Annotated in this window: 52 protein-coding genes, 2 tRNA genes and 1 pseudogene; 26 read left to right on the forward strand and 29 right to left on the reverse strand. The window is 70.8% G+C overall.

The features are described from left to right. On the forward strand, window positions 1–2,008 hold a 2,008-nt coding region (gene cydC, locus ACFWPS_RS30650), incomplete at its 5' end, for a thiol reductant ABC exporter subunit CydC (RefSeq protein WP_383710652.1). Window positions 2,009–2,027: 19 nt separating this feature from the next. On the opposite strand, the gene ACFWPS_RS30655 is transcribed toward cydC, so the two are convergent. From ACFWPS_RS30655 to ACFWPS_RS30685, 7 genes are all read right to left on the reverse strand, one after another. Further along, window positions 2,028–2,915, reverse strand: coding sequence for an HAD-IIB family hydrolase (locus tag ACFWPS_RS30655; RefSeq protein ID WP_383710655.1), 888 nt, complete (start codon window positions 2,913–2,915; stop codon window positions 2,028–2,030). Between the two features lie 101 nt (window positions 2,916–3,016). Further along, window positions 3,017–3,919 carry an LLM class flavin-dependent oxidoreductase gene (locus tag ACFWPS_RS30660; RefSeq protein ID WP_383710657.1) on the reverse strand — a complete coding sequence of 301 codons (903 nt, stop codon included), beginning with the start codon at window positions 3,917–3,919 and terminating at the stop codon, window positions 3,017–3,019. A 42-nt stretch (window positions 3,920–3,961) separates the two neighbouring features. Next, complete coding sequence (locus ACFWPS_RS30665) at window positions 3,962–4,435, reverse strand: hypothetical protein (protein WP_383710658.1); 474 nt, start codon at window positions 4,433–4,435, stop codon at window positions 3,962–3,964. Window positions 4,436–4,454: 19 nt separating this feature from the next. Beyond that, window positions 4,455–5,030 (reverse strand): RNA 2'-phosphotransferase, encoded by a 576-nt coding sequence (locus ACFWPS_RS30670; protein WP_383710661.1) that lies wholly within the window; start codon window positions 5,028–5,030, stop codon window positions 4,455–4,457. A 121-nt stretch (window positions 5,031–5,151) separates the two neighbouring features. Further along, the gene (locus tag ACFWPS_RS30675) at window positions 5,152–6,099 is read right to left on the reverse strand and encodes a MerR family transcriptional regulator (RefSeq protein ID WP_383710664.1); all 948 of its coding nucleotides are present in this window, start codon (window positions 6,097–6,099) and stop codon (window positions 5,152–5,154) included. 167 nt (window positions 6,100–6,266) lie between these two features. Beyond that, window positions 6,267–8,027 (reverse strand): SDR family oxidoreductase, encoded by a 1,761-nt coding sequence (locus ACFWPS_RS30680; protein ID WP_383710666.1) that lies wholly within the window; start codon window positions 8,025–8,027, stop codon window positions 6,267–6,269. Next, window positions 8,024–8,872 carry a M24 family metallopeptidase gene (locus ACFWPS_RS30685; RefSeq protein WP_383710669.1) on the reverse strand — a complete coding sequence of 283 codons (849 nt, stop codon included), beginning with the start codon at window positions 8,870–8,872 and terminating at the stop codon, window positions 8,024–8,026. Before ACFWPS_RS30685 ends, ACFWPS_RS30680 begins: the two co-directional genes overlap by 4 nt. A gap of 225 nt (window positions 8,873–9,097) precedes the next feature. On the opposite strand from ACFWPS_RS30685, the gene ACFWPS_RS30690 reads away from it, so the two are divergent. From ACFWPS_RS30690 to ACFWPS_RS30715, 6 genes are all read left to right on the forward strand, one after another. Continuing rightward, window positions 9,098–10,063 (forward strand): ABC transporter ATP-binding protein, encoded by a 966-nt coding sequence (locus ACFWPS_RS30690; protein ID WP_217546192.1) that lies wholly within the window; start codon window positions 9,098–9,100, stop codon window positions 10,061–10,063. Further along, the gene (locus ACFWPS_RS30695; protein ID WP_383710671.1) at window positions 10,053–10,961 is read left to right on the forward strand and encodes an ABC transporter permease; all 909 of its coding nucleotides are present in this window, start codon (window positions 10,053–10,055) and stop codon (window positions 10,959–10,961) included. The genes ACFWPS_RS30690 and ACFWPS_RS30695 overlap by 11 nt, the downstream gene beginning before the upstream one ends. Further along, complete coding sequence (locus tag ACFWPS_RS30700; protein WP_383710674.1) at window positions 10,958–11,869, forward strand: ABC transporter ATP-binding protein; 912 nt, start codon at window positions 10,958–10,960, stop codon at window positions 11,867–11,869. Before ACFWPS_RS30695 ends, ACFWPS_RS30700 begins: the two co-directional genes overlap by 4 nt. Before the next feature lie 10 nt (window positions 11,870–11,879). Further along, window positions 11,880–12,599 (forward strand): ABC transporter permease subunit, encoded by a 720-nt coding sequence (locus ACFWPS_RS30705; protein WP_383710677.1) that lies wholly within the window; start codon window positions 11,880–11,882, stop codon window positions 12,597–12,599. Between the two features lie 79 nt (window positions 12,600–12,678). Beyond that, a complete protein-coding gene (locus ACFWPS_RS30710; protein WP_383710681.1) occupies window positions 12,679–12,897 on the forward strand; it encodes a hypothetical protein in 219 nt (72 codons plus the stop codon). Window positions 12,898–13,174: 277 nt separating this feature from the next. Next, window positions 13,175–13,262: transfer RNA gene (locus ACFWPS_RS30715), tRNA-Ser, on the forward strand. 118 nt (window positions 13,263–13,380) lie between these two features. Here the strand turns inward: ACFWPS_RS30715 and ACFWPS_RS30720 are convergent. From ACFWPS_RS30720 to ACFWPS_RS30760, 9 genes are all read right to left on the reverse strand, one after another. Beyond that, the gene (locus ACFWPS_RS30720; RefSeq protein WP_383710684.1) at window positions 13,381–14,178 is read right to left on the reverse strand and encodes an HAD family hydrolase; all 798 of its coding nucleotides are present in this window, start codon (window positions 14,176–14,178) and stop codon (window positions 13,381–13,383) included. Continuing rightward, a complete protein-coding gene (gene serS / locus ACFWPS_RS30725; protein WP_383710686.1) occupies window positions 14,175–15,452 on the reverse strand; it encodes a serine--tRNA ligase in 1,278 nt (425 codons plus the stop codon). The genes ACFWPS_RS30720 and serS overlap by 4 nt, the downstream gene beginning before the upstream one ends. Window positions 15,453–15,982: 530 nt before the next feature. Then, the gene (gene pheA / locus ACFWPS_RS30730) at window positions 15,983–16,918 is read right to left on the reverse strand and encodes a prephenate dehydratase (RefSeq protein WP_383710689.1); all 936 of its coding nucleotides are present in this window, start codon (window positions 16,916–16,918) and stop codon (window positions 15,983–15,985) included. Window positions 16,919–17,052: 134 nt separating this feature from the next. Beyond that, window positions 17,053–18,333 carry an iron uptake transporter deferrochelatase/peroxidase subunit gene (gene efeB, locus ACFWPS_RS30735; protein WP_383710693.1) on the reverse strand — a complete coding sequence of 427 codons (1,281 nt, stop codon included), beginning with the start codon at window positions 18,331–18,333 and terminating at the stop codon, window positions 17,053–17,055. Between the two features lie 8 nt (window positions 18,334–18,341). Continuing rightward, window positions 18,342–20,396, reverse strand: a complete 2,055-nt coding sequence (locus ACFWPS_RS30740) for a copper resistance protein CopC (RefSeq protein ID WP_383710695.1) — start codon at window positions 20,394–20,396, stop codon at window positions 18,342–18,344. Window positions 20,397–20,410: 14 nt separating this feature from the next. Then, window positions 20,411–20,929 (reverse strand): copper chaperone PCu(A)C, encoded by a 519-nt coding sequence (locus ACFWPS_RS30745; protein ID WP_383710698.1) that lies wholly within the window; start codon window positions 20,927–20,929, stop codon window positions 20,411–20,413. Then, a complete protein-coding gene (locus tag ACFWPS_RS30750; protein ID WP_383710699.1) occupies window positions 20,926–21,582 on the reverse strand; it encodes an SCO family protein in 657 nt (218 codons plus the stop codon). Before ACFWPS_RS30750 ends, ACFWPS_RS30745 begins: the two co-directional genes overlap by 4 nt. 113 nt (window positions 21,583–21,695) lie before the next feature. Then, window positions 21,696–22,445: a YcnI family protein gene (locus tag ACFWPS_RS30755; RefSeq protein WP_383710702.1), complete on the reverse strand. Its 750-nt coding sequence runs from the start codon at window positions 22,443–22,445 to the stop codon at window positions 21,696–21,698. Window positions 22,446–22,623: 178 nt separating this feature from the next. Further along, the gene (locus tag ACFWPS_RS30760; RefSeq protein WP_383710705.1) at window positions 22,624–23,493 is read right to left on the reverse strand and encodes a hypothetical protein; all 870 of its coding nucleotides are present in this window, start codon (window positions 23,491–23,493) and stop codon (window positions 22,624–22,626) included. A gap of 269 nt (window positions 23,494–23,762) precedes the next feature. Here ACFWPS_RS30760 and ACFWPS_RS30765 point away from each other — a divergent pair, with 269 nt between their 5' ends. From ACFWPS_RS30765 to ACFWPS_RS30780, 4 genes are all read left to right on the forward strand, one after another. Next, entirely contained in the window at window positions 23,763–24,212 is a 450-nt protein-coding gene (locus tag ACFWPS_RS30765; RefSeq protein WP_383710708.1) for an ATP-binding protein, read from the forward strand. 38 nt (window positions 24,213–24,250) lie between these two features. Then, complete coding sequence (locus ACFWPS_RS30770; RefSeq protein ID WP_383710711.1) at window positions 24,251–24,826, forward strand: GNAT family N-acetyltransferase; 576 nt, start codon at window positions 24,251–24,253, stop codon at window positions 24,824–24,826. Between the two features lie 99 nt (window positions 24,827–24,925). After that, entirely contained in the window at window positions 24,926–25,858 is a 933-nt protein-coding gene (locus tag ACFWPS_RS30775) for an intradiol ring-cleavage dioxygenase (protein ID WP_383710714.1), read from the forward strand. Between the two features lie 10 nt (window positions 25,859–25,868). Then, window positions 25,869–26,690, forward strand: a complete 822-nt coding sequence (locus tag ACFWPS_RS30780) for a triphosphoribosyl-dephospho-CoA synthase (protein ID WP_383710716.1) — start codon at window positions 25,869–25,871, stop codon at window positions 26,688–26,690. 106 nt (window positions 26,691–26,796) lie between these two features. On the opposite strand, the gene ACFWPS_RS30785 is transcribed toward ACFWPS_RS30780, so the two are convergent. Together ACFWPS_RS30785 and ACFWPS_RS30790 are read right to left on the reverse strand one after the other, a co-directional pair. Further along, window positions 26,797–28,293: an aminopeptidase P family protein gene (locus ACFWPS_RS30785; RefSeq protein WP_383710719.1), complete on the reverse strand. Its 1,497-nt coding sequence runs from the start codon at window positions 28,291–28,293 to the stop codon at window positions 26,797–26,799. 123 nt (window positions 28,294–28,416) lie between these two features. Then, window positions 28,417–29,802, reverse strand: coding sequence for a PP2C family protein-serine/threonine phosphatase (locus tag ACFWPS_RS30790; RefSeq protein ID WP_383710722.1), 1,386 nt, complete (start codon window positions 29,800–29,802; stop codon window positions 28,417–28,419). Between the two features lie 646 nt (window positions 29,803–30,448). On the opposite strand from ACFWPS_RS30790, the gene ACFWPS_RS30795 reads away from it, so the two are divergent. Both ACFWPS_RS30795 and ACFWPS_RS30800 read left to right on the forward strand, forming a co-directional pair. Next, complete coding sequence (locus ACFWPS_RS30795) at window positions 30,449–31,123, forward strand: bifunctional DNA primase/polymerase (protein WP_351706233.1); 675 nt, start codon at window positions 30,449–30,451, stop codon at window positions 31,121–31,123. A 54-nt stretch (window positions 31,124–31,177) separates the two neighbouring features. Further along, a complete protein-coding gene (locus ACFWPS_RS30800; protein WP_383710725.1) occupies window positions 31,178–31,807 on the forward strand; it encodes a hypothetical protein in 630 nt (209 codons plus the stop codon). A gap of 245 nt (window positions 31,808–32,052) precedes the next feature. On the opposite strand, the gene ACFWPS_RS30805 is transcribed toward ACFWPS_RS30800, so the two are convergent. From ACFWPS_RS30805 to ACFWPS_RS30815, 3 genes are all read right to left on the reverse strand, one after another. Further along, a complete protein-coding gene (locus ACFWPS_RS30805; protein WP_383710731.1) occupies window positions 32,053–33,018 on the reverse strand; it encodes a DUF5926 family protein in 966 nt (321 codons plus the stop codon). A gap of 205 nt (window positions 33,019–33,223) precedes the next feature. Then, complete coding sequence (locus ACFWPS_RS30810; protein WP_383710733.1) at window positions 33,224–33,880, reverse strand: ATP-binding protein; 657 nt, start codon at window positions 33,878–33,880, stop codon at window positions 33,224–33,226. Window positions 33,881–34,084: 204 nt separating this feature from the next. Further along, window positions 34,085–34,912 (reverse strand): glycerophosphodiester phosphodiesterase, encoded by an 828-nt coding sequence (locus tag ACFWPS_RS30815; RefSeq protein WP_383710736.1) that lies wholly within the window; start codon window positions 34,910–34,912, stop codon window positions 34,085–34,087. A 257-nt stretch (window positions 34,913–35,169) separates the two neighbouring features. On the opposite strand from ACFWPS_RS30815, the gene ACFWPS_RS30820 reads away from it, so the two are divergent. Together ACFWPS_RS30820 and ACFWPS_RS30825 are read left to right on the forward strand one after the other, a co-directional pair. Then, a complete protein-coding gene (locus ACFWPS_RS30820) occupies window positions 35,170–36,657 on the forward strand; it encodes a S1C family serine protease (protein WP_383710739.1) in 1,488 nt (495 codons plus the stop codon). A gap of 60 nt (window positions 36,658–36,717) precedes the next feature. Then, window positions 36,718–36,804, forward strand: a tRNA-Ser gene (locus tag ACFWPS_RS30825). Between the two features lie 158 nt (window positions 36,805–36,962). Here ACFWPS_RS30825 and ACFWPS_RS30830 read toward each other — a convergent pair. From ACFWPS_RS30830 to ACFWPS_RS30840, 3 genes and pseudogenes are all read right to left on the reverse strand, one after another. Then, window positions 36,963–37,097, reverse strand: a pseudogene (locus ACFWPS_RS30830) (GntR family transcriptional regulator); the annotation flags it as partial. A gap of 117 nt (window positions 37,098–37,214) precedes the next feature. After that, a complete protein-coding gene (locus tag ACFWPS_RS30835) occupies window positions 37,215–37,790 on the reverse strand; it encodes a TetR/AcrR family transcriptional regulator (protein ID WP_383710742.1) in 576 nt (191 codons plus the stop codon). Between the two features lie 462 nt (window positions 37,791–38,252). Beyond that, on the reverse strand, window positions 38,253–39,131 hold the full coding sequence (locus ACFWPS_RS30840) for a zinc-binding dehydrogenase (RefSeq protein WP_383710744.1): 879 nt from the start codon (window positions 39,129–39,131) through the stop codon (window positions 38,253–38,255). 297 nt (window positions 39,132–39,428) lie between these two features. Between ACFWPS_RS30840 and ACFWPS_RS30845 the strand changes: the two genes are divergently transcribed. Beyond that, window positions 39,429–39,860, forward strand: coding sequence for a MarR family winged helix-turn-helix transcriptional regulator (locus ACFWPS_RS30845; protein ID WP_383710746.1), 432 nt, complete (start codon window positions 39,429–39,431; stop codon window positions 39,858–39,860). A 60-nt stretch (window positions 39,861–39,920) separates the two neighbouring features. On the opposite strand, the gene ACFWPS_RS30850 is transcribed toward ACFWPS_RS30845, so the two are convergent. Then, the gene (locus ACFWPS_RS30850) at window positions 39,921–40,802 is read right to left on the reverse strand and encodes a helix-turn-helix transcriptional regulator (RefSeq protein WP_383710748.1); all 882 of its coding nucleotides are present in this window, start codon (window positions 40,800–40,802) and stop codon (window positions 39,921–39,923) included. A 364-nt stretch (window positions 40,803–41,166) separates the two neighbouring features. On the opposite strand from ACFWPS_RS30850, the gene ACFWPS_RS30855 reads away from it, so the two are divergent. The 4 genes from ACFWPS_RS30855 to ACFWPS_RS30870 all read left to right on the forward strand — a co-directional run bounded on the left by ACFWPS_RS30855 (window position 41,167) and on the right by ACFWPS_RS30870 (window position 46,137). After that, the gene (locus tag ACFWPS_RS30855) at window positions 41,167–42,207 is read left to right on the forward strand and encodes an NAD(P)-dependent alcohol dehydrogenase (RefSeq protein ID WP_383710751.1); all 1,041 of its coding nucleotides are present in this window, start codon (window positions 41,167–41,169) and stop codon (window positions 42,205–42,207) included. Window positions 42,208–42,319: 112 nt separating this feature from the next. Continuing rightward, on the forward strand, window positions 42,320–43,111 hold the full coding sequence (locus ACFWPS_RS30860; protein WP_383710754.1) for an SDR family NAD(P)-dependent oxidoreductase: 792 nt from the start codon (window positions 42,320–42,322) through the stop codon (window positions 43,109–43,111). Between the two features lie 1,495 nt (window positions 43,112–44,606). Continuing rightward, the gene (locus ACFWPS_RS30865; protein ID WP_383710757.1) at window positions 44,607–45,083 is read left to right on the forward strand and encodes a hypothetical protein; all 477 of its coding nucleotides are present in this window, start codon (window positions 44,607–44,609) and stop codon (window positions 45,081–45,083) included. 172 nt (window positions 45,084–45,255) lie between these two features. Then, entirely contained in the window at window positions 45,256–46,137 is an 882-nt protein-coding gene (locus ACFWPS_RS30870) for a GNAT family N-acetyltransferase (protein WP_383710760.1), read from the forward strand. Between the two features lie 22 nt (window positions 46,138–46,159). Here the strand turns inward: ACFWPS_RS30870 and ACFWPS_RS30875 are convergent, their stop codons facing one another. The 4 genes from ACFWPS_RS30875 to ACFWPS_RS30890 form a co-directional block, all read right to left on the reverse strand. Further along, the gene (locus ACFWPS_RS30875) at window positions 46,160–46,570 is read right to left on the reverse strand and encodes a hypothetical protein (RefSeq protein WP_383710763.1); all 411 of its coding nucleotides are present in this window, start codon (window positions 46,568–46,570) and stop codon (window positions 46,160–46,162) included. 43 nt (window positions 46,571–46,613) lie between these two features. Then, a complete protein-coding gene (locus tag ACFWPS_RS30880; RefSeq protein ID WP_383710765.1) occupies window positions 46,614–48,851 on the reverse strand; it encodes a glycoside hydrolase family 3 C-terminal domain-containing protein in 2,238 nt (745 codons plus the stop codon). Between the two features lie 357 nt (window positions 48,852–49,208). Next, a complete protein-coding gene (locus ACFWPS_RS30885) occupies window positions 49,209–49,355 on the reverse strand; it encodes a hypothetical protein (RefSeq protein ID WP_383710768.1) in 147 nt (48 codons plus the stop codon). A gap of 260 nt (window positions 49,356–49,615) precedes the next feature. Next, window positions 49,616–50,491 (reverse strand): bifunctional DNA primase/polymerase, encoded by an 876-nt coding sequence (locus ACFWPS_RS30890; protein WP_383710771.1) that lies wholly within the window; start codon window positions 50,489–50,491, stop codon window positions 49,616–49,618. 361 nt (window positions 50,492–50,852) lie between these two features. Here ACFWPS_RS30890 and ACFWPS_RS30895 point away from each other — a divergent pair, with 361 nt between their 5' ends. The 6 genes from ACFWPS_RS30895 to ACFWPS_RS30920 all read left to right on the forward strand — a co-directional run bounded on the left by ACFWPS_RS30895 (window position 50,853) and on the right by ACFWPS_RS30920 (window position 56,246). Beyond that, a complete protein-coding gene (locus tag ACFWPS_RS30895; protein ID WP_383710774.1) occupies window positions 50,853–51,170 on the forward strand; it encodes a hypothetical protein in 318 nt (105 codons plus the stop codon). A 271-nt stretch (window positions 51,171–51,441) separates the two neighbouring features. Then, on the forward strand, window positions 51,442–52,623 hold the full coding sequence (locus tag ACFWPS_RS30900) for an acyl-CoA dehydrogenase family protein (RefSeq protein ID WP_383710776.1): 1,182 nt from the start codon (window positions 51,442–51,444) through the stop codon (window positions 52,621–52,623). Next, complete coding sequence (locus ACFWPS_RS30905) at window positions 52,607–53,569, forward strand: bifunctional MaoC family dehydratase N-terminal/OB-fold nucleic acid binding domain-containing protein (RefSeq protein WP_383710778.1); 963 nt, start codon at window positions 52,607–52,609, stop codon at window positions 53,567–53,569. The genes ACFWPS_RS30900 and ACFWPS_RS30905 overlap by 17 nt, the downstream gene beginning before the upstream one ends. A gap of 1 nt (window position 53,570) precedes the next feature. Further along, on the forward strand, window positions 53,571–54,635 hold the full coding sequence (locus ACFWPS_RS30910; protein WP_383710781.1) for an acyl-CoA dehydrogenase family protein: 1,065 nt from the start codon (window positions 53,571–53,573) through the stop codon (window positions 54,633–54,635). Then, window positions 54,625–55,083 (forward strand): MaoC family dehydratase, encoded by a 459-nt coding sequence (locus tag ACFWPS_RS30915; protein ID WP_383710784.1) that lies wholly within the window; start codon window positions 54,625–54,627, stop codon window positions 55,081–55,083. Before ACFWPS_RS30910 ends, ACFWPS_RS30915 begins: the two co-directional genes overlap by 11 nt. Next, complete coding sequence (locus ACFWPS_RS30920) at window positions 55,080–56,246, forward strand: lipid-transfer protein (protein WP_383710787.1); 1,167 nt, start codon at window positions 55,080–55,082, stop codon at window positions 56,244–56,246. Before ACFWPS_RS30915 ends, ACFWPS_RS30920 begins: the two co-directional genes overlap by 4 nt. Window positions 56,247–56,399: the final 153 nt, after the last annotated feature.

Genomic DNA, 56,399 nt, shown 5'->3' on the forward strand with positions numbered 1-56,399 from the left:
GCTCCGCCCCCTGGACCCCCAGAACCATCGCCCACCCACCACCCGACTCGGTCAATTGGAAGGCGAGGTCGCGGGTCGGCTCGGTGGGGTGGGAAGTGAGGTCGTGGAGCGGGCCGGTCAGTTGGGGGGCGAGGTCGCGGATCGGCTCGGTCGGCTGGGTAGTGAAGGCGAAGGCCGGGGCGGTCAATGGGAAGGTGACGACGCGGATCGGCTCGGTGGGTTGGGAAGTGAGGGCGGGGGGTCGGGGGCTGGGTGTCGGCAGAGTGTTCTGGGGCGGGTTCGTGCTGCTTCTGGGCCTCGGCGGGGGAGGTTGTTGTTCGCGCTGCTGCTGGGGGCTCTCGCGCTCGGCAGTGCTGTCGGGCTGATGGCGACTTCCGGGTGGTTGATCTCGCGGGCCTCGCAGCAGCCGCCGGTGCTGTATCTGATGGTCGCGGTGACGGCCACGCGGGCCTTCGGGATCGGGCGGGCCGTGTTCCGGTACGGCGAGCGGCTGGTGTCGCACGACGCGGTGCTGCGGATGCTGGCCGATACGCGGGTCGCCGTGTACCGGCGACTGGAGCGGCTCGCGCCTGCCGGGCTGCGGACGACCCGGCGGGGTGATCTGCTCAGCCGGCTGGTCGCCGATGTGGACGCTCTGCAGGACTACTGGCTGCGGTGGCTGCTGCCCGCCGGGGTCGCGGTGGCCGTGTCCGCCGGGGCCGTGGGGTTCACGGCCTGGCTGCTGCCCGAGGCCGGGGCCGCCCTCGCGGTGGGGCTGCTGGCGGCCGGGGTCGGGGTTCCGCTGGTGACGTCGGCCGTGGCCCGGCGCGCCGAGCACCGGCTGGCTCCCGCCCGCGGGTTGCTGGCGACGCGGGTGACCGACCTGCTCACCGGCACCGCCGAACTGACCGTCGCCGGCGCGCTGCCCGCCCGTACCGACGAAGCCCGGCGGGCCGACGGCACGCTCACCCGGATCGCCTCACGGGGAGCCACTGCCACCGCACTCGGTGACGGGCTCACCACACTGCTGACCGGGCTGACCGTCGCGGCCGCCGCGCTGCTTGGCGCCCAGGGGGTCGCCGACGGCCGGCTGAGCGGCGTGGCGATGGCGGTCGTCGTACTCACTCCGCTGGCCGCCTTCGAGGCCGTACTGGGGCTGCCGCTGGCCGTGCGGCACCGGCAGCGGGTGCGCAGGAGCGCCGAGCGCATCTACGAGGTGCTGGACGCGCCCGAGCCCGTGCGTGAGCCGGAGCGGCCGCGTCAGGCGCCCGCCGCGCCCTTCCCCGTCGTACTGAAGGGTCTGACGGCTCGGCACCCGGGGCAGGTGCGGGACGCGCTCGCCGGGCTCGACCTCACCCTGCACGAGGGGCGCAGGGTCGCCGTGGTCGGTGCCTCAGGCGCGGGCAAGTCGACGCTCGCCCAGGTCCTGCTGCGGTTCCTCGACCCGGGCGCGGGCTCCTACACGCTCGCCGGCGTGGACGCGTACGGCCTGGACGGCGACGATGTACGGCGGTTGGTCGGGCTGTGTGCCCAGGACGCGCACCTCTTCGACAGTTCCGTACGCGAGAACCTGCTGCTCGCCCGGAAGGACGCCACCGAGGAGGACCTGCGGGACGCGCTGGGGCGGGCCCGGCTGCTCGACTGGGTGGACGGGCTCCCTGACGGGCTCGACACGCTGGTCGGCGAGCACGGGGCGCGGCTGTCCGGCGGGCAGCGGCAGAGGTTGGCGCTCGCCCGGGCGCTCCTCGCCGACTTCCCGGTGCTCGTGCTGGACGAGCCCGCGGAGCATCTCGACCTGCCCACGGCCGATGCGCTCACCGCGGATCTGCTGGCCGCCACGGAGGGCCGTACGACGCTCCTCATCACGCACCGGCTGGCGGGTCTGGAGGCCGTGGACGAGGTGATCGTCCTCGACGAGGGCCGGGTGGCGCAGCGCGGGACGTACGCGGAACTGGCCGCCGTGGCCGGGCCGTTGCGCGCGATGGTGGAGCGGGAGGCGGCGGCGGAGTCGCTGGTGGGAGCGCGGTAGTCCGGCGCGGCGGGCGGTCTCAGGCGCGTGCGGCCAGCAGCTGCTCGATCACGACGGCCACCCCGTCCTCGTTGTTGGCGACCGTGCGGCCGGAGGCGGCGGCGACGGCGGCGGGGTGGGCGTTGCCCATGGCGTACGACTGGCCGGCCCAGGTCAGCATCTCGACGTCGTTGGGCATGTCGCCGAAGGCCACGACCTCGTCGTGCGAGATGCCCCGCTCGGCGCACTCCAGGGCGAGCGTGCTGGCCTTGGAGACGCCCGGGCCGCTGATCTCCAGCAGGGCGCTGGGACTGGACCGGGTGATGGTGGCGCGCTCGCCGACGGCGAGGCGGGCGAGGGTGAGGAAGGCGTCCGGGTCGAGGTCGGGGTGGTAGGCGAGGATCTTGAGCACGGGCTCGCCGTCGCTCGGACCGTCGACCGCGAGGATCTCCTCGGCGGACAGCAGGTGGTCCGGTATCTCCATGTGCAGCTTGGGATAGGCCGGCTCCTGGTGGAAGCCGTACGTCTGCTCGATCGCGTACACCGTGCCGGGCGCGGCCTCGCGCAGCAGACCCACGGCGTCCAGCGCGTTCTCCCGGGCCAGGTCACGCACCTTCACGAAGCGGTGGGCGCCGGGGCCGCCGTGCAGGTCGACCACGGCCGCGCCGTTGCCGCAGATCGCCAGCCCGTGGCCGTGGACGTGGTCGCTGACCACGTCCATCCAGCGGGCCGGGCGGCCGGTGACGAAGAAGACCTCGATACCCGCCTCCTCGGCGGCGGCCAGCGCGGCGACGGTCCTCGGGGAGACCGACTTGTCGTCGCGCAGCAGAGTGCCGTCGAGATCGGTGGCGATCAGCCGGGGCGGGGTCGCGAAGGCAGGAGTCTCGGGCTGTCGGGTCGCTGAGGTCACCGGGCCATTCTCGCGCATATGCCCGCACGGCCGTGCGGGCGGGCGCACAGATGAGACACAGACGACTCCGAAGCGCCGCCACCGCTGCCCTGTTCAGACGTCCTGCTCAGACGTCCTGCTCAGCCCAGCTGGGTCAGGGCCTCCATGGCGATCAGCTCGAAGACCTTCTCCTCGGCCGCGAACTGCGAGTCGGGGATGGGCCAGTGGATCACCAGCTCGGTGAAGCCCAGCTCCTGGTGGCGGCCGGCAAAGTCGACGAAGGCGTCCAGCGACTCCAGCGGCCCGCCGCGGTCCGGGGTGAACCCGGTGAGCAGGACCTTGTCCAGCTCCGACACGTCCCGTCCGGTCGCCGCGCAGGTCTCGGCGAGCTTGCCCAGCTGTCCGCGCAGCGCCTCGAACGACTGCTCGGGCGTACCCGTCTCGTAGAGCTTCGGGTCGCCGGTGGTCACCCAGGCCTGGCCGTACCGCGCGGCCAGCTTCAGCCCGCGCGGGCCGGTGGCGGCCACCGCGAAGGGCAGCCGGGGCCGCTGCACACAGCCCGGGATGTTGCGCGCCTCGTCGGCCGAGTAGAACTCGCCCTCGTACGTCACGGCGTCCTCGGTGAGCAGCCGGTCGAGCAGCGCCACGAACTCCGCGAACCGGTCGGCCCGCTCCCGTGGGGTCCACGGCTCCTGGCCCAGCGCGGTGGCGTCGAAGCCGGTGCCGCCGGCGCCGATGCCGAGCGTCACCCGGCCGCCGGAGACGTCGTCCAGGGAGACCAGTTCCTTGGCGAGCGTCACCGGGTGCCGGAAGTTCGGCGAGGTGACCAGCGAGCCCAGCCGCATCCGGTCGGTGACGGAGGCGGCGGCGGTCAGCGTCGGTATCGCACCGAACCACGGGCCGTCCCGGAAGCTGCGCCAGGACAGGTGGTCGTACGTGTACGCGGTGTGGAAGCCCAGCTCCTCCGCGCGCGTCCAGGCGGCACGGCCGCCCTCGCTCCAGCGGCGGTACGGGAGGATCACGGTGCTCAGACGCAGACTCATGGGTCCGAGACTAAGGGGACCCGCCGACAGCGGACGAAACGGTCACCGTATGCGGCTGCTCAGCCACGGCGTGAGCAGGTTCGCGGCGAGGTGCTCCTTGTACGTGCGGTCCCCGGGCAGCGGCACGACGAGCGAGGCCGTGGGTGGGAAGCGGCGGCCCCGCACATGGGCCAGGCCGCTGAAGACGGAGTGCAGGAAGGCGGGTACGTCGTCGCGCGGGACGTCGTGGAACTCCACGCCCTCGACGGTGATCAGCGCGTCGTCTTCCGGGAAGAGCCGCACGCTCACCCGGGGCAGCCCGCCGAACTCGGCGTGGGCCTCGTGCGGGAGCGAACCGTCCGGGTCGGTGGTGACCCCGAAGCCCGCCGCGCTGCGCCGCGAGGTCTGGTCGGCGCCGATGTCGTGCGTGACCTCGATCTCGCGTCCGTGCTCGGCGGCGATCGCCTGGAGCGCGCCGACGGCCGCCTCGGTGGTCGGAAGGTGTTCACGGTGCTCCTGGTACTCCGAATGGTCCATACCAGTCATGATGTCGGGGTCAGTGCGGATCGGGGAAGCGCAGGTAGCGCGGCGGTACGGCCTGGGTCAGCCACACCCCGTTCGCGCTTACGTGGAAGACGTGCCCGTCCCGGTGCATCGCGCCCGCGTCCACCGACAGCACCACGGGGCGTCCGCGCCGGGCACCGACCCGCGTCGCGGTCTCCCGGTCCGCCGACAGATGCACGTCGTGCCTGTTCATCGGCCTGAGTCCCGCGCTCCGGATCGCGTCCAGATTCCTTGCGACGGTGCCGTGGTAGAGATACGGCGGCGGGGTCGCCGGGGGCAGTCCGAGGTCGACGTCGATGCTGTGGCCCTGGCTGGCGCGGATCCGGGGGCCGTCGATCGCGAACCGCTGCTTGTCGTTGGTGGCGACGACGTGGTCCAGTTCCTCGCGGGTGACCGGGAAGCCGTGCGCCGCTGCCGCCGCGAGCAGCGTGTCGATCTCCACCCAGCCCGCGTCGTCCAGGCTGAGCCCGATGCGTTCGGGCTGGTGGCGCAGGTGTTTCGAGAGGTACTTCGACACCTTCACGGTGCGCCGCTCGTCCTGTGCTCCTCCGTTGTGTCTCGTGTTCATGCCATCAGAGTGCCGGGCGAGACGTGGATCACGCAGATATTTTTCGCCGTAGGTTTGATCCACAACCAAGTGCGGTTATCCACAAGGAAATTGGCCGAGTTGTGGACAAGTGCTGGGCAGTTCACGGTGTTTCGTCAAGATCGTTAACAGGGCTGTGATGTGCGGCGAGTGCGTCCAAACGCCGGGCCCGGACCTCGCGTTCGGCGGCGATCGCGATGAACCCGGCGATGCGATCCGGGCCAACGAGCTGTCGTACGGCCTGAATCGTTTCGACGGGGAGGGACACGGGACGCGTCTCGTCCGGTGTTCTCGGCTGCTCCCCCGCACCGAGTCGTCGGCGCACCTCGCGGGTCGCGAACAGGCGCATGGCACGGGCCAGTTCGGCGTCCACCGTCTGCTGGGCCAGGGGGCGCAGCAGACGTACGAGTGAGGCCGCTTCGGCCGCGCCGGCGTCGGTACGGTGGTCGGGGTCGTCGAGGTAGCGGGCGAAGACGTGCTCGGTGGTGAACTCCAGGAAACGGGCCGCGATGTGCTCGACCTGCGCCCTCAACTCCCGCAGGTGCCCGGAGATCGCGGAGAGGGGTACGCCCGCCGCGTACAACTCCGCTGCTACGGCCAGCTCCTGGGGGCTCGGGACGAGGAAGGAGCCGGGGTCGCCGGCCACCGGTTCCAGTACGCCGAGTGCCACGGCCTCGGCCACGGCCGTGTCGTCGGAGGTGCCGCCGAAGCGGGCGTCCAGGTCGGCGCGGGAGAGGCGCACCGGTTCCTCGTCGGTCCAGGGGCCCTCGGCCTCGGTGACCAGCCCCAGGACGCCGGCCAGGCCGCGGCCGGTGTCCCAGGCGTCGAGCAACTCCCTGATGGAGGCGAGGGTGTAGCCGCGGGCGAGGAGGTCGGCGATCTGGTGGAGGCGGGTGAGGTGGGCGTCGGAGTAGAGGTTGGCCCGGCCCTGGCGTTCGGGTCGGGGGAGGAGGCCTTTGTCCTGGTAGGCGCGGATGGTTCGGACGGTGGTGCGGGAGCGGTGCGCCAGGTCCTCTATGCGGTAGGCGGGGGTGGCCGGGGGGTCGGTCATGTGGGGGTTCCTTGGCTGGTGCGGCTGGGTGGGGGCTGGGGCGGGCGCAGCTAAGAAGAGACAGCAGGGGAAGCGCCCCGTAAGGGGCGCGGGGCTGTATCTGATGTGCGGCTACCGCCGCGTGGGCGCGACCAGCTCCCACGCACTCGCAGTTGGACCACTGCCCCCTACAACTTCGGCTCCACCCGCGCGATCCGCCGCAGAACCCCCGGCGCCATCCGCGAAAGCCACCGCGCTCCCCTGGCCTCCGGCGTCACCGGCACCACCGCGCGGTTGTGTTCCACCGCCTCCAGGATCGCCGAAGCCACCTTCTCCGGTGGGTAGTTCCGCATGCCGTACAGCCGTGCGGACCGCTGCTGCCGTCGGCGTTCCTCCTCCTCGTCGACGCCCGTGAAACGGGCCGTGGAGGTGATGTTGGTGTTGATGAGGCCGGGGCAGATCGCCGTCACCCCGATGCGCTGGGAGGCGAGTTCGGCGCGTAGGCACTCGGACAGCATCAGGACCGCCGCCTTGGAGGTGCTGTAGGCCGGCAGGGCGCGGGAGGGCTGGTACGCGGCGGCCGACGCGACGTTCACGATGTGGCCGCCCTGGGCGCGTTCCGCCATCCGGGCCCCGAAGAGGCGGCACCCGTGGATGACGCCCCAGAGGTTGACGTCGAGGACCCGCCGCCAGTCCTCGGTCGTCGTCGTGAAGAAGGACCCGGACAGGCCGATGCCCGCGTTGTTGACCAGGACGTCCAGTACCCCGTACTCGCGGTGGACCTTCTCCGCGAGCTTCTCCATGGCCTGTTCGTCGGAGACGTCGGCGGTCTCGGCCCACGCGTCCGCCGCACCGATCAGCCGGGACAGCTCGGCCGTGCGCGCGGCGGCCTCCGCGTCCCGGTCCACCGCCACCACCCGCGCGCCCGCCTCCGCGAACGCGAACGCCGTCGCCCGCCCGATACCGCTGCCCGCACCGGTGACCAGGACCAACTGGCCCCCGAACCGCTGGGCGTGGCGGTCGGCGGGCTTCGGCTCCGGGCTCCGGCCGTCCTCCACCGACCTCACGAACTCCTCGATCCAGGACGCCACCTGGTCCGGACGCGTGCGTGGGATCCAGTGCTTGTCGGGCAGGGTGCGGCGGGTGAGCCGGGGCACCCAGCCCTCCAGGTCGTCGTAGAGCCGTTCGGAGAGGAACGCGTCGCCGAGGGGCGTGATGAGCTGCACGGGCGCGTGCGCGTACGCGTCCTCGCGCGGGCGGCGCAGCCGGGCCCGTACGTTGTCGCGGTACAGCCAGGCGCCGTGTGCCGCGTCGGAGGGCAGGGAGGAGGTCGGGTAGTTCCCCGCGGGGACCTTCTCGGCCCGCTGGAGGATCCTCGGCCAGGCTTTGCCCAGGGGGCCGCGCCAGGCCAGTTCGGGGAGGGCTGGGGTGTGCAGCAGGTACACGTACCAGGACTTGGCGCCCTGGCCGAGGAGCTGGCCCACCCGGCGGGGAGTCGGGCGCCGCACGCGCGCGTTGATCCAGTGCCCGAAGTGGTCCAGGGACGGCCCGGACATCGACGTGAAGGAGGCGATACGGCCCTCGGTGCGCCCCACCGTGACGAACTCCCAGGACTGCACCGAGCCCCAGTCGTGGCCGACCAGGTGCACCGGGCGGTCCGGGCTGACCTCGTCGATCACCGCAAGGAAGTCGTCCGTGAGCTTGGCGAGGGTGAAGCCGCCGCGCAGGGGCTGGGGGGCGGTGGAACGGCCGTGGCCGCGGACGTCGTACAGGACGACGTGGAAGTCGTCGGCCAGGCGGGCCGCGACCTCGGACCAGACCTCCTTGCTGTCCGGGTAGCCGTGGACGAGGACGACCGTAGGGGCCGCCGGGTCGCCAAGCTCCGCCACGCACAGGTCGACGCCGCCGGTACGCACCCGGCGCTCGCGGGCGCCTTCGATGTCCGTCACTTGTCCTCCGCCCAGCGCCGCACGTGCGGCAGATCGTCGTCCAGCCAGAAGGCGCTCTGCTCGGGGTCCCGGGAGTCGGTGACCACGAGGATCTCCTCGAACTTGGCGCCCGTGCCCCGGAAACCGAGGTGCGGTTCGACCGCCCACAGGCCCGGCTTGGGCGGGTGGTCGGAGAAGCGGTACGGCGACCACAGGGGCGACCAGCCCTCGCGGTGGCCGTGCAGCGCGTCGGCCGCGAGCCCCTTCAGGGACTGGGTGCCGAAGCCGAAGAGGTGCGGCGACCAGCGGCGCTGCTTCACCCGGTCCACCTTGTGGGCGATCACGCCGAAGGGGTACGCGCGATGCCGGTTGGCGTAGCCCTGGCGGGCCATGAGGCGGTCCACGTCCTCGTAGATCTCGCGCAGCGGGCGCCGCTCGCGCACCTCGCGCAGGATCAGCTCCCGGTGTGCCTCCAGGTCGGCCATCAGCCGGTCCTGCACGGGGTTGGGCCCGAGGGAGCCGGAGTAGCCGATGTCGGCCGTGTAGCCCTCGTACACCGGGGCCAGGTCCAGGATGAACGGCATCCCGGGTGCGAGCCGGCGGTCGGTCGGGAAGAACTGCAGCGGTATGCGGAAGTCCGTGAACGCCGTGCGGTCGCCGAACCAGGCGAAGGGGAGATGGAACCAGTCCCGCACGCCCCGCGCGCGCAGCCACTCGCGCTGCATCCGGGCCGCCTCACGCTCGGTGATCCCCGGCTTCAGCCGGGCCGCGACCGCCTCCGCACACTCGTAGGCGAGCCGCTGCACCCGCCGGAAACCCTGGAGCTCCGTGGCGCGTTCTTCTTGCGATGCCACTGCCGTCGTCATCCGCCCCGTCCCCATCGACTGCGGTACGTGTTCGTAACTTGACACTGGCGAATGTGACAGTTGTTAGAGGCGACGTCAATAGGGGGGGTAAGGCCTGTGGATAACGCTGCGTAGCTCTCAGGCAGGGGTTCCCCTAGGGCTCCGTAATACTCGAGAGTGACGCGAATACTGCTCTCGGGTCTGACGACCGCAGTGGTCCGCGTCACTACCTTCTATGACGTGACTGTGATCGCGACCGAAAGCCTGAGCAAGCGGTTCCCACGGGTGACCGCGCTCGACCGGCTGTCCGTGGACATCGGACCCGGTGTGACCGGACTCGTCGGAGCCAACGGCGCCGGCAAGTCCACCCTGATCAAGATCCTGCTGGGTCTGTCCCCCGCGACCGAGGGCCGCGCCGAAGTGCTCGGCCTCGACGTCGCGACCAAGGGCGCCGCCATCCGCGAGCGCGTGGGCTACATGCCGGAGCACGACTGCCTGCCGCCCGACGTCTCGGCCACCGAGTTCGTGGTGCACATGGCCCGGATGTCCGGCCTGCCGCCCGCCGCCGCCCGCGAGCGCACCGCCGACACCCTGCGCCACGTCGGGCTCTACGAGGAGCGGTACCGCCCCATCGGCGGCTACTCGACCGGCATGAAGCAGCGCGTCAAGCTCGCCCAGGCCCTGGTGCACGATCCGCAGCTGGTCTTCCTCGACGAACCGACCAACGGCCTCGACCCGGTCGGCCGCGACGACATGCTCGGCCTGATCCGCCGCATCCACACCGACTTCGGCATCTCGGTCCTGGTCACCTCGCACCTGCTCGGCGAACTGGAACGCACCTGCGACCACGTGGTCGTCGTCGACGGCGGCAAGCTGCTGCGCTCCAGCTCCACCACCGACTTCACGCAGTCCACGACCACCCTCGCCATCGAGGTGACCGACAGCGACGAGCACCCCGACGGCACCCGCGCGGTGCGCGACGCGCTCCACGCGCGCGGGGTGGAGACGGACAACGAGGGCGGCGGCCTTCCCGGCGCCGGCCACATCCTGCTGCTCACCGCCCAGGGCGAGGAGACCTACGACCTCGTCCGCGACGTCGTCGCCGACCTCGGCCTCGGCCTGGTGCGCATGGAGCAGCGCCGGCACCACATCTCCGAGGTGTTCACCAGCGACGACGAGCAGCGGAAGGAGGCGACCGTCCATGGCGGTTGAGCAGCCTCTGGCCACCCCCGCGGGTGACCAGTCCCGGATCCACGACATCGGCTACCGCGGCTACGACGGCCCCCGCCTCGGCCGCGCGTACGCCCGCCGGTCCCTCTACTCGCAGACCCTGCGCGGCTCCTACGGCCTCGGCCGCTCGGTGAAGTCCAAGGTGCTGCCGATGCTGCTGTTCGCGGTGATGTGCGTGCCGGCGGCCATCATGGTCGCCGTCGCCGTCGCCACCAAGGCGCACGACCTGCCGGTGCCCTACACGCGGTACGCGATCATCATGCAGGCCGTCATCAGCCTGTACGTCGCCTCGCAGGCACCCCAGGCCGTCTCCCGAGACCTGCGCTTCAAGACCATCCCGCTGTACTTCTCGCGGCCCATCGAGACCGCCGACTACGTCCAGGCCAAGTTCGCGGCCCTGGCCTCCGCGATGTTCGTCCTCACCGGCGCCCCGCTGGTCGTGCTGTACATCGGCGCCCTGCTCGCCAAGATGGACTTCGCCCACCAGACCAAGGGGTTCGGCCAGGGGCTGCTCTCGGTGGCCCTGCTGTCCCTCCTCTTCGCCGGCATCGGCCTGGTCATCGCGTCGATCACCCCGCGCCGCGGCTTCGGCATCGCCGCCGTGATCGCCGTACTGATCGTCTCCTACGGCTCGGTCTCCACCCTCCAGGCCATCGCCGACTCCCAGGGCAGCACCAGCGCCATCCCCTGGATCGGCCTGTTCTCGCCGGTCACCCTGATCGGCGGCCTGAGCACCGCTCTGCTCGGCGGCACCAACACCTTCCCGGGCGGCGACGGACCCTCCCACGCCCAGGGCGCGGTGTACCTGCTCGTCGTCCTCGGCCTCATCGCCGCGAGCTACGGCCTTCTGCTGCGCCGCTACAAGAAGGTGGGACTGTGACCACGCTCTCCATCGACCACGTCTCCCGCTGGTTCGGCAACGTGGTCGCCGTCAACGACGTCACCATGACCATCGGCCCCGGCGTCACCGGCCTCCTCGGCCCCAACGGCGCCGGAAAGTCCACCCTCATCAACATGATGGGCGGCTTCCTCGCCCCCTCCACCGGTACGGTCACCCTCGACGGCAGGCCGACCTGGCGCAACGAGGCCATCTACAAGCACATCGGCATCGTCCCCGAGCGCGAGGCGATGTACGACTTCCTCACCGGCCGCGAATTCGTCGTCGCCAACGCCGAGTTGCAGGGCCTCGGCGCCAAGGCGGCCCAGAAGGCGCTTGCGACGGTCGAGATGGAGTACGCGCAGGACCGCAAGATCTCGACGTACTCCAAGGGCATGCGCCAGCGCGTGAAGATGGCGTCCGCCCTGGTCCACGAGCCGTCCCTGCTCCTCCTCGACGAGCCCTTCAACGGCATGGACCCGCGCCAGCGCATGCAGCTCATGGACCTGCTGCGCCGCATGGGCGACGAGGGCCGCACCGTCCTCTTCTCGTCCCACATCCTCGAAGAGGTCGAGCAACTCGCCTGGCACATCGAGGTCGTGGTCGCCGGACGGCACGCGGCCAGCGGCGACTTCCGCAAGATCCGCCGCCTGATGACCGACCGCCCGCACCGCTACCTGGTCCGCTCCAGCGACGACCGCGCCCTCGCGGCCGCCCTCATCGCCGACCCCTCCACCTCGGGCATCGAAGTGGACCTCGCCGAGGGCGCACTGCGCATCCAGGCCGTCGACTTCGGCCGCTTCACCGCCCTGCTGCCCAAGGTCGCCCGCGACCACGGCATCCGGCTGCTCACGGTCTCGCCGTCCGACGAGTCCCTCGAATCCGTGTTCTCGTATCTGGTCGCGGCGTAGGAGGCCCAAGATGTACGACCCCACAGTCGCCCGGCTCACCTACCGAGCCCTTCTCGGCCGTCGCCGGGCCCTCATCCTGGGCGCCCTGCCGCTGTTGCTGATCGCGATCTCCGTCGTCGTCCGCGGCCTCGCCGGCGCCGACGACCAGACGGCCTCCGACCTGCTCGGCGGCCTCGCCCTCGCCACCATGGTGCCGATCATCGGCGTCATCGCCGGCACGGGTGCGATCGGCCCGGAGATCGACGACGGCTCGGTGGTGTACCTGCTGTCCAAGCCGATCAAACGGCCGACGATCATCTGCACCAAGCTGATCGTGGCCATCGCCGTGACGATGGTCTTCTCCGCCCTGCCGACCCTGGTCGCGGGCTTCATCCTCAACGGCAACGGCCAGCAGATCGCCGTCGCCTACACGGTCGCCGCGCTCGTCGCCTCCATCGCCTACGCCGCGCTCTTCCTGCTCCTCGGGACGGTGTCCCGGCACGCGGTGGTCTTCGGGCTCGTCTACGCCCTGGTCTGGGAGGCCCTGTTCGGCTCCCTGGTCCCGGGGGCGCGGACGCTGAGCGTCCAGCAGTGGTCCCTGGCCGTCGCCCACAAGGTGACCGGCGGCGAACTGGTCACGTCCGACGTCTCCCTGACGACGGGCACGGTGCTGCTGGTCGCGGTGACCGTCCTGGCCACCTGGTACGCCGGCCAGAAGCTGCGCTCGCTGACGCTGGCGGGCGAGGAGTAGACGCCCGCTTTATTGACGGGGGCTTCATCTGGGCCCGGGCACACTGGGCAAAGGGGATGTTCTGTGGAGAGGAACGGGGATGGCTGAGGGTTTCCGGGACGCCGACGCAGACTGGGACGGCGTGGTGCTGGACGACGAGTTCATACGGTCCGCGGGGGCGGCGGAGCCGTCCGCGCGGGCGCGGATGCTGGCAGCTCGCTGGAAGGCCGAGAAACCCGAGCCTCAGCCGTGGCGGTCGGACGAGCCGCCGGCTGGGTGGTTCTTCAGCAAGGGGCGGCGTAAGTGGTGGCGCCGGTGAGGTTGTGGGGTAGCTGCGGGCCCGGTGGGGGCTGAGCGCGCAGTTCCCCGCGCCCCTGACGGGGCGCTTCAGCGGCCCCTTTTAATCAGTGGCGGCCAACTCGGCTCAAAGGCACAGTTGTTGTGTCACCCCACCATCTGGGAGAGGAGCCGGACGATGTCCATGCACGACAGTACGTCCCGCTCCCGTCAGGGCAGCCTTCGGCGGATCGCCGTGTAGCTGCCCGGGGCGGCCGCTTCGAGCACGCGATGGTCGCTCTCGCGTGGGCCGCCCACCCGGAGGATTGGCCGAGTGGTAAGGCACTGGCTTGCTAAGCCATGGTCGGGCCTGGAAAGCCCGCGCACGTTCGATCCGTGCATCCTCCGCAGAACTTGTAAGCGCGCACGACTGGTCCCACCCAAGGGGCGCGGGGCTGTGTTTGATATGCGGCTACCGCCGCGTGGGCGCGCTCAGCCCCCACGCACCCGCGGTCAACCGACAACCTCAGCCGAGCAGACGCTCCAACACCACCGCGATCCCGTCCTCCTCGTTGGAGGACGTCACCTCGTCGGCCACAGCCTTGAGTTCCTCATGAGCGTTGGCCATGGCCACGCCCCGCGCCGCCCAGGCGAACATCGGGATGTCGTTCGGCATGTCGCCGAAGGCGATCGTGTCGGCGGACCTGAGGCCCAGCCGGCGCGCGGCCAGGGACAGGCCCGTCGCCTTCGAGAGACCGAGGGGCAGCAGCTCCACGATTCCCTCGCCCGCCATGGCGACGGTGACGAAACCCCCGGCGGCCTGCCGCGAGGCCTCCGCGAGCTCGTCGTCGGACAGATCCGGGTGCTGTATGTAGATCTTGTTCAGCGGGGCCGCCCAGAGGTCGGTCACGTCCGTGAAGGGGGTCGACGGGAGATGGCCCGTCACCGCGTACCCCGGCCCCACCAGCACCTCGCCGTCGAGGCCGTCACGGCTCGCCGCCAGGTACAGCGGGCCGACCTCCGCCTCGATCTTCGCGAGGGCGACCCCGGCCAGCTGCCGGTCCAGGGTCACGGACGTCAGCAGCCGGTGCGCCCCGGCGTCGTACACCTGCGCCCCCTGGGCGCACACGGCGAGGCCGTCGTAGCCGAGGTCGTCGAGGATGTGCCGGGTCCAGGGGGCCCCGCGGCCGGTGACGACGATGTGCGTGGCGCCCGCCGCGGTCGCCGCGGCGAGCGCGTCACGGGTGCGCTGCGAGATCGACTCGTCGGAGCGCAGCAGCGTGCCGTCGAGGTCGGTGGCGATGAGCCCGTGGGGGAAGGTCACCGGGACACCGGCTCCAGGACCTCCCGGCCGCCCAGGTACGGGCGCAGCACCTCGGGCACGTACACCGAACCGTCGGCCTGCTGGTGGTTCTCCAGGATCGCCACGATCGTGCGCGGTACGGCGCACAGCGTGCCGTTGAGCGTGGCCAGCGGCTTGACCTGCTTGCCGTCGCGGACCCGGATCGACAGCCGGCGGGACTGGAACTCGGTGCAGTCCGACGTCGACGTCAGCTCGCGGTACTTGCCCTGCGTCGGGATCCACGCCTCGCAGTCGAACTTGCGGGCGGCCGAGGCGCCGAGGTCACCGGTGGCGACGTCGATGACACGGAACGGCAGCTCCAGCGAGGTCAGCCACTGCTTCTCCCAGGCCAGCAGACGCTGGTGCTCCGCCTCCGAGTCCTCGGGGGCGACGTAGGAGAACATCTCCACCTTGTCGAACTGGTGGACGCGGAAGATGCCCTTGGTGTCCTTGCCGTGCGAACCGGCCTCGCGGCGGAAGCAGGGCGAGAAGCCGGCGTACCGGAGGGGGAGGCGCTCCGCTTCGATGATCTCGTCCATGTGGTACGCGGCGAGGGGCACCTCGGACGTACCGACCAGGTAGAGGTCGTCCTTGTCGAGGTGGTAGACGTCCTGGGCCGCCTGGCCGAGGAAGCCGGTGCCCGCCATGGACTGCGGGCGGACCAGCGCCGGGGTCAGCATCGGCGTGAAGCCGGCCTCGGTGGCCTGGGCGATCGCCGCGTTGACGAGCGCCAGCTCCAGCAGGGCGCCGACGCCGGTCAGGAAGTAGAAGCGGGAGCCGGAGACCTTGGCGCCGCGCTCGACGTCGATCGCGCCGAGCAGCTGGCCCAGCTCCAGGTGGTCCTTGGGCTCGAAGCCCTCGGCGCCGAAGTCGCGGATCGTGCCGTGCTCCTCAAGGGTGACGAAGTCCTCTTCGCCGCCCACGGGCACGTCGGGGTGGACGAGGTTGCCGAGCCTGAGCAGCAGCTCATGGGCCTCGGCGTCGGCGGCGTCGCGCTCGGCGTCGGCGGTCTTGACGTCGGCCTTCAGCTGCTCGGCCTTCTTGAGCAGCTCGGCCTTCTCGTCGGCGGAGGCCTTGGGGATGAGCTTGCCGAGCTGCTTCTGTTCGTTGCGCAGCTCGTCGAAGCGGACGCCGGAGGACCTGCGCCGCTCGTCGGCAGAGAGGAGGGCGTCGACGAGCGCGACGTCCTCTCCACGGGCGCGCTGGGACGCGCGCACACGGTCGGGGTCCTCACGGAGCAGGCGAAGGTCAATCACGCAGCCAAGGCTACCGGTGCGGGGTTGCCCCTCACGAATCACTATTCGCACGTGTTCCGAATCGCGGCTTACGTTCAGTTATGGGGGAATTGCCGAGCGTGTCAATAAAAAGTGTCTCACTCCCTGGGACGGAGCAAGTGTGAGGCCTGCGGTTGACTGGATTCCCTTGCGGGGAACGGGACTTGGGGGTGCGGTTGTCCACAGGGATCCATGCCCTCCCAAGAGTTATCCACAGGGTGTGTGGAAGAGGTGTGGACTTCGGAATTGATCACTCCGCGAGCGACTCGTGAAGGGAGGAATTCCCGGTTCAAACCATGACAACACCCTCTTTCGAGTGGAAAGACGTCGCTCCAAAAGATGAACCATGGGAAACGAGTGGACGAAGGGTGATGTGGGCGAGCGGGGCTACACCGACGGCCTGTAGGGCGATTTGTCGACAGACTCACACCTCGCTGTCGACTTGTCCCCAGGTCGAGAAGGGCACCTGTGGATAACTTCTGTGGATAACGAAAATATGAGGGTACGACTGGCTAGAAGCGGCCGTCCTGGCAGCGCGACACCCAGTCGGAGGCCGCCACGAACTCCTCGTCCGACGTCCCCGGCCGGGTGGGCCCCGCGACCTCGCCCGGCTTGATGTCCGCCCGCGGGTAGGAGCCCAGGAACCGCACCTGGCGGCAGATCCGCTTCAGCCCCATCAGGGCCTCCGACACCCGCCGGTCGGAGATGTGGCCCTCGGCGTCGATGCAGAAGCAGTAGTTGCCGATGCCGGCTCCGGTCGGCCGGGACTGCAGCAGCATGAGGTTGATGCCCCGGGTGGCGAACTCGCCGAGCAGGTCACGCAGCCCGCCGGGGTGGTCGTCGTTCTGCCAGAGCACGACCGACGTCTTGTCCGCTCCCGTACGGGCGGCGGGCCGGGCCGGGCGGCCGACCAGGACGAACCGGGTCTGCGCGTTCTCCGCGTCGTGGATCCCGGTCTCCAGGGCCTCCAGGCCGTACCGCTCGGCTGCGAACTCGCCGGCGAACGCGGCGTCGTAGCGGCCCTCCTGGACCAGGCGGGCGCCGTCCGCGTTCGAGGCGGCGGACTCCCAGAGGGCGTCCGGGAGGTGGGCCCGCAGCCAGTTGCGGACCTGCGGCTGGGCCACTGGATGGGCGGTCACCGTCTTGATCTCGGAGAGCTTGGTGCCGGGACGGACCAGCAGGGCGAAGGTGATCGACAGCAGCACCTCGCGGTAGATCATCAGCGGCTTGCCCGCGACCAGCTCGTCGAGGGTCGTGGTGACCCCGCCCTCGACGGAGTTCTCGATCGGCACGAACGCGGCCTCGGCCTCGCCGTTGCGTACGGCGTCCAGCGCGGACTGCACGGACACGTACGGGATCAGCTCCCGGGTGGCGGCCTCCGGAAGGGTGCGCAGGGCGACTTCGGTGAAGGTGCCTTCGGGACCGAGATACGCATAGCTCGCTGGCATGTCCCTCACCCTAATGGGCGCAGGGAGACGAGGCTCACTTGTCTCATCGGATCCACTCGACCGGGTGGTTTGAAAACCGGAAACGCACCAATAGTGATCAGAAACCACTGTGGTAACGCGCCAATGCCCGGCTGTCACCCTTCCAGTAGCCGCTGCCCCACATACTCCCCGGCGGCCGCGCCGCCCGGCACCGCGAACAGGCCGCTCGCCTCGTGCCGGATGTACTGCGACAGCGCGTCCCCACGGTCCAGCTTCCGCTGCAGCGGCACGAACCCGCGCAGCGGATCCGCCTGCCAGCAGACGAAGAGCAGTCCCGCGTCCGGCGTCCCGTCCGTGTCGATGCCGTCGTGGTACGAGAACGGGCGCCGCAGGATGGCCGCGCCCCCGTTCTGGTCGGGCCGGGTGATCCGGGCATGGGCGTTGATCGGGACGACGTACTCCCCGTCGGCCCTGGCCTTCTCCAGGTCCATCGCCGTCGTCTCGGTGCCCCCGGACAGTGGCGCCCCGTTCGACTTCTTCCGTCCGATCACGTTCTCCTGGGCCGTGAGCGACAGCTTCTCCCAGTCGTCGAGGAGCATGCGGATCCGGCGTACGACGGCGTAGGAGCCGTTCGCCATCCACGCGGGGCCGCTCGAACCGCTCGCCGGTACGAAGATCCGCTGGTCGAAGTCGGACTCCGTCGGCTTCGGGTTGCGGGTGCCGTCCAGCTGGCCCATGAGGTTGCGGGCGGTCATGGGGTGGGCGGTGGCGCCCGGGGTGCGGTTGAAGCCGTTCATCTGCCAGCGGACCTTCGCCGCGCTGCCCGCGTCCTTCTGGATCGCGCGCAGGGCGTGGAAGGCGACGAGGGCGTCATCGGCGCCGATCTGCACCCACAGATCGCCGTTGCTGCGGGTCTTGTCGAGGTGGTCGGAGGAGAAGTCGGGCAGCGGGTCCAGGGCGGACGGCCGCTGCTTCTCCAGGCCGGTACGGCTGAAGAAGCTGTTGCCGAAGCCGAAGGTGATCGTCAGCGACGAGGGACCCGCGTCACGGGCCACGTTCGTGTCGTCCTGCGTCATCGGCTCGCCGGCTATCAGCCGCCCGGCCGTCGTCGACCAGCGGCGCAACAGCGCGGCGGCCTCGGTGCGGCCCGCGCCCGCCGCCAGGTCGAAGGCGACGAGATGGCCGCGCGCCTGGAGGCCCTCGGTGATGCCGGGCTGATGTTTCCCGTGAAACATCGCCCGGTCGGAGCCCACCGAGCTGAGCGCGGTGGCCTGGGCGGGGGCGGCCGCGTAGCCGACGCCCGCGCCCGCCGCGCCGAGCACGAGCCCGGTGGCCCCGGCGGTGCCGAGCAGCGCGCGCCGGCTGACACCCCCGGCCGGAGGAGCCTCGGCGGCTGCGGTACGGGCCTCGGGGACGGACTGGGACTGTTCAGGCATGGTGCGGTTCAGCCGATCTGCGCGTTCTTGGAGACGGTCACCTGGTCGATGTCCGAGGTCCGCACGGTGACGGAGACCTGCCAGTCGCCGGCCATGGGGATCTGCACGCCGTTCGCGGCCCAGTGCCCGGTGGTGATGTGGTCGGGGGCGACGGGAAGCGGCCCGATCTTCTTGGCGGCGAGGGTGAAGGCGACCTTCACCTCGGGGATGTCGAAGGCGCGGCCGTTGGGGCGCTGGACGTAGACGTGCATCTCGTTGCTGCCCACGGTCGCGGGGTCGAGGTCGACGCGGACGACGCCCTTGCCGTCCTTGCCGCCGGTGTCGAAGGACATGTCGAGGGTCAGCGCGCCGGAGGACGAGTTCGACGACGAGGAGGAGGACGCCGCTGCGGTGGCGGCCTTGGCCTCTTGCTCGGTGCGGCTCGGCTCGGTCTGCGTCAGCACGGTCGTGACGGCGAGCAGGACGACGGCGACCCCGGCCTCGGCGAGCACCGAGCGGCGCAGGCCGAAGCGGTGCGGGTCGGCGTCCCGGAGGCGCTTCTGCCGGGCGGTGTCCATGGCGGACTGCTGGCGGGCGAGTTGGGCGGCGCGCTCGGGGGCGTCTTCGACGGACGAGACCTTGCCGGAAGCACCGGAAGCACCGGAAGCACCGGAAGCACCGGGGACGCCGGGGGCGCCGGAAGCAGCGGAGACGCCGGTGCCGGCCTTGGTGCCCTTGGCGGACGCCTCCTTCGTGGTGGCGGACGCCTTGACCGTCTCCTTCTCCTCCGCCCTTGCTTCTTCCTCGGTCTCGGTCTCGGCCTCGGCCTCTTCCTCCGTATCCGTCATCGCCACGTTCGCGAGCCGCCCCGTCCACCGTCGCGAGATGGACGCGATGCCGACGAGCAGTGCCACGAGCCCGATCTTGACCAGCAGCAGCTCGCCGTACGTCGTGTCGGTGAACGCCGACCAGGAGCCGAGCTGGCGCCAGGACTGGTAGATGCCGGTGCCGACGAGGGCGAGCACCGACCCGAAGGCGACGCGGGAGAAGCGGTGCACGGCGGCGGACTCGACCGGGGTGTCGGCAGGCGCCCGGTAGAGGGCGACCAGCAGGGCGGTGAGGCCACCCAGCCAGGCGGCCACGGCGAGCAGGTGGATGACGTCGACCGGCATCGCGATGCCCGGCTGGAGTCCGGTGGAGGCGTGCTCGGCCATGGCCCAGCTCGCCGCGAGGCCGGCGGCCACGACGGTCCCGCCGATGGCGAGCCCGAAGGTCAGGTCGCGCTTCTCCTCTTCCTCCTCGCGCTTGTCGTACGCGCCGAAGAGGACGGCGATGAACAGTGCGGCCGCCGCGAGCAGCAGCAGCCGGGAGACAAGGGCCGCGCCGGGCTTGGTCTGCAGGACCTGGCCGAGGAGGTTCAGGTCGAAGATGTCGCCGACGCTGCCGGAGGTCGTGTAGGAGCCGCGCAGGAGCAGCAGCCAGAGGGTGGCGGCGGTGAGCGTCAGCCAGCCGCCGACGACAAGGCGCTGCATGGCCCGCACCCCGGAGCCGCGCTGCCAGCAGGCGAGGACGAAGGCGGCGCCGCCGACGAGCACGATGTACCCGGCGTACGACATGTACCGCCCGAAGCCGTACAGCCAGCCGACGACCCCGCCGCCCACGTTCTGGTCCGGGAGGGCGGCGACGGTCTTGGAGGGCGTGCCCACGGAGAAGGTGAAGGCGCCGCCGACGGGGTGGCTGTCGGCGGAGACCACCTGGTAGGCGACGGTGTACGTGCCCTTGCCGAGCCCGCTCTTGAGCTGCACGGCGTAGGTCGTGCCGCTCAGGTTGGTCGGCTTGCGCAGGTCGACGCGCTTGCCCTTGGGGTCGAGGACCCGCAGGGAGTTGTCGTTCATCGACACGTTCTCGGAGAACGTGAGCGAGACCTGGTCGGGCGCCTTCGGGACCACCACCCCCTGGGAGGGGTCGCTGCCGGTCAGCGCCGCGTGCGCGGAGGCCGGCCCGGCGCCGGCCAGCAGCGCGCCGGTGACGGCGAGGAACAGCAGCACCAGGGTGCGCAGGCGGGGCGTGATGGTCCGCGTCAAGGTCGGTCCCTCCCTCAGTGTCCGGTCGACGGGTTGTACGTGGCGGACTTCACCGGCATCTCGACGGTGAGCGGACCGGATTTGGCGAACTTGAGTTTCAAGGTGATCGTGTCGCCCTGCTCCGGGCGGCGCTTCAGCTTCTCGAACATCAGATGGTTGCCACCGCTTTTGAACACGAGTTGACCGTGTGCGGGCACCTCGAAGGAGGTGACCTCCTCCATCGCCCCGCCGTTGGTCTCGTGCATGGTGATCTCACCGGCGGAGTTGCTGCTGACGGAGGTCAGCTCGTCCTTCGTGCCGCCCTTGTTGGTGATCGTCAGGAATCCGGCGGCCATGTCGGCGGAGACCGGCTGGGGCATGTAGGAGGCGCCGACGGACAGCTCGGCCCGCGAGGAACCCGAGGAACCCGAGGAACCCGAGGAACCCGAGGAATCCGAGGGACCCGAGCCGCCGCAGCCCGCGAGGGTCAGCGCCCCCGTGATCGCTATCCCGGTCAGTGCGAGGTGCCTGCCGGTCGGAGTCGGGCGCTTCACGGGTTCTCTCCCTTGATCAGCTTGGGGAGGTCCTTGGTGTAGTCGTCGACGGTGGCGTCCTCGCCGTAGAGGACGTATCCGCCGTCGGTCTTCGGCGAGAACGCGATGACCTGGGTGCCGTGCACCGAGACGACCTTGCCGGTCTTCTTGTCCTTGTGGGTCGGCTCGATGGAGATGCCGAGGGTGCGGGCGCCGGCCTGGATGGTGGCGAAGTCGCCGGTCAGCCCGACGAAGCTCGGGTCGATGCCCTTGAGCCACTTGCCGAGCTCCGTCGGGGTGTCCCGGGCCGGGTCTGTGGTGACGAACACGACCCGCAGCTTCGCCTGGTCGGCCTTGGACAGTGCCTTCTTGGCGACCGCGAGGTTGTTCATGGTCAGCGGGCAGACGTCGGGGCAGTGCGTGTAGCCGAAGTAGATCAGCGTCGGCCTGCCCTTGGTCTCCGCGCGCAGGTCGTACTTCTCGCCGTGGGTGTCGGTGAGCACCAGGTCCGGCTTCTCGAACGGCGTGTCCAGGATGGTCGCTGCCTTGTTCGAGGTGTCCCCGGAGACCACGGTGACGGGTGACTTGGCGTCGTCGTCGCCGCTGCCGCAGGCGGAGAGGGTCAGGGTGGCGGCGGCGAGCAGCGCGGCCGCGGCGAACGTCTTCTTGCGCATACGAAAATGTCCCAGATGTGAGAGATCCGGCGCGCACCGGGGGGCCGGACGACAGCCGTACGACAGCTGCGACAGCGTCGCACGACCCCCTGTGCGCGTCACGGACGCGGAGCTCAGGCTTCGGTGCCGGTGGTGGACCGGCGGCGGCCGGCGAGGACGCCGTAGGCGACCCCGGCCGCGCCGACGACGATGCCCACGACGCCGAGGACGCGGGCGGTGGTGTCACTGCCGCCGACGGAGTCGGAGTCGTCGGACGCGGTGGTCTCGGTTGTGGCCGAGGTCTCTTCCGCCGTGTCCTCGGCCGCGGCGGACCCGTGGTGGTCGTCGGTGGCGGCGGACAGCGCGAGGACCGGCGCAGGGTTCTCCGGCTCCTCCTGGCCCTCCTGCTGGACCTCGATCCAGCGGACGACCTCCTTGTTCGAGTACGTCTGGATCGCCTTGAAGACCAGCTCGTCGGTGTTCTCGGGCAGCGCGCCCACGGAGAGCGGGAACTTCTGGAAGTAGCCCGGCTCGATGCCCTTGTCCGCGGCGGTCCAGGTGACCTTGGTGACCGCCTGGTCGATCTTCTCGCCGTGCATCTCCAGCGGCTCGGCCAGCTTGGACTTGGTGACCTCGATCTTCCAGCCGGCCATCGGCTGCGGCATCACGGAGGCCACCGGGTGGTCGGTGGGGAAGTTGACCTCGACCTTGGTGGTCGAGGCGTCGTCGCGCTCGTTGGGGACCTTGAAGTCGATGACCGCGTAACCGCCCTTGGCGGCGGTGCCCTCGGGTTCCACGCTGACGTGCGCGAACGCGGGCGAGGTGACGGCCAGTACGGCGGTACCCGTGACGGCGGCGACGGCGGCGATACGAGAGGCCTTCATGGCGGAAGCCTTCATGGCAGGGAGCACTCCACTCCGAGTGAGTTCTGTCGTTGAGGGGGCGCGTGGAGCGCCGAAAGCCGGAGGCGGCCGTCGGAGAGCGCACGCGCGCGTGCCGCACGACGGCGGCAGGCCCCTCCGGATCCGGTCAGACCCCGGGGAGTGCTCTGGTCGCGTCGTGTCAGGCGGCGAGAACGAGTACGGCGGCGGCCATGGGCGGCCCGCGCCGGATCACGGAGTGCTGGAGCGCGACGGTGCGCGGGGCGGGCGGTACGTCCCAGGCGCTACGACGGCCACGCGCGGGCGCCTCGGGTACGGCCGCGAGCCCGGCGCACAGGGCACGGGCCAGCGCGAGCGCCCCGCGCAGAGAACGGACGAGCGCCCCCTCGGCGACTCCGTGCGCCGAATCGGCCGACAGCTGGATCAGCCGCAGCAGCGCCAGGTCGCCCCGGCGCAGCAGCCACCCGGCCACGACGGCCGCGAGGATGTGTCCGAGCAGCATGGGTACGGAGGGCAGCAGCGAGCCGGAGGCCCCGGTGGCGTCCGCGGCATGGGCCGCGCCGCTCGTACCGCCGGCCGGGACGGCGGTGCTGAGATGCGCGTCCGCGAGGATCTTGTACGCGTGGGCCGGGCTGATCTGTGCGGCCCCCGCCCCGCACACCAGCCGCGCGGCCCGCTCCACCAGCGAGGCGTCGCCAGTGGACATCGACGTCATGGACGTCATGGACGTCATCGATGACATGGACATCGAGCCGCCGGACATCACCGAGCCACCGTGCTGACCGAGCCCGAACAGCGTGTGGAGCACCGTCTGCAGCACCGCGAGCAGGGCCACGATCCCCGGCAGCGAGCGGGCCCGGCCGGTCAGCGGGGCGACGAGCGCCAGGGTGCCCAGGAAGCCCGCGCCGAGCGTCCACAGCGGAACGGTCGCGCAGGAGGCCAGGGTGTGCCCCGCCGCGGCCAGCACGACACAGAGCGCGGCGAACACCGCGGCCCGCAGGAGCCGCAGTCCGCTTCCGGTGCGCGCCGCGCGCGGGTGGGGGGCAGTCATGGCGCGCTCATCATCGCACCGGCCCCCTGCCCGCCTTACGTCAGGTCCAGAAGATTCCGTTACGCCGGAGAGCGGTGATCGTACGCCCGAGAGCGGTGATCGAGAGAAAGAACCGAAAGATCATCCTTGTGACGAACCACCCGCTCATACACCGAAACCTCCCCCCGCGCATCCCCCGGATGGGCGTTCTCACATGAACGGAGTGCTTACACCCGCGCACGGGTGGCAATAGGTATCGGTATGTCGAGCCGCGGCCAGGAGGCTGGAGCATGAGCATCTGGTGGTCACTCCATCTGCGGCGTGAGGCCGCGAGCGTGCCGCTCGCCCGCAGGCTGCTGATCGGCACGATGGAGACGGCGGGCGTCGACCCCGAGATCTCCTACGACCTCTCCGTCGCCCTCAGCGAGGCCTGTGCGAACGCCGTCGAGCACGGCGGGGCCGGCCGTACCTCGGAGGCGTACCGGGTCACCGCCTACCTGGACGGCGAGAAGTGCCGTATCGAAGTGGCGGATTCGGGACCGGGGCTCGGTCCGGGGTTCGCGCGTACCCAGGATCTCAGACCGGCCCGTCCCGACGCCGAGCACGGGAGAGGGCTCTGTCTCATCAGAGAACTCGCGGATCACGTCCACATCGGCAACAAGCCGGGCCGCGGCGGCACCGTGGTCAGCTTCGACAAGATCCTCAAGTGGAAGAAAGATCCTTCTCTGCTTTCGGCATGAACCTCGCCCCCGCATAACACCCGCGCTAGGGTGCGCGCATGATTCTCAGAAAGATTAAAGAAAGCCTGCTCCTGCCCGGGGTGATATTGCGTCCCATTGCCGTCGGCGACGCGAAAGCGCTGTGCGCCGCATACGTCGGCAACCGAAGCCATCTCGAACCCTGGGAACCGCTCAGACCCGAGTCCTTCTTCACCGTCGAGGGACAGACCGAACGCATCGATGGCCTGCTGGGACAGGCCGCTGACGGCCTCCTGGCCCCCTGGATCATGGAGTCGCCCGAGGACGGCCGGGTCGTCGGTGCGATCACCCTTTCCGGAATTTCCCTGGGACCTTTCTGCAGTTCCTACGTCGGATATTGGGTTGCCGGTGATCAACAGGGCCGTGGTCTGGCCACCGCCGCCCTGGAGCGGGTCTGCGAGATAGCCCGGGATGTCGTGGGACTTCACCGGATCGAGGCGTCCACCCTGATCGAGAACACGACGTCCCAGCGCGTGCTGAAGAAATGCGGGTTCGAGACGATCGGGGACGCGCCGCAGTATCTGCACATCAATGGAGAATGGCGGGACAGCCGACTGTTCCAGCGGATCCTGCACGACCGTGCCCCGGCTCTGTGACCAGCGCCTTCCCGACGGGTTCAGCTTCCTGGGCGTTCACAGGCCGTTGCCAGCTCCTGCCCATGCCCCTGACAAACGGCGTTCCTAGCTTCGTCGGCCATGACGGGAAACCACAAAAACACGTCGATCACCCGCCGCCGTGCCCTCGCGGTCTCCGGCGGCACGGTGGCGGCCGGCGGCCTCGCGGTCGCCGGCTTCCAGTCGGCCTTCGCCGACACGACCGACACCAGCACCGACGCGGACGCCACCGCCTCCGCCAGTTCCACCAGCAGTGAGTGCATGACGCTGATGAGCAGCGTCACGGAAGGGCCGTACTACCTCGATGGTGCCTTGGTGCGCAAGGACATCACCGAGGGCAAGGCCGGCGTTCCGCTGACCCTGCGCCTGACCGTCGTGGACGCCACCGACGGCTGCACGCCGGTCAAGGGCGCCGCGGTCGAGATCTGGCACTGCGACGCCTGGGGCTACTACTCCGGCTACACCACCGCCAACCCCGGCGGCTCCGCCCCCGCGGAGAGCGAGGAGGGCGACTCCGCCAACGACAACACCTACCTGCGCGGCTATCAGATCGCCAACGCCAACGGGGTCGTCAAGTTCGAGACGATCTTCCCGGGCTGGTACACCCCGCGCACCTGCCACATCCACGTGAAGGTGCACACGGGCGGCGAGAAGGAGGACGGCACCTACGAGGGCGGCAAGGTCAACTACACCGGCCAGCTGTTCTTCGCCGACGACATCGCCGAGGAGATCTTCACGCTCGCCCCCTACTCGAAGCACACCGGCAGCTACACCACGCTCGCCAACGACATGGTGTACGACGGCGGTGGCGCCTCCAGCGGTCTGCTGACCCTGAAGGCCGTGCACAAGAAGGACCCCTCGAAGGGCTACAAGGGCTTCCTGACCCTGGGCGTCGACCCGGACGCCGAGAGCACGGGCGCCGGCAGCGGCGGCGGAGGCACCCCGCCGAGCGACGCCCCGACGGGCACTCCGCCGAGCGACAGCGCCTCCCCTTCGACCTCCGCCTCTTCATAAGGTAAGGGACATGACAAGCCGCGAGGACGACGCGCTGGCGCAGGCCGCCGTGGCCGCGCTCACCGGTCAGCTGGCCCTGGCTCCCAAGCCGGGCCTGCCGGACCCGCGTGACCTGGACGCTCGCAGTACGCGCCGGGAGCACGACAGTCTGCGCTGGTCGGCCAAGGCGCTGGCGCCCGGCCTCGCGGCGATGGCCGCCTCCGCCCGCCGTACCGGCGAAGCCACGCCGGTGCTGCGGGCGGAACTGGGCGCGATCGGCCGGTGCACCGAGCACTCGGTGGGCCTGGCCGGCGGCGGCCACAAAGGGGCCCTGTGGGCCCTCGGCTTCCTGGTCGCCGCGGTCGCCCTGGACCCCCGGGCCAAGGCCCGCGAGATCGCCGCGAACGCCCGGAAGATCGCCGCGTTCAACGACAAGGGCGCCCCCAAGCGTCCCTCCCGGGGTTCGTCGATCTCCGTCAAGTACGGCGCGGCCGGCGCCCGGGGCGAGGCCAGGGCCGGATTCCCGCACGTACGCAGGGCGTTGGACGCGCTGGCGACGGCCCGCAAGGCAGGCGCCACCGAGAACCAGGCCCGCCTGGACGCGTTAATGACCGTGATGTGCACCCTCCAGGACACGGAACTCCTGTACACGGCGGGCCCGTTGGGGCTGCGCCAGGTCCAGGCAGGGGCGCGCGCCGTACTGGAGGCGGGCGGCACGGCGACGGAGGCGGGCGCGGAGGCGCTCCGCACCCTTGACGCGGACCTGCACGAAAAGGGCTGGAGCCCAAGAGGTAGTGCGGGACTCCTGGCCGGCGCACTGTTCCTGGACGCGCTGCCTACAGCGCCCCGATAGGGGCGCGGGGAACTGCGCGAGCAACCACCCACAACCCGCAGACCGACGAATGGCCGGGCACCCACTTGGTACCCGGCCATCTCACATCCGTCAGCTCTTACATGCGTCAGCTGTTGAGCGAAGCCATCCAGCCCTCGACCTCGTCCGACCGCCGAGGCAGCCCAGCGCTGAGGTTCCGGTTCCCGTCGGCCGTCACCAGGATGTCGTCCTCGATCCGCACGCCGATCCCCCGGTACTCCTCCGGCACGGTGAGGTCGTCGGCCTGGAAGTACAGCCCCGGCTCGACGGTCAGCACCATCCCCGCCTCCAGGACGCCCTCCACATACGTCTCGGTCCGCGCGGCAGCACAGTCGTGGACGTCGAGCCCCAGCATGTGCCCCGTCCCGTGCAGCGTCCACCGGCGCTGCAGACCCAGCTCCAGCACCCGCTCCACCGGCCCCTCCACGAGCCCCCACTCGACGATCCGCTCGGCCAGCACCCGCTGCGCGGCATCGTGGAAGTCCCGGTACTTGGCGCCCGGCTGCACCGCCGCGATCCCGGCCTCCTGGGCGTCGTACACGGCGTCGTAGATCTTCTTCTGGATCTCGCTGTACGTGCCGCTGATGGGCAGCGTGCGCGTGACGTCGGCGGTGTACAGGCTGTGCGTCTCGACGCCCGCGTCCAGGAGGAGCAGGTCGCCGGAGCGCACCGGGCCGTCGTTGCGGACCCAGTGCAGCGTGCAGGCGTGCGGGCCGGACGCGCAGATGGAGCCGTAGCCGATGTCGTTGCCCTCCACGCGTGCGCGGAGGAAGAACGTGCCCTCGATGTAGCGCTCGCTGGTGGCCTCGGCCCTGTCGAGGACCTTCACGACGTCCTCGAAGCCGCGGACCGTGGAGTCCACGGCCTTCTGCAGCTCGCCGACCTCCCACTCGTCCTTGACCAGCCGCGCCTCGGAGAGGAAGACCCGCAGCTCCTCGTCGCGCTCGGCGGTGACCTTGTCGGTCAGCGCCTCCTGGACGCCGGCGTCGTACCCGCGTACGACCCGCACCGGGCCGGTGGCCTCGCGCAGCTTGCCGGCCAGCTCGCGCACGTCGGCGGCGGGGATGCCGTAGAGAGCCTCGGACTCGGTCAGCGAGTGCCGGCGGCCGACCCACAGCTCGCCCTGCCCGGAGAGCCAGAACTCGCCGTTCTCGCGGTCGGAGCGGGGCAGCAGATAGACGGTGGCCACATGGCCGTCGTCCTTCGGCTCCAGGACGAGTACGCCGTCCTCCGTCTGGTTGCCGGTGAGATAGACGTACTCGACCGACGCCCGGAACGGGTAGTCCGTGTCGTTCGAGCGGGTCTTCAGGTTGCCTGCCGGGATCACCAGGCGCTCGCCCGGGAAGCGGGCGGACAGCTCGGCGCGGCGGCGGGCGGTGTGCCCGGCCTGCTCGACGGCCTTGAGATCGCGCAGCTCCGTATCGGCCCAGCCGGACTTCATGCTCTCGGCGAGCTCGTCGGACACGCCCGGGTACAGGCCGTTCTTGCGCTGCTTGATCGGCTCTTCCGACTCGGTCTCCGGGGTCTCCGGACCCGCTGCGGTAGCAGCATCATCTGATACCGCCGGGGTGAGCTCGTCGGACACGGTCATCCTCCTCGACACTGCAGTGAATCCCGTCCATCGTACGGTCGTACCGAACGGCGTCCCAGGGACCCGGGGCCCACAGCGTTGTGAGGTGTGTCCGCTTCCGCCTTTCTGACTGACCGATCAGTCGAACCGGGCCGCCAGCAGGACCACGTCCTCATCGCTGTCGGCCTCGTCCAGGCCGTCCGGCAGCACCGTGCGCAGGACGTGGTCGGCGATCGCCCCGGGGTCGTGGCGCAGCGTGCGCGGGATGCTCGCGGCGGCCGTGTGCAGCCGGGCGAAGGCGCGGTCCATGGGGTCGCCGGTGCGGTGCAGCAGCCCGTCGGTGTAGAGGAGCACCGTTTCGCCTGCCTCGGCCTGGACCTCCACGCTGGGCGCCTCCCAGCAGGCGAGCATGCCCAGCGGTGCGGAGACGGAGGTCTCCGCGAACACGGTGCGGTGCTCCCCGATCAGCAGTGGCGGGCTGTGGCCGGCCCCGGCGAGGGTGACCTTGCGCAGTGCGGGCTCGCAGTAGGCGAACAGGGCGGTGGCGGAGCGGGCCGGTTCGGTCAGCCGCAGCAGCAGTTCCAGGTCGGAGAGGACCGCGACCGGGTCCTCGCCCTCCATCACCGCGTACGCCCGCAGGGAGGCGCGCAGCCGCCCCATCGCGGCGACCGCGCTGGGCCCGGAGCCGGTGACCGAGCCGACGGCGAGGCCCAGGGCGGCGTCGGGCAGCGGCAGCGCGTCGTACCAGTCGCCGCCGCCGCGCGGGCCGGTGCGGTGCCGGGCGGCGAGCTGGACGCCGGCCACCCGGGGCAGCCGGGAGGGGAGCAGTTCCTCGGCGATGGTCGTCATGCACGCGCGCGTGCGCTCGACCTCCAGCAGCCGGGCCAGGTGCTCGGCCGCGTACCGGACGTACAGGCCGACGAGGTGGCGCTGGCGCTCGTGCGGCTCGGCCGGCTCGTCGTACAGCCAGGCGACCGCGCCGAGCCGGTCGGCCGCGTCGGTGACGAGGGGGAGCGCGTAGCTGGCGGCGTAGCCGAGGCGGGCGGCGACCTCGCGGTGGCGCGGGTCGAGGCCGTCCTCGGCGAACAGGTCGGGGTGCACGATCTCGGCGGCGGTCCCGCCGTCGTACGGCAGCGCGCCGCGCGGGACGGTCTCCAGGTGGCCGAGGTCCGCGCGGCCGAGGCCGAGGCCGAGCGTGGTGTGCGGGCCGAGGCCGTCGGCGGGCTCCAGCGCCACGAGACCGCGCCGGGCGCCCACGAGGGCGGCACCGGCGCGCAGCAGCTCCTGGAGGGCCGGCTCCAGCGTGCCGGTCCGGGCGAGCCGTTCGGTCAGTTCATGCAGGGTGGTGAGGTCGGAGACCCAGCCGGCCAGCCGGTCCTGGAGGACGGTGCCGGGCGCCGGGACGGCGGGGGCCTTCGGGACGGGGGGTGCGGCCGGGGCGGGGGGTACCGGCGCGACAGTGTGTGCGGGCGTGGGAACCGTTGAATCGATTCCAGCCACTTTCGGAGGGTGCGGGGCGTTCATCGCGTCCGGCTTTCAGACCTGTGCGTATTGCTCAAAAGCATCGCAAACCCCCATGTCTTTCTGCGCCGCTAGCAGTGTCTCCACATGTACACGCACTCGTGAGGAGATGTCCAGCATTGTCCTGCCGGGATTGCTGGTGTCCGTGGGCCTCTTGGGGTCTTGCCGAGGACTTCTCCCGGACGGCTTGCACAAAAGCAAAGTTGGCTTAAAACTGACTCGGGTAACGGTTCATTGCGGTCGACTGGCCTTGCTCCACGGAGCGTCACAGCGGTCGTGATGGGTACGTACTCGGAGAAGGCCAGGGGTGGTTGGGGACCACCCGGAACCTGGCGACGGACCCGGGCGTCTTAACCACCGACGACCGTGCCCCATCCTCCCGTGGCGGAGGCGGAGAGAAACACTCGGAACGGCAAAACGCCAGACTTCGCCACCCCCGCGCCGTGGCCGTGCTTTTGATAGACGCAGTACGAGCAGTACGACGCAGTTCTAGTGAACGCGGCCGCGGTCCCCGCTCGACCCCCAGGGGTTCCCCTTGCCCAGGGCAGGGGTGTGATGCGCCAACAGGTACGCACAGTGCAGTGATCGACACATGATGTGATGTGGTCCACGGTGTTGCCAGCGGTGCAACGGAAAGGAACGAGCGCTCATGCGCGAGATCCTCGGAAGGCGACGCAGGCTCCTGTCCAGGCGGAACGACAAGGGGCCTGATTTTCTCGGCGCGGCCCTGACCTTCGCGACGGAATGGCAGTGGCCCGTACTCCCGGGCGTGGCTCCCGACCCTCAGGGGCGGGCCCGGTGCGCGTGTCCCGACCCCGAGTGCACGGTGCCCGGTGCACACCCCTTCGACCCCGGCCTGCTCGCCGCCACCACCGACGAGCGCATGGTCCGCTGGTGGTGGGGCAACCGGCCGACGGCCCCGATCGTCCTCGCCACCGGAGCCGCCGGTGGGAAGGCGCCCTGCGCGGTCAGCCTGCCCGCCCTCGCCGCCTCCCGCGCCCTCGCCCTCCTCGACCGCCGCGGCATGCGGCTCGGTCCGGTGGTCGCCGCGCCCACCCGCTGGGCGCTGCTCGTCAAGCCGTACTCCATGGAGCAGTTGGGCGAGCTGCTCTACGCCAAGGACTTCGTCCCCGGCTCGCTCCGCTTCCACGGTGAGGGCGGCTACCTCGCCCTGCCGCCCTCCGAGACCGGCCAGGGCGCCATCCGCTGGGAGCGGGCCCCGCTGCCCGGCTCGGCCAAGCCCTGGGTGCCCGATGTGGAGGCCGTGGTGGACGCCGTGGTCGACGCCCTCACTCGTACGGGTGTGAGCGCACCCGAGTTGTAAGGGTGTCGGGCGCGAGAACACGGCTTGTCGCGTCCGCCTGGTTACTCTCCGCACATGCTGCGTAATTCTGGGGGCCGGCCCTCAGACCCCCGACTACGTCTGCTCGCCCTCGTGGGCGTCATGGTGAGCGCGGTCGTGCTGCCGCTGACCGTGGCGTCCGCGGGACAGGTGGGCGACGCCGCCGTACACCCCGCCCGGCACGACGACGAGAAGTTGCCGGCGCCGGTCCGGTCCCCGCTGGTGCTCGGCCTGGGCCTGGCCACGGCTGCCCGCTGCGGTCCCGAACTCACCTCGCCCGACGGCGTCGAGGCGCAGACCTGTGTGATGGCCCAGGGCGCGGACACCTGGGCGCGCACCTACTACCGCAACGCCACCGGGGCGGCCCTGCAGGCCGTGCTGAGCCTGCTGGGCCCGCACGGCCGCACCGTGCAGACGCACTGCGCCGCGGACGCCGACGACGAGCCCGCCACCTGTGAGACGCCCCGGGAGCACACCCGGGGCACCCTGGACGCCTACACGGCCGTCACGGAGTTCGCGGCACGCGACGGCGACGGCCCGCTGCTGCTGCGTTCCGCGAGCAACTCGGGAGACGACGCGGGGCGCTCGGCCGGCGGCTCGGGGAACTCGCCCGGCGGCTCCGGGGACTCGTCCGCGGACAACTCCCAGCGGTCAAACGGGAGTTGACGAATCGCTACGGTCCGTACACCGGATGCGGGCATGAAAAGGCCCGGTTGCTGGCGACGGGGGATGCACCAGCAACCGGGCTACTGAGACGGTAACAAGAGATCGGCGGTTCGCAAATTCGATCTCGGCTATTCGGACACGTATTTGCCTGCCGTGTAGGGAAGTTGTGACAGGAGTCACCCGATCCGACGGGCCTGGTGCGGCTGACCGACCCGTCAGCCGCACCCCTGTGTCCGCGCTGATCGTCAGCTGAGTGTGACCTGCCGGTTGGTCAGTCCACCGCGGGCCCGCCGCTCGTCCGCCGTGAGCGGTGCCTCCGAGGCCAGGGCGGTCGCGAGACGCTCGGCGAACTCGGCGGCCGGCTTCTCCACGTCCTCCGCGCCGACCCCGCTCGGCAGGTCCCAGACCGGCACGGTGAGACCGTGGGCACGGAAGGAACCGACCAGCCGGGTGCCCTCGCCGAGGCTGGACCGCCCCGCCGCGTGCAGCCGCGCCAGAGCGTCCAGAAGCTGCTCCTCGGGATACGGCATGACCCACCGCAGATGGTTCTTCTCGGGCGTCTCGCACCAGTAGGCGGAGTCGACGCCGGTCAGCTTCACCGTCGGGATGGCCGCCGCGTTGGCCCGCTCCAGGGAGGCGGTCACGTCCGGGGTGGCGTTCTCCGCGTCCTGCACCCAGAACTCGAAGCCGTCGTGCACAACTGGCTCGAACGGGCCCTTCGGGTCGAGCAGGTCCTGCAGCCGGGGGCTGTCGGCGGGGGCGCGGCGGCTCTGCACCGGGGTGCCCGGCTCGGCGGCGAGGGCGCGCTGGAGGGTGTCGGCGAGGTCGCGGCTGATGTCGCCGGACGCCGTGTCGTTCTGCAGGCCGAGCAGGACCGTGCCGTCGTCGCGGCGCAGCGCCGGCCAGGCCATCGGCAGCACCGTGGCGAGCGTGACCGAGGGGACGCCCTCGGGCAGACCGTCCTTCAGGGTCAGCTCGACCGTGGCGGCGGGGACCAGCTCACGCAGCGCCACCCAGTCGCCCTCGCCCGCCAGCCCCTCGAACGGGCGGTGCACCAGCTCGGTCGTCGCGTGCGCCGCCGCCCGGCCGTGGCACGCCTTGTAGCGGCGGCCGCTGCCGCAGGGGCAGGGTTCACGGGCACCGACAACCGGGATCTCTGCGTCGCTGGGCTGCGGCCGCGTGGCCGTCGTCTGGGGTCGCTTCTTGGCCATCTGGGTGTCTCCCGGTTACGGCTCGTCTCGTACGGGCGGGAGCCTAGCCGTTTGTGCCCTGGGCCACGGGAACCTGTGGACGGAGCCGCCGTCGCGTATCCGGTCGGTCCCGGTCGATCCAGGTCGGTCCCGGTCGATCCAGGTCGGTCTGGTCGGTCCAAGTCGGGTCTGGTCGGTCCGACTCGGTCCGGTCGGTCCGGCCCGGTCAGTCGAGGTCGTCGAACGCGTCCGCGAAGTCCAGGTCCGCCATCTCCGGGACCGGCGGCCCCGAGGGCGCCATGACGCGCGTAGCGAAGGCGTCCCGGCGGTCCCGGGCGTTCCCGGTGTTCGGATCACGCACGTCCTTGTGGACCACGACCCAGACCGTCACCTCGCCCCGGGCGTCGTCGCGGACACCCCAGTCGTCTGCCAGCGCCGTGATGATGTTGAGCCCACGGCCGCCGTGTGCCGTGACCGACGGGGTCATGGGAGCCGGGCGGGTCGGACCACCGCCGTCCGTCACCTCGACGACCAGCCGGCCGCGCGTGTCGACCTGCCAGGCGGCCCGGACGTCGCCGTCCCCGGCCAGCGCGTCGCCCAGGGGGCGCCCGTGCTTGCAGGCATTGCTCAAAAGTTCGGAAAGGATCAGTACGGCATCGTCGATGACCGATTCCGATAGACCGCCGGTGCGCAACTGATCGCGCATACGGTGTCTCGCCTTCCCCACGCCCGCAGGGCCATGGGGTACGGCCATGCTCGACGACGTGGGCACCTCCTGTGCCACCACCAACGCCACCCCCGAGACCTCCTTTGCCCCACGCCACGGTGTGGATGCCCCATTGGCCTGAACCGGAAACCGGCCAATGAATGTCCGGTGACGCATTCGCAACCAACGAATACGTGCCGAACGCGCCGGAGCACTCCCTGTGACGGGTCGAAGTCATATCCCCCAGATATGGCCTCGTGTGGCTTGATTTCGATTGTGTGGCCGAGAAGTGAGGATGCTGTGGGCGGGCTGTCGGGTCAAGAGGCGCGGGGTGTCCTTACTTGACTCTTTATCTGAGCCCTGATCAGGACAGCTCCGGATTTACCGTCCCAGCCGGTCGAGCACAGCCGCCGGCCGGTTGGTGATGATCGCGTCGATGCCGAGCTCCACGCACAGGTCCACGTCCTCCGGCTCGTTCACCGTCCACACGTGCACCTGGTGGCCGTTCCGCTTCAGCCGCTCCACGTAGGCCGGGTGATTGCGCACGATCCGCATCGAGGGCCCCGCGATCCGCACCCCGGCCGGCAGCCGTCCGTCGCGCAGCCGGGGCGAGAGGAACTGCAGCAGATAGACGGTCGGCAGTGTCGGCGAGGCCGCCCGTACCCGGGCCAGCGACCGCGCGGAGAAGCTCATGACCCGCACCGGCGACTCGGCGGCGGTGGCCGGAGCGTCCAGCCCGAACCGCTTGAGCAGGACCAGCAGCCGCTCCTCGACCTGCCCCGCCCACCGTGTGGGGTGCTTGGTCTCGATCGCCAGCTCCACCCGCCGCCCGGCGTCCGCGACCAGCTCAAGCAGCCGCTCCAGCGTCAGTACGGAGGTGTCCGCGCGGTCCTCGGGCCGGAACTCCCAGTCGGGCTCCTCGTCTCGCCCGTGCCAGGCCGGGCCCTTCTTCCAGGAGCCGAAGTCCAGGGCGGCCAGCTCCGCGAGCTCCAGGGCCGAGACCGCGCCCCGCCCGTTGGACGTACGGTTGACCCGTCGGTCGTGGACGCACACCAGATGGCCGTCGGCGGTGAGGCGTACGTCGCACTCCAGGGCGTCGGCGCCGCCCTCGATGGCCTTCTTGTATGCGGCCAGCGTGTGCTCGGGGGCTTCCTCGGAGGCCCCGCGGTGTGCGACGACCTGGATGCGATGCTGTGGTGCGTGGGTCACCGCGTCATGGTGCCACCGAGCGGGGGTACCTGGGGGCACCCTGCATGCCGGTAAAGAGAACTTTTGTCGGACAGGCCCTATATAAAGGTTGTCCGTGTACCCACAGCCACCGCTTATGGTGCTCTGACGGCCTGTGGGAAAAGCTGACGGCATACAAAAGCACATGCACAGCTGAATCGCGCCGGGCCGACAGCAAGCGTGAAAGAGCGTGACCGAGTGCGACCGAGAAGAAAAGCCGTGGACCGAGGAGAGAAGCTGTGAGCACCGAGAACGAGGGCAACCCGGTACCTCCGGCCCCGTCCGCACCTCCCGTGCCGCCGACGTCTCCCGCCGCCTCGCCGCAGGCTGCCGCGTCCGACGGCGGGGAAGCGCCGACCACCCCGATCCCGCCGGCGCCCCAGAGCGCGCCCGGCGCACCCGCGGGTGACCCCTACGGGACCGCACCGCAGGCCCCCGACAGCTCCTGGCCGCCCCCGCCTCCCGCGACCCCCTCTTATGCGGACGCCGGTGCGGGTGCTGGTGCGGGTGCCGCCTGGGGCTCGTCGTACGACCAGCAGTACCAGCAGCAGTATCAGGAGCCTCAGCCGTTCCAGCAGCCGCAGCCCGCGCCGAAGAAGGGCAGCGGGCGCGGCGGTCTGATCGCCGCCGTCCTGGTGGCCGCGCTGGTCGCGGGCGGCCTCGGCGGCGGCCTCGGCTACACGTTGGCGAAGAACAACGACGACAGCGGCTCCACGACCATCTCCGCGTCCTCCGACGGCGGCGCCACGCAGGTCAAGCGGGCCGCCGGCACCATCGCGGCGGTCGCCGCCAAGTCGCTGCCCAGCACGGTCACCATCGAGTCCGAGTCGACCAACGGCGAGGGCGGCACCGGCACCGGCTTCGTCTTCGACAAGCAGGGCCACATCATCACCAACAACCACGTGGTCGCGGACTCCCTCGACGGCGGCAAGCTGACCGCGACGTTCCCGGACGGCAAGAAGTACGACGCCGAGGTCGTCGGCCACGCGCAGGGCTACGACGTCGCGGTGATCAAGCTCAAGAACCCGCCGTCGGACCTGCAGCCGCTCGCCCTGGGCGACTCCGACAAGGTGGCCGTCGGCGACGAGACGATCGCGATCGGCGCCCCCTTCGGCCTGTCCAACACGGTCACCACGGGCATCATCAGCGCCAAGAACCGCCCGGTCGCCTCCAGCGACGGCAGCTCCACCAGCAAGGCGTCCTACATGAGCGCCCTGCAGACCGACGCCTCCATCAACCCGGGCAACTCCGGCGGGCCGCTGCTCGACGCCTCCGGCGCGGTGATCGGCATCAACTCCGCGATCCAGTCCGCCTCCAGTGGCAGCCTGGGCAGCACCGGCCAGTCGGGCTCGATCGGCCTCGGCTTCGCCATCCCGATCAACCAGGCCAAGTACGTGGCCCAGCAGCTGATCAAGACCGGCAAGCCGGTCTACGCGAAGATCGGTGCGTCGGTGTCCCTGGAGGACAGCAGCGGCGGCGCGCAGATCACCGACTCCGGCTCGGGCGGCTCTGCCGCGGTCGAGTCGGGCGGCCCCGCGGACAAGGCCGGCCTCAAGCCCGGCGACGTCATCACCAAGCTCGACGACTCGGTGATCGACAGCGGCCCGACCCTGATCGGCGAGATCTGGACCCACAAGCCCGGCGACAAGGTCGAGATCACCTACAAGCGCGGCGGCTCGGAACACACGGTCACCGTCACCCTCGGCTCCCGCGTCGGCGACAACTGACCCGCACGCGCCCGCACGAACCGGTTACTCTGTTCCCCGCGCTGATCTCCGTCGGCGCGGGGTGGGTTGCCCGAGCGGCCTAAGGGAACGGTCTTGAAAACCGTCGTGGCAGCGATGTCACCGTGGGTTCAAATCCCACACCCACCGCATGTGATTGACGGCCCCTGACCAGGCAAGACGGTCGGGGGCCGTTGGCGTGTGCGCTCCCCGTCGGGCACCGCTGTTCCCCCCTGGTTTCCCGCTCTGCCGGGCACGGAAGGGGCACGGCCTGAGGGCCTCGGAACGTGGCCTGAGGGGGGTGTCGCCTAACGGCTGATGGGAATCTCGTAGACGATTTCGCAGTGAGCGGCGGGCACGACGATGTCCGCGGTCTCCACGGGCCGCCCCTGGTCGCTGTAGTAGGTCCGCCGGATGTGGGTGACGAGAGCGGCCTTCTGGATGCACCCCCAGGTCATCCGATCGACAGGGGGCAACAGCCATGCCGGGCCCGGAGGCCAGCGGCCCTTGTGCAGGACCGCGAAAAACCTAGCGGGGCGCCGACCTGTGTGGCCGCGTCATTACGCGGCGTGGATGCCGTCGAAAGCCATGGCGAGGACACGGTCGCGCTGGGTGTCATCGAGGAAGTTGGTCGCGGTGATCCCGGCGACCATCCGCAGCAGGTCTTCGAAGCCCAGGTCTGTACGCGCCTCCCCGGCCTTCTGCGCCCGCTCGAGCAGCGGGCCGCCCGCCTGGTACATCGAGTCCCGGCAGGCCAGGAAGACCTCCGACTCGTTGCTGAGCGCCTCGCGGATGGCCCGCTGGGTCACGCTCAAGTCCACGAACCGGCGCAGCCAGGAGGTCAGCGCCTCCCAGGGCTCCAGCGCGGCGACGTCCTGCGCCATTCGGCACAGGGCGTTCACCTCGTCCGCGTAGACGCTCTCGAAGAGATGGCGGCGGGTGGGGAAATTCCGGTAGAGCGTGCCGATGCCGACGCCCGCACAACGGGCGATGTCTTCCAGCGAGGCCTCCGCGCCGTTCTGGGCGAACGCCTCGTGCGCGGCGGCCAGCAGGGCGTCGTAGTTGCGTGCGGCGTCCCTGCGATGCGGGCGGTGCGACGCCACGATCTCACTGAGGGGGAACGGCTGGTCCGTCATTGCTGTCTCCACTGTCTCCCTGGCCGGAACATGGCCGCGACCGTCTCGCTCGTCACGTGGGTGACCTCCGGACGCAGGTTCTCGATGTGACCCGATACCTCGCGCAACTCCCCAGCGTGGAACCGCTCGTGACGTCTGGTAGGGCGCGTGGCTGTCGGCGTATGTGGAGCCCCGGCCCCGCCCCACCCGGGCATGCCGGCACACGGTGGCCGGGGAGGCACCAAACAGCGGGGTGAGCTGCCGCATGGATGAGTGTGGTGCGGTAGGAGACGGCCGTCGGTACGCCCGCTCGGCCGGTGGCCGCCGCCGCGGACGACCTCACCCACAGCCTTCACCGCCCCGGTCCCGGACCGTCTTCGACAACCGACCGAACCGATCAACCCGCAACCCCCGAAGCATGGCCGGATGTCGAACATGCAATCGACATCCGGCCATGGTTCGGCCCGGCCGCCGACCGTCATGTCACGGAATGAGCAGCAGCTTGCCCACGGTCTCCTGGGAATCGATGTCGCGGTGCGCCTGGGCGGCGTCCTCCAGGGAATACGTCCGGTCGATCAGGACATCGAGTGTGCCGTCGCTGATCCACTGCATCACCTGGGATGCACGCTGCCGCCACTGGCCGGTCGACTCGTGGGGGGCGTCGCCCCGGACGGTGACCAGGTGAACCCCGCTCGGCTGCACCCACAGATCCAGCGGCGGAATGGCTCCACCCGCGCGGCCGTAGTAGACGAAGACACCCTTGAAGCGCAGCGACGAGATGCTGACGTCGAACAGGCTCTGGCCCGTGCCGTCGAACACGAAGTCCACGCCCTCACCGTCGGTGAGCTCTCGGATGGCAGCACCCAGGTCCTCGGTCTCGTCACGGACCAGCACCTTCCAGGCGCCCGCCTCGGCAGCCGAGCGCGCCTTGTGGGCGCGGGAGACCGTGGCGATCACGCGCGCACCGCGGGCGGTGATCAGCTGGGTCAGCATGCGGCCGACGCCGCTGGCGGCGGAATGTACCAGCACCAGGGCGTCACTGGGAACGGGAACGGCGTCGTAGGACAGGTGGTGCGCCGTCAGCCCCTGCATCAGCCCGCCCGCGGCGGCCTCGAAGGTCACGTTGTCGGGAATCGGGACGAGGCGCTCGTGCGGAACCGCCACCATGTCGGCGTAGCTGCCCATCACATACTGCCAGGCGACCCGGTCGCCGATCTTGGCTGTGGCGTCCGCGCCGACGGCGGTGACCACCCCGGCACCGTCGGCCCCCAGACGCGCCGGCAGTTCGAGACCCTTTACCAGGCCGCGACGCATATAGCTGTCCATGAGGTTGATGCCGGCGGCCTTGACCTCGACGAGCACCTCGCTCGGGGACAGCTCGGGAACGGGCTGCTCCTCGACGCGAAGGACGTCGGGTGATCCGTAACTGGAAACAGAAATGACGCGCAAGACAGGTACTCCTCGTTCAGATGGGCGGCGCGATGCGCCGCGGGCCTGCGAGAGTGCAGGTTACATACATGAAGACCTCATGCAAAGTGGTCCCAATTTACATGAGGTCTTCAAGTAATCTCGCATGGGTGGAACCGTCCTTCTGTGCCTTCCGGCACCCGGATACCATGGTCCTTCGACCAGCAATGGGGACGTGAGGACAGCCAACCCATGGGAACCAGGCAGCCACGGGACACCGGCGCCCAGCTAGCGGCCGTCCAGCAACTGATGCGGCTGCTCGTCGCCACCTACGCGCACGAGATGGACTCCCTCGCCGGTGAACTCGGCCTCACCCGGACCCAGGCCATCCTTCTCGGAACCGCCACCCAGCCCGGTTCCATCCGTGAACTGGCCCAAAGCATGGGCTGCGACCCGTCCAACCTCACGGGCGTGGTACAGCGACTGCGCGAACGGGACCTCATCGCTGTCGAACCCGACCCCGACGACCTTCGCGCCAAGCGCATCTCACTCACCACCACGGGCGTCGCAACCGTCAACCAGCTCAACGAGGGCACCGCCAAGCTCCTCACCGCGATCAGCACGGCCACTCCCACCCAGCTGACCACCTTCGAAAAGCTGCTCCGACGCGTGCTCGACCAATAGCCGCGGGGGTGGACGGCGACCCGATCGCGAGCGTGCGGACAGGGGCGTCCTGTCGGCCGGTCATCCGGTGCGCCGGGGCTCACGGTCCGGCAGCTCGGCGGCGGCGGTGCCCGTCCAGCTGCCGAGGAGTGCGAGCGTCTCGGCGGAGGGCGAGGCGGGTTCGGGGCTGTAGAGGACCAGGTACTGTTCCGGCTCGTCCACCACCTGCAGGATTTCGAACTCCAGGGTGAGGTCGCCGACGAGCGGATGGTGGTAGCGATTGGTGCCCGTGGAATGGGCCAGCACATCGTGGCCGGCCCACAGGCGGCGGAAGTCCGGGCTGTGCAGGGACAGTTCACCTATCAACTCGGCCAGCTTCGGGTCGTCCCCGTGGCGTCCGGCGTACAGGCGCAGCCAGGCGACCGTGTCGCCGGCGGTGCGCTGCCAGTCGGCGAAGAGCTCCCGCGCGGCCTCGTCGAGGAAGACGAAGCGGGCCATATTGCGTTCGCGGTGCGGTAGGGCGTCGAAGTCGGTGTAGAGGGCGCGGGCCAGCCGGTTCGCGGCCAGCACGTCCATACGGCGTCCCTGCACCATGGCCGGGAAGCGCTCCAGGGTCTCCAGGAGCCGGTAGACCACCGGGCGGACCCGCTGCGGGCTCGACGGAGGCCTCCGGCGCGTGCGGGCCGTGGGCCTGGCCAGGTCGAACAGGTGGGTGCGTTCGGCGTCGTCCAGCTGCAGAGCGCGGGCTACGGCGTCCAGGACCGCCTCGGAGACCCCCTGGGCACGACCTCGTTCCAGGCGTGTGTAGTAGTCCACGCTGACCCCGGCGAGCTGGGCGACCTCCGTGCGGCGCAGGCCCGGCACCCGGCGTGTGCCGTCGTGCGGCGCCACTCCGGCCTGTTCGGGGGTGAGCCGCGCCCTGCGCGTCTGCAGGAACTCCCGGATCTCACTGCTGGGCTCCATGACCTCCACGCTACGAGCCATGAAGAGCCGCGAACACCGGCAGAGGGGGTCTGTCGGAACCCGTCACAGCGGTACCCCTTCCAGTGCCCCGCACCCTGTGCGCGCGGTGTTTCCCTGGATAGCGGCCGACCCTTCCTGGCCGGGTCCGGACGGCGTACCGCCCTCCCCGCCATCACAGCACCCAGAGAGTGCCCCTTTTTTCTGGACACACAGGGCGAGGGACGCGGAGCGGATACGGAGAGGGATGTCCCGTTACGTTGGGCGACGGCGCCGTCCGGTCCCTGAGCTGCTCCGAGAGAGCCGACATGCCTGCGCCCGGCCGAAGCGGCCGGGCGCGGAACCTCATCCAAGGAGAACCCCCGACATGAGCACCGTTGCGGCCTACGCCGCGGCCACCGCCGGCGCACCGCTGGAGCGCACCACGATCGAGCGCCGTCCGGTGGGCGACCACGACGTCCTCATCGAGATCAAGTACACCGGTGTCTGCCACACCGACATTCACCGGGTCGGTGCGCACTTCGGCCGGAGCATCTTCCCGATGGTGCCGGGCCACGAGATCACCGGCATCGTCACTGAGGTCGGCTCGGGCGTCACGGCACACCGGGTCGGCGACCGGGTGGGTGTCGGCTGTCTGGTCGACTCGTGCCGCACGTGCGAGAACTGCAAGGCCGGTCTGGAGCAGTACTGCCTGGGCGGATCGGTCGCGACGTACGGCGGGCTGGACAAGAACGGTGAGCCGACCTACGGCGGCTACTCCACGCACATCGTCGTCGACCAGGACTTCGTCGTGCGCATCCCCGACGGCCTGTCCCTGGAACAGGCCGCGCCGCTGCTGTGCGCGGGCATCACCAGCTACTCCCCGCTCCGGCACTGGAACGCCGGTCCGGGCAAGAAGGTCGCGATCGTGGGCCTCGGTGGTCTGGGCCACATCGGCGTGAAGATCGCACACGCGCTCGGCGCTGAGGTCACCGTGCTCAGCCAGTCGCTGCGGAAGAAGGAGGACGGTCTGAAACTGGGCGCCGACCACTATTACGCGACCAGCGACCCGAGGACCTTCGAGGAGCTGGCCGGGACCTTCGACCTGATCCTCTCCACGGTCTCCGCCCGGCTCGACCTGGACTCCTGTCTTTCGCTGCTGAAGACGGACGGTGCCCTGGTGAATCTGGGCGCTCCGGAGGAGCCGGTCTCGCTGAACGTGTTCTCGCTCATCCTCGGCCGCAGGTCGCTGGCCGGCTCGGGCATCGGCAGCATCCAGGAGACCCAGGAGATGCTCGACTTCTGCGCGGGGCACGGGTTCGGCGCGGAGATCGAGCTGATCGGCGCCGACCAGATCAACGAGGCGTTCGAACGGGTCCTGGCCAGTGATGTGCGCTACCGCTTCGTGATCGACATCGCCACGCTCTGAGCGAGCCGACTGCGGTCGCGCGGCTGCGACGGACTCCTCTGGACCGCCCGGACCAGCGGCCTCGCGCTGCCGCAGGAGCCTTACTTATCAACTAGCCCAGGAGAACTCCCGGATGACCACGACCTCCCGCCGCACCGTACTTGTCACCGGCTCCACCTCCGGCATAGGTGAAGCCATCGCCGCCGCCTTCGCCCGCGACGGCGCCACCGTCATTGTCAACGGCCGCGACCCCCAGCGCACCGACGCCGCTGCCGAACGCCTCCGTGAGGCCGACAAAGACGGTGAATTCCTCGCTGTTGCCGCCGACATCAGCACCGCACAAGGCGCCCGCACCCTGACCGACGCGGTGCCGGATGTGGACGTCCTCGTCAACAACGCCGCGATCTTCAGTGCAACGCCCGCCTTCGACATCACGGACGAGGAATGGCGCCGCTCCTTCGAGACCAATGTTCTCGGCGGCATTCGACTTACTCGCCATTACGCTCCCCGCATGGTGCAGCGCGGGTGGGGCCGCGTCGTCTTCATCAGCAGCGAGTCGGCCATCAGCATCCCGACGGAAATGATCCACTACGGCGCCACCAAGACCGCCCAGCTGGCCGCCGCTCGTGGCTTCGCGCAGGAGGTCGCCGGCACCGGCGTCACCGTCAACACCATCCTGCCCGGCCCCACCCTCACCCCTGGTGTCGAAGAGTTCCTCACCGACCGCTTCGGCAACGACATCCCCTTGGCCGAAGCCGAACGCCGCTTCATCACCCAGGAACGCCCCACCTCGCTCCTGCGACGATTCATCCGCCCTGAAGAGGTCGCCAGCCTCGTCCACTACGTCGGCTCCGACGCGGCTTCCGCCACCACGGGCGCCGCGCTGCGCGTCGACGGCGGCATAGCAAACACCGTCATCCCCTGATGGTGGCCACGTTTTCCGGTCTCCTCCATAGCCGTGAACACAGCTACTCGCGAACTCCGTGTGGTCGGCGGCTGCGTTCGCTCTCGCGCTGTCGCGCGGCTGCGAAGGCTGGGCATCAACACGAAGGGCAGTGAGAAACAGGCCACCAGCGACCCACCTGGGGGTGACGGTCATCCCGGTGCTGGTCATCGCGGCCAGCGGGTGCGCACCCAGGCGCGAGCCGCGGGCGCTCTTGCCGTCCAGGGCGAGGGTGTCACATCCGGCCGGGTCGTGGCCGAGGAGGTCGGCCCGGCCGCCGCGGCAGGTGTCCTTGACGACCCGGCGGATCGTCGCACCGCTGAGCGGGATGCGCACGGCCAGGGCAGTCGCGGTACGGGTATCGAGCCGGGCCGGAACATCCTGCGGGGCCTCGGCCGCCCACTCGCTGATCGCCACGAAACCGGGCAGCGGTTTTCCCGGAGTCGGGGCACGTGGAGGGCACGGCGACCCCTTAGAGGTCTAGACAACTAAGAAGCCCCGGGCTGTTGGCCCGGAGCTTTCCGCTGGAGCGGGTGACGGGAATCGAACCCGCGCTCTGAGCTTGGGAAGCATGGGTTTCTTGGCGGCGGTTGCTGTACTGACCTGCGGCGCAACGGTGTCGACGGCTGACGTCCGCGGCTTGCGTTCCCCGGTGTTCCCGTGGCTTCCCGCACGACCTGGCACGGTTCTGGCACGTCTGCCGGGGTGCCGGCCACAGGGACAAGGGCGTTGTCAGTGGGGGCTGTTGGCTTCCGTGGCGGAGATGAGCCGGTTCGATGTTCTCGCTGAAGAACACGGCGGCCAAGGGGGGTGGCCGGACAGGGGTCCCCGGACCACTGGGTCCCGGGATGCCGAATGGCTCCGCACCCACCCCCCTCACAACCTTCTGATCCGTAGTTCTGTCTGGATCGGTCAGTGACGGTCATAGCGGTCGCCTTGACAGCCCTGAGGGGCGTTGCCGGCTGGAGTCGGTTGCTGGCGTTGCCGCACCACAACTGCCCCGGTCGCCAGATGAGTTGACTGGACTGGTGATCAATCGCAAGCGGGGGCCAGCCTCACCGGGCCTCATCTCTGAGCGGGGGGCGCCTCGTCGCGCACGGTGACGAGACGCAGCCCCGGAGATGAGGTGGAGTGATGGAAAAGTCGCGCCCTTCCCAGGAGGCCCAGGGGAAGATTCGCGAGGTTGCTGGTCGGCTCACCATCGCGCTGGGAGCTCGTGCTCTCTGGACGTTGATCGAAAAGCTGTCGTCTTGCTGCAGCGGCCCTGCCGGCCCCTGCGCCTCCACACCAACACGCTTTCCAACTGCGGTGGCGGGGTGCGGGGCTGTGTTCGGGGGCGTTCACCTGGGTTCATGGCCCGTTCTCCTCTGCCCAGGTGCCGCTCACCTTTCCGCCGGGTGTTGTATGCCGGTTGTCCGGGAGGTACGCCGCTGTCTGAGGTTGTTGATGTCAACGACGGATGTCAGGCGTTGGTTCGGTGACCGTGGCCGACGCGTGCTCGTCGGCCGCCTCGGCGCCCCGCCGCCGCTCCGGTGCCCCGGCCTGGGAGAGTGGTCCCGTGCTGCTGGATCCTGAGAACACGCTGTTCGTCCGTGGCGCCACGCCCGTGCTCCTGCTGGCCGACGCGCCTGTCCACGACGCCTTGCCGTTCCTGACCGCGCCGGACGGGGCGGTGCCTTTGTGCGAGGGCTGGAGCATCGTTCCCCGACTCACCCTGTGCGTGGTGGACGGACCTGGGGACCACGGGCTCGTCGTCCCTGCTCTCGCTGCGCCGGTGGTCGGCGGGGCCGACGACGGCACGGCATCTGGCGGCATGGGCGACTGGTGCGCGGATGCCGAGCAGGCCGGCGGAGCAGTCGTTCTGTCGTTGGACCACCTGCCCGAGGCACTCGACTGGTCTGCCCTGCTGTCCTCGGGCACCGCCCGCGGCGGCTTCGTGCCTGCGCTGGTCTGACCGTAGGAGCGTCGGGGCAACGCGGTATGCCGGCGCGTCTGTGCGGTCCGCCACGTGCGAGCAGGTCAAGAGCAGGACCGCACGATCTCGGTCGACCGAAGCGGGCGGGTGCATGGCCGGTCCATGCCCGGCTCCGGCCGGCCCGCACGGCCGGGATGGGAAGGTGTCGGGCATGCGTTCATCCGACTGGCACCTGACCGACGACGTCGACGACTTCCTCGCCCGGGCCGGGGACTTCCTGCGCTCGCGTCCCGGCCCGCACGTCATGCAGTTGACGTGGGCCGAGAGAGTGCGGGCGCGTGGGGCGGAGGCGTTCGGCACCGAGGCCCCCGTGTTCGGCGTGCTGGAGCAGGCGGGTGAGACCCGCGCCACCTTCTACCGCCTCCCGCCCCGCGGTTTCGGGCTCTCCCCGCTCACGCCCGAGCAGGCCGATTCCCTCGCCGCACGCCTGGCCGCCCTCGGGCACTCCCTTCCCCGCGTCAGCGCGGACCACGGCACGGCCACCGCTTTCGCCGAGGCCTGGCAGCGGCGCACCGGCGCGACGCCGAGACTCCGCGACACACGGCTGCGCCTCTACCGCCTCGGCACGCTGACCCCACCGGACCCGCTGCCGGCCGGCCGGGGCCGTGTCCTGGGCGAGCAGGACCTGGAGCAGACCATGTTCTGGTGCGCCGAGTTCGCCAAGGCCGTCGGGGAGGACGTCTCCATCGACGCCGGCACCTGGGCCGGGACCCGCTACGCCGACAAGGGCTACACGCTCTGGGAGACCCCGGACGGCACTCCCGTCTCCGTCGCGGGCCTGAACCCGATGATCGGCGGCCAGATCCAGGTGGACGTCGTCTACACCCCGTCCCACCTGCGCGGCCGCGGCTACGCGGGTGCCGTGACGGCCGAGGTCAGCCGGGCCGCGCTGGCCGCCGGCGCGCAGGACGTCGTCCTGTTCGCGGATCTGTCCAACCCCACCAGCAACGCCCTCTACCAGCGTCTCGGATACACCGGGCTCACCGACTGGGGCGTGTACGACTTCTCCACAGCCGCGCCGGCAACCGCTTGAGGACTCTGCGGGGTCTGCGGCATCAGCCGTTGCGCCAGTCGTTGATCTGCTTCTCCCACTGCCTGTCGTCCGTCGTCTCCATGAACTCGCGGCGGTTGATGAGCAGGTAGATGTCGCCCAGGGACGGGGAGACGGTGCTGAGGATGAGGGGTTTGCCTGCGTTGAGGAGGCCGCCGAGGAAGCGGCCGTAGAGGTCGGTGAAGCGGGTTTCGGCGGCGGTGATGTCCGCACGGGTGAGGACGAGGGCGCCGGTCTCGGACCAGTCCGTGAGGACGAGCTCGTCGGGGTGCAGGACGATCCGCCCGCGGCGCTGGAAGAGGGCCTTCTGGCTGACCAGCGCCGCGGCCTTGTCGGCTCCCTGCTTGCGGCTCAGTTCGTCGGCGGTGGCCGCGATGTAGTCGGCTTCGCAGAGGGGGGTGCTGTCGGTGTTCATGGGTTCCCCGGTGGTTGTGGAGTGGGTGACGGGTACGACCGGATCACGACACGGTCAGGGAGATGCGCTGGTGCAGGTGGTCCGAGGCGCTGCCGATGGTGAGGGTGAAGGTTCCCGGCTCGACGACGGTCCGCAGCCGCTCGTCGACGAGGGTGAGGTCCCGGGCGGCCACCACGGGGAACGACACAGTGACCCGCTCTCCCGCCTCCACCTGCCTCTTGGCCACACCCCGCAGCCTGATGCGCGGCAGGGAGACGCTCGCCTGGTCGTCGGTGACGTACAGCTGCACGACCTCGGTTCCGGCCCGCCTGCCCGTGTTCGTGATGTCGACGTGGAGGCGGGTCCGGCCGTCCTGCGTGATGTGCGTGTCGTCCAGCCGGATGCCGCTGTACCGGAAGGTCGTGTAGCCGCGGCCCGATCCGAACGCGTGCAGGGGCGTGGCGGGCATGTCGATGTAGGCGTCCGCGTCGGCCCGGGTGTGCTTCTGGTCGTAGGTCAGGGGCAGCTGGCCGACATCGCGGGGGAAGGTGACGGGGAGGCGGCCGGTCGGCTCGGTACGGCCGAACAGCGTCTCCGCCACCGCCCGGCCGCCGGCCTCGCCGGGCAGCCAGGCGACCAGCAGCGCCGGCAGGTGCTCCGTGGCCCATGGCAGGGCCAGGGCGCGACCGGTGACCACCACGGCGACGGTCGGCGTCCCGGTGGCGTGCACCTCTTCGAGCAGCTGCTGCTGTACGCCGGTCAGGGCGAGGGACGCGGTGTCCTTGAGCTCGCCGTCGGTACGGTGCGGCGAGAAGTAGCCGCCGCTGGTCTGCTCGCCCACGACGACCACCGCGACGTCCGCGTCCCGGGCCGCGGCACGCGCGGCGGCGAAGCCGGAGGTGTCCGTTCCGGTGACGGTGCAGCCGCGTTCGTACCGCAGTCGGACCCGGTCGCCGAGCAGGCGGGTCAGCGCCTCGCGGATCGAGGGGGTCTCGTGCAGTGCGGGGTAGGCGTTGTACTCGCCGAGGAGATTGAGCTCGTCGTCGGCGTTGGGGCCGATCAGCGCCACCGTACGGACCCGGTCGGCGGCGAGCGGCAGCAGCCCGTTCTCGTTCTTCAGCAGCACCATCGACTCACGTGCCACGCGCAGCGCCAGAGCCTGGTGCGGCGCGCAGTTGACGACCCGTTTTGCCCGGGCGGCGTCGACGTACGGGTTCTCGAACAGACCCAGGCGTTCCTTCAGGGTCAGGACACGTCGTACGGCCCGGTCGAGCAGGGCCTCGTCGACCCTTCCCTCCCGTACGGCCGCGGCCAGCTGGTCGAGGTAGATCTCGTCCCAGGCCAGGCTGATGTCGACCCCGGCGCGCATTCCCAGCCCCGCCGCCTCCTGTGCCGTGGCCGCCACGTGTTCGCGGATCAGGCTGCGCAGGTCGTTGCCGATGACCACGCCGTCGAAGCACAGTTCGTCCCGCAGGAGGTCGGTGAGGTACTTGCGGGAGCCGTGGACGACCAGTCCGTCGATGGTCTGCTCGCTGGCCTCGGTCATCAGGGCGCCGGCCTCGGCGAAGCCCACCCGCCACGGCTCCAGGTGGGTCTGGCGGAAGGCACGCTCACCGATCTCGATGGAACTGGTCTCCAGGCCGCCGACGTTGGGGGACTCCATGGGGAAGGTGACCAGGGACGTGACCACGGACTCGTCGGACGTGAGGCCGCCGCCGGCGCCCTGCATGGCCGGCACCAGCGCACCGACGAAGGCGGCCGTCAGGTACGGGTCCTCGCTGAACGCCCAGATCCCCCGGCCGTAGCGCGGGTCGCGGTTCAGCTCCGCGGTGATGGTGCTCAGCGCGTGGATCCCCACCGCGCGGGCCTCCCGGGCCACCGCCGCGTACACCTGGCCGATCAGTTCCGGGTCGAAGGTCGCGCCGAGCGCCAGCCCCTCCGGGAAGATCGTCGAACCGGGGCCCACGGAACCGTGCGTGCCCTCGCTGATCTCCAGCAGCGGAATGCCGAGCCGGGTGTCACGGGCGAGCCGCTGCAGCCGGTTGTGCTGCTCGGCCTGCTCGCGTGGCGTGAGCGTGTGCGGCACCTCGACGGAACCGGACAGGGTCTGGTTGACCAGGCCGAAGAAACCGCCGCCCGGGCCCAGCCGGAACTTCCCGGCACCCGTGCCGACCACGGTCCGGCCGCGTACGTACGCCTCGCGGTGCTCCACCGTGCCCGTCGGGTCCGTGGAATCGCCGAGCAGCTCCTGCGGGAGACAGACCGGGATGTTCAACTGGGCGATCTTGTCGGTCAGTGTCATACGGGCCAGCAGGGCTTCGACGCGCCGGGAGGCTGCGCCGCCCGCCCGTGGGTCCGACACCGACCGTGCACCCGTCGCCGGAGTCGGAGTCGGAGTCGGGGTCGGGGTCGGGGTTGGGGTCGGAGTCGCGGCCGGAGTCGCGGACAGGGCCGGGGCCGCCCCGGCTGTCACCGCGGCGGCGGCAGCGGCGGCAGCAGCGGCGCCCACCAACACTCGCCGGGAAATCTTCGCCTGATCCATACCGCCAGCATGGCGAGCGGCCCCCGCCCGGATCAGCTCCCGAAAGTCTGCCTCTGCGCATCTTTCGTAGCTGTCTCGGCATCCCGAAGTCGCACCGGGAGCGGGCGGTGCACGCCCTCAGAGCTCGTAGTCCCGCGCCGGCTCATCCCAGGCCACCTCCCGCAGCCCCTGGTTCGCGTCGTGGCCCGACGGCGGCTGGGGTGTGGCCTGGAACCAGACGATCGTGAGGGCCGAGCGGTGCAGGACCGGGTCGTTGTCCGGCATGACGGGTGTGGATTCGAACAAGCCCGTGCAGGCGACCGGCGGGAGGATCTCCACCGGGCCGAAGGGGCCGGCGCGGCCGTCGTCCGGGTGCTCGCGCGGGGGCGGGACCAGATGGGCCGGGGGCGGGACCAGATGGGCCGGGGTACGGGGGTCCTCGGCCGCGGCCGAGGACAGCAGGCCCTTGACGCGCCGGTCGTTGAGGGCGCGGTGCGGACAGCAATCCAGCCGCCCCCCGGCGGGCGGCTGGGCGTGTTCGAATTTCAGGGTCGGCGGCCGGTCATGCGGGCCGCCGACGCGATCGTCGCGCGGGCCTCCTGTTCCGTCAGACCGGTGTGGACCGCCGCGTCGATCAGCGGGGCCCGCAGCGCTCGGCCGATGCCGTTCTCGTAGGCGCGGCAGGCCGCCCAGAAGAGACGGGTGTTGCGCTGGCCCTCGTGGGCGGAGAGGACGAACTGGACCAGGCCCTGGCCGCGGTTGCCGACCGAGGGGTGGGTCGAGGGGTGCGGTGCGCGTGGCGGCGGGAGCAGGAGGCGGAGGAGGGACGGGGGGCAGGGTGCGGGGACCAGGTGCTCGGTGCCGGGGGCCGTGGCGTAGACGCCGTGGTCGGTACGGGAGCCGGGGCCGACCAGGTAGCCGCCGGCGCCCCGGATGTCGATGCCGGGGGCCAGGCGGCTGGCCGAGTTGGGGATCACGGCGTCCGGCGGGCCGGTCAGCCAGAGGTGGCGGCCGCCGCTCGGGGTGAGGACGACGACCGTCGGCGGGAGGGTGAACAGGTGCCGCAGCGCCAGTTCGCGCAGGGCGGAGGTGGCGTCCGTACCGGACTTCACGTCGAGGTCGATGCCGATCAGGCGGTACGGGGGCAGCCCGCAGGCGATGCCGTAGCCGGTCGCCCAGGGCGCCGCGGCGAACAGTTCGCGGATGCGTGCCGGGTCGGTGGTGGCGTCGTACACCCCGTGGCCGGGGCGGCCGCATTCGCCGTGGCAGGGCGGCAGCGCGGGGTCCTGGTCGTGGCGGTGCGGAGAGCGCAGGGCCGGGAGCTTCGTGCGGGACAGGGGGATGACGGCCAGGCCGCGCTCGGCGGCTGACAGGGCGTGTGCGAGGGCCAGCGTCGTGGCCTGCCGATCGGTGGTGGCCATGACTCCATGTTCGTACGTGCGTTCGAAAAAGGGAAGAGGGGGCCGGTGTGACACGCCGAGGGCGGTGACTTCGTCGCGGGTCGGGGACGGAACGGTTTTTCCGTTGGGGTGCCTGATGGGGGTGGATGTCCCGAGTGGTCACGGCTGGGGCTGGAGTCGACCAAAGATGGCGAAAAGGGTTTATCGACTTGTCATCACGCTTGAGGGCGAATAACGGCTTCCGGGGTGGTTCGCCGGGGATTCGGTGGGCAACTCTGGTCTCGCGACGTCGATGACAACCACCGGGGCTGTCGGCCAACTGCCCCGGAAAAAGCCTTACTTGACGTACTCCCGGCACGGCCGGGCTCTGAGAGGAAACAACATGGCAAGCATCCGTACCGCCCGCGTTCTCGCCGCCGTCTCCGCCCTCCCGCTCGCCGCCGCCCTCTTCGCCGGTGTCGCGACGGCGGACAACGGTGCGATCGCGGGCAACGGATCGAGCGCCAACGCTGGCGTGGCGGGCATCATCGGCAGCGGGGTCGGCCACGACAACAACGGCAACTCCTCCACCACCCAGCAGAACGCGGTGGGCAACGGCGCCTCGAACCAGAGCAACACCGCTCAGGTCAAGGGCTCCGCGTGGACCGCGGTCCAGCAGGGCAACGACAACGTCGCCGTCCACTTCACCCAGCTGTGGTGAGCCGCGGCTGAGCCCGGGTGGGGTGTGGTCTGTGGGGATGGGCAGTGCGTCCGCGCGGCGGTGCTTCGGCACCGCCGCGCAGGCGTTTTCCGGCCTGGTCCGCCGACACCGCCGGCGGCCCTGTCTGCCGGTGCCCCCGTCGGCCCCGTCTGCCAGCCTTGTCCGCCGGTGCCCGCCGTCGGCCCTGTCCGTCGGGCCTGTCCGTCGTCGCCCCCTCCGTCGGCCCGTTCGACCTTGACAGTGCGCGGTATCTGACGGACAGTCAGAAACCATGCATCTGGCTCCCACCGAACGCCAGCAGCGGCTGCGTGCCGAACTCCGCGCCTACTTCCGGGCCTTGATCCCATCCACTGCCCCCGAGGCGCCCGCCGAACGCCGTGCCCTGCTGCGCCGCATCGGCGCGGACGGCCTGCTCGGCCTCGGCTGGCCCGTCGAGTACGGCGGTCAGGGCCGGGGCGCCGACGAGCAGTTCGTGTTCTTCGACGAGGCGTACCGGGCCGGTGCCCCCGTCTCCATGGTCACCCTGAACACGGTCGGGCCGACGCTGATGAAGTACGGCAGCGAGGAGCAGAAGACGCGCTTCCTGCCGGGCATCCTCCGTGGCGATCTCGTCTTCGCCATCGGCTACAGCGAACCCTCCGCCGGCACCGACCTGGCCTCGCTGCGCACCCGGGCGGTACGGGACGGCGACGGCTGGCGGATCGACGGGCAGAAGATCTTCACCTCGGGCGCCCAGCACGCCGACTGGATCTGGCTGGCCTGCCGTACCGACCCCGAGGCGCCCAGGCACCGTGGCATCTCGATCCTCCTGGTCCCCACCGACGCCCCCGGGTTCTCCTGGACCCCGATCGAGACCGTGGGCGGCCAGATCACGACAGCGACGTACTACGACGGCGTCCACGTCCCCGCCGGGAACCTGGTCGGCACCGAGCACGACGGCTGGTCGCTCATCACCAACCAGCTCAACCACGAGCGGGTCGCCCTCGCCGCGACCGGCATGCAGGCCGAGGACTTCTACGCGGCCGCGCTCACCGCCGCCCGCACCCCTGATCCGGTGACCGGGCGGCGCCGTGTTGACGAGCCGTGGATTCGTTTTCGGCTGGCCGAAGCACATGCCCGGCTGGCGGCGAACCGCCTGCTCAGCTGGCGTCTGGTGGGGGATGCGGGGGCGGGCCGGGTGGCTCCCGCGGAGGCCAGCGGGGTGAAGTTCGCGGGAACGGAATCGGCAGTCGCGACGTATCGCATGTGTCAGGAGATCGTCGGCGAGGCGGCATTGGTGCGGTCCGGCTCACCGGGGGCGTTCGGGGACGGCGAGCTGGAGCGGCTCAACAGGGCGGCGCAGATCAACACGTTCGGGGGCGGGGTGAGCGAGGTGCAGCGGGAGATCGTCGCGACGATGCGGCTCGGGATGCGGAGGACAGGGAGGGGTGGCGACCGTGGCAGGGAGGAGTGACGAGCGGGGGGCGCGGCCTCCGGCGGACGATCTCGGAGCACGGCTCAGGACGTACGAGGGGCTGCCGGCGGCCCGCGCGGGCACCGGCAAGGACCCGGTCAACCTGCCCATGATCCGGCACTGGTGCGAGGCGATGGGCGACACCTCCCCGGCGTACGAGGGACCGGACGCCGTCGCCCCGCCCACCATGCTCCAGGCCTGGACGATGGGCGGCCTCTCCGGCCACACGGCCCGCACGGGCGCGTACGACGAGATGCTCACCCTCCTCGACGAGGCGGGCTGCACCTCGATCGTCGCCACCGACTGCGAGCAGGAGTACCTGAGGCCCCTGCGGCCGGGCGACGAGGTCTCCTTCGACACGGTGATCGAGTCGGTGTCCGACCGGAAGACCACCAAGCTGGGCACGGGCTACTTCGTCACCACCCGCACGGACGTCCGCGTCGGCGACGACCTCGTCGGCACCCACCGTTTCCGCGTCCTCAAGTACGCGCCGAGCGGCCGCAAACGCAAGCCGTCGCCGCGCCCCCGCCCGGTGGTCAACCGGGACAACGCCGGCTTCTGGGAGGGCGTGGCGGAGGAACGCCTCCTCGTCCAGCGGTGCGCGGACTGCGGCACCCTGCGCCACCCCTGGCTGCCGGGGTGCAACGCCTGTGGCTCCCTCGACTGGGACACGGTCGAGTCCTCCGGCGAGGGCACGGTCTATTCGTACGTCGTGATGCACCACCCGCCCTTCCCGGCCTTTGACCCGCCTTACACCGTCGGCCTGATCGAACTAGCCGAGGGCGTGCGGATGGTGAGCAACGTGGTGGGGGTGCCGTACGACAAGGTGCGGATCGGGCTGCCGGTCCGGGTGGAGTTCCGCCGTTACGAGGACGCGGAGGGGGCGCTGACCCTGCCCGTCTTCCGGGCCGTCGACGTGCTCGGGGCTCCCGGCGGGGAGGCCTGACATGGACTTCGCGCCCACGGAGGCCCAGGCCGAGGCCCGTGACCTGGCCGCCAGGATCTTCGCCGACCTCGCCACCCACGAGCGGCTGCGGGCCGCCGGCACCGGCAGCGACCCGGAGCTGTGGAAGGCGTTGTGCGGGGCGGGACTGGTGGCCGCGGTGGAGGAGCTGGGCCTGCTGGGGCTGGTGCTCCTCCTGGAGGAGCAGGGTCGCACCACGGCCCAGGTGCCGTACGCGGCGAGTTGTGTCTACGGGTTGCTGGCGATCACCGCCCACGGCACCGACGAGCAGCGGCAGCGCCTGCTGCCGGGCATCGAGGCCGGCTCGACGGTGGTGACCGGGGCGTTTCCGGCACAGCCGGGGGTACGGATCCCTGCTCGGCCGGGGTTACGGCCTTCCGCGCGGCCGGTGCTGAGCGGCACCGTCCCCGTCGTCCCGTGGCTGCGTGACGCCACGCATGTCCTGGTCGCCGATGCGGACCGGCGGCTGTGGCTGGTCGATCTCGCGGCGGGTACCGGTGCCGAGGAGGTCGAGCTGACCGCGCCCTGGTCGGCGGGGCGGCTCACGCTCGCCGAGGCCCCCGCCGAGCCCCTCGGCGACGGCCCTGCCTCCGGCGGCAGCGCCTACGCGGACGTCCTGGCCACCGCCCGCACCGCCTTCGCCGGCCTCCAGGCGGGCGTCTGCGCGGGCTCCCTGGCCCGGGCCGTGGCCCACACCAACACCCGCGAGCAGTTCGGGCGCCCCCTCGCCACCCGGCAGGGCGTCCAGCTCCGCGCCGCCGACGCCCACATGGACACCGAGGCGATACGGGTGACGGCGTACGAGGCGGCCTGGCGGCGGGACGCCGGGCTGCCGTACGCCACGCACGCGCTGACCGCGGCCTGGTGGGCGTCCGAGGCCGGGCAGCGGGTCGTGCACACGGGCCAGCATCTGCACGGCGGCGCGGGCGCCGACGTCGACCACCCCGTGCACCGGCACTTCCTGTGGGGACGGCAACTGGACGCGTATCTGGGCAGCGGGGGCGAAGTGCTCCAGGAACTGGGGGAGTTGATCGCGAGTGGCGACTGAGACGACACGGCCGGCGGTGGGCACGGCCCTGCCGCCGCTGGAGATCCCGATCACGCGGACGCTGATCGTGGCCGGGGCGATCGCGTCCCGGGACTACCAGGACGTGCACCACGACGCCGAACTGGCCCGCCAGAAAGGCTCCCCGGACATCTTCATGAACATCCTGACGACGAACGGCCTGGTCGGCCGGTACATCACCGACTGCTTCGGCCCGACGGCCGTGCTCCGCAAGGTCGCCATCCGGCTGGGGGCGCCCAACTACCCGGGGGACACGATGGTGCTGACCGGCCGGATCGAGGAACTGGACGACGAGGAGGAGACGGCGACGGTACGGGTGGTCGGCGCGAACAGCATCGGCAACCACGTGACCGGCACGGTGACCGTCGCCTTCACCGGACGCACCGTGGACAGGGTGACCGTCACCGTTCCCGACGAGGAGGAAGCATGAGCGTGCGGGGGCGGGACTCGCTGGGCGGGCGGGCGGCGGTCGTGGGCATCGGGGCGACCGAGTTCTCCAAGGACTCGGGGCGCAGCGAGCTGCGGCTGGCGGCGGAGGCGGTACGGGCCGCGCTGGACGACGCGGGGCTGACACCGGCCGACGTGGACGGGATGGTGACGTTCACGATGGACACCAGCCCGGAGATCACCGTGGCCCAGGCCTGCGGGATCGGCGAGCTGTCCTTCTTCTCCCGCGTCCACTACGGCGGCGGCGCGGCCTGCGCGACCGTCCAGCAGGCGGCCCTCGCCGTGGCCGCCGGGGTCGCGGAGGTGGTGGTCTGCTACCGCGCCTTCAACGAGAGGTCGGGCCGCCGCTTCGGCTCGGGTGTGCAGCACCGGGAGCCGTCGGCGGAGGGGGCGGCGCTGGGCTGGGCGCTGCCGTTCGGGCTGCTCACCCCGGCGTCCTGGGTGGCGATGGCGGCACAGCGCTACCTGCACACGTACGGGCTGACCCCGGAGGTGTTCGGGCACGTGGCGGTGGTGGACCGGAAGTACGCCGCGACCAACCCGGCCGCCTACTTCCACGGCCGCCCCATCACCCTCGCGGACCACGCGGCCTCCCGCTGGATCGTCGAGCCGCTCCGTCTCCTGGACTGCTGCCAGGAGACGGACGGCGGTCAGGCCCTCGTCGTCACGTCGGTGGAGCGGGCGCGTGATCTGCCGCATCCGCCGGCCGTGATCGCGGCGGCCGCGCAGGGCGCCGGCCGGGCCCAGGAGCAGATGACCAGCTTCTACCGGGACGACCTGACCGGACTGCCGGAGATGGGCGTGGTGGCCCGGCAGCTCTGGCGCACCAGCGGACTCGCCCCGGCCGACATCGACGTGGGGATCCTGTACGACCACTTCACCCCGTTCGTGCTGATGCAGCTGGAGGAGTTCGGGTTCTGCGGGCGGGGGGAGGCGGCGGACTTCGTGGCCGAGGAGCGGCTGCCGCTGAACACGCACGGGGGCCAGCTCGGAGAGGCGTACCTGCACGGGATGAACGGGGTGGCGGAGGGGGTGCGCCAGTTGCGCGGCACGGCCGTGAACCCGATACCTGGGACGGACCGGGTCCTGGTGACGGCGGGCACGGGCGTACCGACGTCCGGACTGGTCCTGACCTCGGACGACTGACCGGCTGCCACTGGCCGGACACCTCGGACGGCTGACCCGCAACCACAGGCCGGACGCCTCGGACGGGTGAGGCCGAGGCGCCCGCCGGCCTCCCCCTCAGGGGTAAACCCGCAGGAGTTCCGCACCCGTACTCCACCTTCAGGAGGTGTAGGC

The organism is Streptomyces sp. NPDC058457 (genome assembly GCF_042720695.1).
In the GTDB taxonomy this organism is placed as follows: domain Bacteria; phylum Actinomycetota; class Actinomycetes; order Streptomycetales; family Streptomycetaceae; genus Streptomyces.

Coding starts and splice junctions, on each gene's coding strand:
- ACFWPS_RS30850 (WP_383710748.1), bottom strand. CDS start 40,802: ATGGAGCCCAGCAGTGAGATCCGGGAGTTCCTGCAGACGCGCAGGGCG.
- ACFWPS_RS30705 (WP_383710677.1), top strand. CDS start 11,880: ATGTACGACCCCACAGTCGCCCGGCTCACCTACCGAGCCCTTCTCGGC.
- ACFWPS_RS30765 (WP_383710708.1), top strand. CDS start 23,763: ATGAGCATCTGGTGGTCACTCCATCTGCGGCGTGAGGCCGCGAGCGTG.
- ACFWPS_RS30655 (WP_383710655.1), bottom strand. CDS start 2,915: ATGCGCGAGAATGGCCCGGTGACCTCAGCGACCCGACAGCCCGAGACT.
- ACFWPS_RS30790 (WP_383710722.1), bottom strand. CDS start 29,802: ATGAACGCCCCGCACCCTCCGAAAGTGGCTGGAATCGATTCAACGGTT.
- ACFWPS_RS30845 (WP_383710746.1), top strand. CDS start 39,429: ATGGGAACCAGGCAGCCACGGGACACCGGCGCCCAGCTAGCGGCCGTC.
- ACFWPS_RS30775 (WP_383710714.1), top strand. CDS start 24,926: ATGACGGGAAACCACAAAAACACGTCGATCACCCGCCGCCGTGCCCTC.
- ACFWPS_RS30880 (WP_383710765.1), bottom strand. CDS start 48,851: ATGACACTGACCGACAAGATCGCCCAGTTGAACATCCCGGTCTGTCTC.
- ACFWPS_RS30755 (WP_383710702.1), bottom strand. CDS start 22,445: ATGAAGGCCTCTCGTATCGCCGCCGTCGCCGCCGTCACGGGTACCGCC.
- ACFWPS_RS30890 (WP_383710771.1), bottom strand. CDS start 50,491: ATGGCCACCACCGATCGGCAGGCCACGACGCTGGCCCTCGCACACGCC.
- ACFWPS_RS30675 (WP_383710664.1), bottom strand. CDS start 6,099: ATGACCGACCCCCCGGCCACCCCCGCCTACCGCATAGAGGACCTGGCG.
- ACFWPS_RS30800 (WP_383710725.1), top strand. CDS start 31,178: ATGCTGCGTAATTCTGGGGGCCGGCCCTCAGACCCCCGACTACGTCTG.
- ACFWPS_RS30685 (WP_383710669.1), bottom strand. CDS start 8,872: ATGACGACGGCAGTGGCATCGCAAGAAGAACGCGCCACGGAGCTCCAG.
- ACFWPS_RS30835 (WP_383710742.1), bottom strand. CDS start 37,790: ATGACGGACCAGCCGTTCCCCCTCAGTGAGATCGTGGCGTCGCACCGC.
- ACFWPS_RS30895 (WP_383710774.1), top strand. CDS start 50,853: ATGGCAAGCATCCGTACCGCCCGCGTTCTCGCCGCCGTCTCCGCCCTC.
- pheA (WP_383710689.1), bottom strand. CDS start 16,918: ATGCCAGCGAGCTATGCGTATCTCGGTCCCGAAGGCACCTTCACCGAA.
- ACFWPS_RS30665 (WP_383710658.1), bottom strand. CDS start 4,435: ATGGACCATTCGGAGTACCAGGAGCACCGTGAACACCTTCCGACCACC.
- ACFWPS_RS30780 (WP_383710716.1), top strand. CDS start 25,869: ATGACAAGCCGCGAGGACGACGCGCTGGCGCAGGCCGCCGTGGCCGCG.
- ACFWPS_RS30810 (WP_383710733.1), bottom strand. CDS start 33,880: ATGCGTCACCGGACATTCATTGGCCGGTTTCCGGTTCAGGCCAATGGG.
- ACFWPS_RS30795 (WP_351706233.1), top strand. CDS start 30,449: ATGCGCGAGATCCTCGGAAGGCGACGCAGGCTCCTGTCCAGGCGGAAC.
- efeB (WP_383710693.1), bottom strand. CDS start 18,333: ATGCCTGAACAGTCCCAGTCCGTCCCCGAGGCCCGTACCGCAGCCGCC.
- ACFWPS_RS30875 (WP_383710763.1), bottom strand. CDS start 46,570: ATGAACACCGACAGCACCCCCCTCTGCGAAGCCGACTACATCGCGGCC.
- ACFWPS_RS30900 (WP_383710776.1), top strand. CDS start 51,442: ATGCATCTGGCTCCCACCGAACGCCAGCAGCGGCTGCGTGCCGAACTC.
- ACFWPS_RS30860 (WP_383710754.1), top strand. CDS start 42,320: ATGACCACGACCTCCCGCCGCACCGTACTTGTCACCGGCTCCACCTCC.
- ACFWPS_RS30750 (WP_383710699.1), bottom strand. CDS start 21,582: ATGCGCAAGAAGACGTTCGCCGCGGCCGCGCTGCTCGCCGCCGCCACC.
- ACFWPS_RS30870 (WP_383710760.1), top strand. CDS start 45,256: ATGCGTTCATCCGACTGGCACCTGACCGACGACGTCGACGACTTCCTC.
- ACFWPS_RS30695 (WP_383710671.1), top strand. CDS start 10,053: ATGGCGGTTGAGCAGCCTCTGGCCACCCCCGCGGGTGACCAGTCCCGG.
- ACFWPS_RS30710 (WP_383710681.1), top strand. CDS start 12,679: ATGGCTGAGGGTTTCCGGGACGCCGACGCAGACTGGGACGGCGTGGTG.
- ACFWPS_RS30910 (WP_383710781.1), top strand. CDS start 53,571: ATGGACTTCGCGCCCACGGAGGCCCAGGCCGAGGCCCGTGACCTGGCC.
- ACFWPS_RS30670 (WP_383710661.1), bottom strand. CDS start 5,030: ATGAACACGAGACACAACGGAGGAGCACAGGACGAGCGGCGCACCGTG.
- ACFWPS_RS30855 (WP_383710751.1), top strand. CDS start 41,167: ATGAGCACCGTTGCGGCCTACGCCGCGGCCACCGCCGGCGCACCGCTG.
- ACFWPS_RS30760 (WP_383710705.1), bottom strand. CDS start 23,493: ATGACTGCCCCCCACCCGCGCGCGGCGCGCACCGGAAGCGGACTGCGG.
- ACFWPS_RS30805 (WP_383710731.1), bottom strand. CDS start 33,018: ATGGCCAAGAAGCGACCCCAGACGACGGCCACGCGGCCGCAGCCCAGC.
- ACFWPS_RS30885 (WP_383710768.1), bottom strand. CDS start 49,355: ATGCCGGACAACGACCCGGTCCTGCACCGCTCGGCCCTCACGATCGTC.
- ACFWPS_RS30920 (WP_383710787.1), top strand. CDS start 55,080: ATGAGCGTGCGGGGGCGGGACTCGCTGGGCGGGCGGGCGGCGGTCGTG.
- ACFWPS_RS30660 (WP_383710657.1), bottom strand. CDS start 3,919: ATGAGTCTGCGTCTGAGCACCGTGATCCTCCCGTACCGCCGCTGGAGC.
- ACFWPS_RS30770 (WP_383710711.1), top strand. CDS start 24,251: ATGATTCTCAGAAAGATTAAAGAAAGCCTGCTCCTGCCCGGGGTGATA.